Source organism: Lysobacter concretionis Ko07 = DSM 16239 (assembly GCF_000768345.1).
GTDB lineage: Bacteria > Pseudomonadota > Gammaproteobacteria > Xanthomonadales > Xanthomonadaceae > Novilysobacter > Novilysobacter concretionis.
The window spans coordinates 57,366-113,271 of record NZ_AVPS01000006.1; the positions used below are offsets into that span (position 1 = coordinate 57,366).

Below are 55,906 nucleotides of genomic sequence, written 5' to 3' on the forward strand. Positions count from 1 at the left end.
CGGCAAACACCATCGCATTGGCCGCATCCAGGAACAGCTCCAGCTGCGGGCGCGGACGCCGGCGCAGGACCGGAAATGCGAGGGCTGCCAGCGGCAGGCGCAGCATCGGATGCAGGCCATCCACCTGGTGTCGCAGATGCACCACCTCCGCAGCCATCTGTTTGCCCAGCCGCGCGCCCACGGCGAAGACCTGCTTGTCGATGATCGGCTGCCGTGCATCCAGCAACAGCGCCAGCACCAGCGAAATGACGCGCTCCCGATCGGCCGCCAAGGCGCGCAACGCATCCGGAAGCTGCGCGCCGATCGCACCGGCACGCCGGTAGTCGTCGATGTCCGGCTGACCGACCTGCGCCGATACCGTGGGTGCGCTCAATGCCTGCTCGCTCCCCGCAGGCGGCAGCAATGGCGCGGCATGCAGGCCGAGGTGCAGGTCCTCATCCAGCCCATGCGGTGGCCGGTCGAGCCAGCGTCGCGACAAGGCATCGAGCTGGTCCGCCCGGAATGACGGCTCCAGCACCTGGATACGCTCCAGCAACGGCGGGTGGGTGGCCAGCAATGAGCCGAACCATCCGCCAAACTCGAGCCCTTCGCCAAACAGCATGTGGCTGACTTCCTCGGCGTCGCCGGCCGACACCAGGTGCGATCCGTCCGGCAGTCCGCCGATCTTTTTCAATGCGCCTGCCAGGCCCGCACTTTGCCGGGTGAACTGCACCGCGCTGGCATCGGCCAGGCGTTCGCGGCTGCGGCTGATGCCGGCGCGGATCACCCGCGCGAAAAACAGGCCGATCCAGCCGATCGCCACCGCCACCACCGCAGCGATCATGACCATGATCGCCGCGCCGGCACCACGACCGCGACCGCGCACGCCGTACGCCCCGAACTCGAGCACCTTGTGTCCGATCAGCGCGATCATCGAGATGCCGAACAACACGCCGATCAGACGCAGGTTGAGCCGCATGTCGCCGTTGAGGATGTGGCTGAACTCGTGCGCGACCACGCCTTGCAACTCGTCACGGTTGAGCCGGTCCAGGGCGCCCCGTGTCACCGCGACCACCGCGTCGGACGGCGAATATCCGGCCGCGAAGGCATTGATCCCCGCATCGTGTTCGAGCACGTACAGCTGCGGCATTGGCAACCCCGAGGCAATCGCGATCTCCTCGACCACATTGCGGAAGCGACGCAGGTCCGGATCGGTGCTGTCCTCGGCCACCGCCACGCCGCCCAGGCCCCGCGCGACCGCCTCGCCTCCGGCGCTCAGGCTCGACAACCGGTACAGCGAACCCAGCCCGATCACCCCCACGGTGACCAGCGCGCCCCACGCCAATGCAACCCCATCGGCGCCCACGGCCAGCCAGAGCACCGCGTCCACTGCAACGACGATCGCCAGTACCGCCAGCGCGAACAGCAGCACCAGGCGCGTCGAACTGCGCCGGGCCGCTGCCTGGTGTTCAAAGAAATTCATCGGATCGACCTGGGAGTCGCGGACAGGCTTCGCGCTAGAACTTCACCTGTGGCGCCTGCTTCATCTGTGCCTGGTCGGCGGGAATGTCGAGCAATCCGGCCGGGCCGAAGCCGAAATTGCCGGCAATCAGGCTGGTCGGGAACATCTCGCGCCGGGTGTTGTAACTGGTCACCGCATCGTTGTATGCCTGCCGGGCGAACGCGACCTTGTTCTCGGTGCTGGTCAGTTCCTCGGTGAGCTGCATCATGGTCTGGTTGGCCTTCAGGTCCGGGTAGGCCTCCGAGACCGCCAGCAAACGACCCAGCGCACCGCCAAGCAGGCCTTCGCTGCTGCCCATCCGGGCCATGGCTTCCGGATCACCCGGATGGCTCTTGGCCGCCGATGCGCCCGACATCGCCGCCGCGCGTGCGGTCATGACCGCCTCCAGCGTTTCGCGCTCGTGGGTCATGTAGCCCTTGGCGATCTCGACCAGGTTCGGAATCAGTTCGAAGCGGCGCTGCAATTGCACGTCGATCTGCGCAAACGCGTTCTTGAAAGCGTTGCGCGCGCCGACCAGACCGTTGTAAAGACCCACCGCCCAGAAGATGAACAGGAGAACTAAACCCAGCAAAATCAGGAAGCTGAACATCATTGCTCGCAAACCTCTGGATAACGGCGCTATGATCCGAAGACCCCAGCATACGCAGGCGCTGCGACCGATGAAAGACGACTCGAACCGCCGGCCCAGCCTTGGCGGACGCTTGGCGGCCCTGGCCTTCCTCCTCACCCTGGCGCTGGCTTCGACCGCACAGACATCGCTGCTCGGTGGCGATTCGAAACCGTCCATTTCGGCAACTGAAACCGTTGCTACGCCGGCTCCGGTTTTCATCGCGCCCGAGACTCCTGCCGCTATACCGGCGCTTCCGGCAAAACCCGCCGGACCGCCGCTGCCCAACGCCTTCGACGTATCGATCTTCGAGGCCATGGCGCAACAGATCGTCGCCGACCAGCGCGTGCCCGGCCTCGCGATGGCGATCGTGCACAACGGCAAGGTGCTCAGCGCACGCGGCTACGGCATCACCGATGTCAGCGATGCGGAGCCGGTCGATGCGCACACGGTGTTTCGCCTGGCCTCCCTGTCCAAGGGCTTCGCCGGCACCATGGCCGGCCTGCTGGTCAACAACGGCACGCTGCGTTGGGACAGCCGGCTGATCGACTACGTGCCCAACTTCGAGTTGAGCCAGCCCGGTGCCGCGCAGCAGATCACCGTCGCCGACATCCTCAGCCATCGCGTCGGCCTGAGCGAAAACGCCTACGACCGGGACCTGGAGCGTTACGTCCCGTATCGCGCACTGAGCCAGAAACTGGCCAGCGCGCCGATGAAGTGCGCGCCCGGAACCTGCTACGCCTACCAGAACGTTGCCTTCAGCCTGATCGGCGACATCGTGTTCGCCGCCACCGGCGATTTCTACAGCCAGGAAGTGCAGAGCCGGTTGCTCAAGCCGCTGGGCATGAATGACGCCAGCCTCGGGCTGGAAGGCATCGAGTCCAGTGCGCGCTGGGCCAAGCCGCACGTACGCGGCAAGCGCGGCTGGGTGTCGGTGATGCCGAAGTCCACCTATTACGAAGTCGCTCCGGCGGCCGGCGTCAATGCCAGCGCCAGCGACATGGCGCAATGGCTGATCGCCCATACTGGCCACCGACCCGACGTGCTGCCGGCACCGCTGCTGGCGACCCTGCACGAGCCACTGGTCGATACGCCCTACCAGGCCCGCAGTTCGGCGTGGCGTCGTGCGCGGCTGGACGGGGCGGGCTACGCGCTGGGCTGGCGGGTCTACGATTATTCAGGTCACCGACTCGTCTATCACGCCGGCGCAGTGCAGGGTTATCGCGGCATGATCGCGATGCTGCCCGACAGCGACCTGGGCATCGTCGTGCTGTGGAACGGGGAGAGTTCCCTGCCTTCGGGCCTGCTGCCCACGATGATCGATCGCGCTTTGGGCATTCCATCGGAACTCACCGCGTGGATCGACCTCAAGATCGATCCTCCAACGATGGTCGCCGACCGGCAGCAGCAGGAAAACGCTCCGGGCAGCACCGCCACCAAGGCATCGGCCGCGCCCCAGTAACTGCCAGCGGTTGGCTGGCTTCGGCGCGATCCCCCGCGTCGCTTGCCTGAGGGCAACTGCACCTTTTCCATAAAAAAACTCTCCCCCGCCTGGGTTGCGGGAGAGAGTTCATGTGCGTGTCGCGGTATCGGGGGCGGTCTAGATGATCGGTGCCGGCGTCACCGGCATCGGGGCGGGCACCACGACTGCCTTCTTGGCCGCGCGACGTGCCGGCTTCTTGGCGGCCGGCTTCGCTGCTGCGGTCTTGGCTACCTTCTTCGCCGCAGGTGCTTTGGTTGCGACCTTCTTGGCGACGACCTTCTTGGTGGCCTTCTTCGCAGCCACCTTCTTCACAGTTGCCTTCTTCGCAGCCGGCTTGCTGGCGGTCTTGGCTGCCGCCTTCTTTGCGACGGCTTTCTTGGCGACCTTCTTTACCGCCTTCTTGGCCGCGACTTTCTTGACGGCTTTCTTTACGGCCTTGGTGGCAGCCGCTTTTTTGGTTGCAACCTTCTTGGCAACCTTGGTCGCGGTCTTCTTCACTGCTGCCTTCTTGGCAGCGACCTTCTTGGCAACCTTGGTTGCGGCCTTCTTCACTGCTGCCTTTTTGGTAGCTACCTTCTTGGCCACCTTGGCAGCGCCCTTCTTCACCGCCGCCTTCTTGGCGACAGGTGCCTTCACCGCCTTCTTGGCGACGGCCTTCTTGGCGACCTTGGTCGCTGCCGGCTTCGCAGCAGCCTTCTTCACCGCCTTCTTGGCGACCTTGGTGGCTGCCGGCTTCGCGGCGACCTTCTTCACCGCTTTCTTGGCGGCGGGCGTTTTCTTCGCAGCAGTTTTCGTGGCCATGTGATGGCTCCTCGTCAGTGGTCTATCGGTAGATACAGCCCAGTACCAAGCAATGCCGTCGGGAGTCCCCCGCGGCCAACCGCCGGCGCACATTGCTCCGGAACGGATTCGGTTCAGTCCACCGCAGGGTCGCGGGCGTCATTGGCGACATCCGGAAAACAAGAACCCGATCCGCTGATGGCGAACCGGGTTCACTGGGGTGGAACTGGTGTGATCTGGCGACATGCAATCCAGCCAGCGACGGAGGCGCCAAGACCGCCGCACGAGTCATCGGGACGGTGGTCGGATTTGCTGCGCAGGTTGTCGCGTTGGCTTTGCTCACTCTCTTCCGCAGGAAGTGTCTGCTTCGCGCAACCTAATCACGGGATTTCATAGTGTCAACAAGCATCGATTTCTTTTCCCCGACATCGGGAAGATCGACGCAAAAGTTGCAAGCCGCCGTCAGCACGCGCGAGTGGGACAAGGGCGGCATCGCACATTCAAGACTCACTGCACTATTTCCCGCGAGCCCCCGTACAACGTGGCTTTCAGCGCTTCATGCAGACGAAAGCACAGGCATGACGCCAATGCCGATAAATTCTCCACGCCAATACGGGTGGTGATTTTTTCACCAGTCCGCGTTTGAAGATCTGGATGCAAGGACGCATGCGCGTTTCGCGTTGCACAATCCCGACTGCGCCGAAATGCGCAGGCATTGCGTTGCAATGACCGCAACTCGCCGACCGGCCAGTCCAGCAACAACGCATGAAAAAGCCCGCGTCGTTTCCGATGCGGGCCGGGAGATTTTTCAGCAGGGAGGCGACGGTGTCGCGACCGGACTTTTGACGTTCCGCACGGGGAGCTGCGGAACGTGGAGCACTGGCTTAGTGGTCGTCGTCTTCCAGCATTTCGGCGTAGGCGTCGGGGTCCAGCATGTCGTTGAGCTGGTCGCGCTCTTCGATCTCGAGGGTGAAGATCCAGCCATCGCCGTAGGCGTCTTCGTTGATCGTCTCGGGCTTGTCGTTCAACGCCTCGTTGACGGCAACGACGGTGCCGGTGACCGGCGCATAGATGTCGGACGCCGCCTTGACGGATTCGACCACGGCGCAGGCGGTGCCGGCCTCGATACGGTCGCCGACGTTGGGCAGCTCGACATAGACCAGATCGCCGAGCAGGCCCTGGGCGTGATCGGAAATACCCACCGTCACCTTGCCGTCGTCTTCGACACGGGCCCACTCGTGGGATTTCAGGAACTTCAGGTCGCCGGGGATCTCACTCATGGCATTGCTCCGCTGCTACGGCTGTGGATGAAAAGGGGCATTAGTGTAACCAAGCGCGCGCACCGCCGGGTGTCGGCGACACGCACGCAGCGGTGGTTCATTCCAGCACGCCGTCCTGCGCCTTGCCGTCGCGCACGAACGGGAACTTGACCACCCGCACCGGCACTTCCTTGCCGCGGATATCGACGCGCACGTTGCCGGCGTGGCCCAGGGCGATCTCGCCCGCGGGCACCCGCGCGAACGCGATCGCCTTGCCCAGGGTGGGCGCGAACGTGCCCGACAGGATCTCGCCCTCGCCGCGGTCGGTCAGCACTTTCTGGCCGTGCCGCAGCACGCCCCGGTCGTCCATCACCAGCGCGATCATCTGCCGCGGCACGCCGCTGGCCTGCTGTTGCTCGAGCACGTCGCGACCGATGAAAGCGCGGCCTTCGTCGAGGGAGACCGTCCAGCCCAACGCGGCCTCGTATGGCGTCACGTCCTCGTCCATGTCCTGGCCGTACAGGTTCATGCCCGCTTCCAGCCGCAGGGTGTCGCGCGCGCCCAGGCCAGCCGGCTTTACGCCTGCGGCCAGCAGCGCTTCCCACACGGCCACGGTCCGCTCCTGCGGCAGCACCAGCTCGAAACCGTCCTCACCGGTGTAGCCGGTGCGGGCGATGAACACCGGGGTGCCGTCGGTGGTGTGGGTATCGGTGGCGGTGAACTTGGCCAGCTTGTCGATGCGCGCACGGTCGTCCTCGGCCAGCAGGCCCAGCACCTTCCCGCGCGCGTCGGGACCCTGCACCGCGATCAGGCCGAAGTCGTCGCGCTCGCTGACCTGCACGCCGAACGCCTCGGCATGGCGGCTGATCCATGCCAGGTCCTTGTCGCGGGTGGACGCGTTGACCACCAGCCGGAAGAAGTCTTCGGCGAGGAAATAGACAATCAAGTCGTCGATGATGCCGCCGCGCTCGTTGAGCATGCAGGTGTACAGCGCCTTGCCCGGCTTCTTCAGCTTGTCGATCGAGTTGGCCACCAGGGTGCGCAGGAACTCGCGGCTGCGCTCGCCATGCAGGTCGACCACGGTCATGTGGCTGACATCGAACATGCCGGCGCCCTTGCGGACCAGGTTGTGCTCGTCGATCTGCGAGCCGTAGTGGATCGGCATGTCCCAGCCGCCGAAGTCGACCATCTTGGCGCCGAGTGCGCGATGACTGTCGTTGAGGACAGTGTGTTTTGGAGCCGTCGTCTGGGTCATGGCCGATCCTGGGGAAAGGGGAAGCCGGCCATTATCCCAGAGACGCGAACGGTTTCGGGGCGGCGACGCACACCATGCGTCGCCGCGTCAGTTCATGCGGGCCCGGCTTGCGTCTCGCTGGTCGACACGACCGACTCGACCCGCAGGGTCATGCCCGAGCTGCCGACGATGCGCACGGGCGCGCCGGCTGGCAGATCGGGGCCACTGACATCCCAGTAGGCGTCGGCGATCTGGACCCGCCCGTGGCCCTGCACGATCGCCTGCTGCAGCGGCACCACCTGGCCGACCAGCGCGTCCGTACGGCGGTTGAGGCTGGGCCGGTCGCTCTGGCGTCCACGTCCACGAAACCGGCTGCGGTAGATCTGGATCGACACGAAGCTCAGCACGACGAAGGCCGCTATCTGGGCCAGGAACGGCAGGTCGAACAACAGCACCAGCACGAACACCGCCGCGGCGGCAAACCCGAGCCACAGCATGAACGCGCCCGGTGCCAGTGTTTCCGCCGCGAACAGCAGCAACGCCACCACGCCCCAGCTCACCGCCTGCCAGTCCCAGTGCATGGCTCAGCCTCCGACCCGCATCGGCGGCACCGGACGATTGCCGGGTTGCTGGCCCAGTGCGTCCTTCGCCAGCTCGGCGATGCCGGCCAGCGAGCCGATCACGCCGGCGGATTCCATCGGCATCAGCACGAACTTCTGGTTTGGCGCCTCGGCCAGCGCCTTGAACGCCTCGATGTACTTCTGCGCGATGAAGTAATTGATCGCCTGCACGTTGCCCTGCGAAATCGCGTTGGACACCATCTCGGTCGCCCTTGCCTCCGCCTCGGCCAGCCGCTCGCGCGCCTCCGCCTCGCGGAAGGCCGCTTCGCGCTCGCCTTCGGCATGCAGGATCGCGCCCTGCTTCTGGCCCTCGGCCTTGAGGATCTCGGCCTGGCGGAAACCTTCGGCTTCAAGGATGTTGGCGCGCTTCTCTCGCTCGGCCTTCATCTGCCGCGCCATCGCCTCGACCAGGTCACGCGGCGGCGCGATGTCCTTCAGCTCGATCCGGTTGACCTTCAGGCCCCACGGATGAGTGGCCTGGTCGACGGCGACCAGCACCTTGGCGTTGATTTCGTCACGGCGCGACAGCGACTCGTCCAGGTCCATCGAACCGATCGAGGTGCGGATGTTGGTCATCACCAGGTTGAGCGTGGCGATCTCCAGTTGCGCCACCTCATAGGCGGCCTTTGCCGCGTCGAGCACCTGGAAATAGACCACGCCGTCGACCTTGACCACGGCGTTGTCCTTGGTGATGACGTCCTGGCTGGGCACGTCGAGCACCTGCTCCATCATGTTGATCTTGCGGCCGATGTCCTGGTAGACGGGGATCAGGAAGTGCAACCCCGGCGACAGCGTGTGGGTGTACTTGCCGAACGCCTCGACCGTCCATTCGTAACCCTGCGGCACCATGCGCACCGCCTTGAACACCATCACGATGCCGGCGACCAGCAGCACGATGGCGAGTATCGATCCCAGTGTCATTCTTCCCTGCTCCCCTTGTTTGAAGGGGCGAGTATAGGCACAGCCCGACGCACGGGATCAGCCTGCGAGTGTCGCCGCCGCGCCTCCGGATGGCTGCCGGACCTGCCTGGACTACTTGGTCAGGATCAGCTTGTCGTTGCGGGTGTGGCGCAGGCGGTAGACCTCGCCGCCGTGGCGGATCAGCACTTCGCGCGCACCGCCCAGCAGCGAGTCGCTGTCGAACTGGCCCGGTGCCGGCGATGCCGAAGCATGAGGCTGAAATGCCCGGGGCATGGAGACCGGACGGGCGACGCGGGGCTTGAACCGGACATCCGGCGAATGGGCCAACGAGAGTTGTGGGCGCATGGGCGTGGCTCGATCAGGGATGATCGTTGATGATAATCATTCTCATTGATGAATCAAGCACTGCGTTGATCCCGCCCCTCAGGCCGCCACGACGCGCACCTTGTGCCAGCAAGTCTCGTCCAGCCGCTCCAGCAGATCGATGGCCTGCAGGTTCTGCAGCAACTGCTCCACCCGGCTCGCGCCCAGGATCACGCTGGACACGTGCGGGTTGCGCAGGCACCAGGCGATCGCCAAAGGCGCAGGCGCCACATCGAACTCGGCCGCCAACGCGGTGAACCGCCGGGCCCGCTCGACCCGGTGCTGCTCGGGCTCGCCGATCACCAGCTTGCGCAGCCAACCATTGTCCTGCCGGCCCAGCCGGGCCTGCTCGGGGAAGCCGGCGTTGTACTTGCCGGTGAGCAGGCCCGATGCCAGCGGCGACCAGATCGTGATCCCCATGCCGTACTCGGCATACAGCGGCGCGTATTCCAGTTCGACGCGTTCGCGGTGCAGCAGGTTGTATTGCGGCTGCTCCATGGTGGGCGCGTGCAGGTGGTGATGGCGGGCGACCTTGTGCGCCTCGCGGATCTGCGTCGCCGACCATTCCGAAGTGCCCCAGTACAGCACCTTGCCCTGCCGGATCAGCGCGTCCATCGCCCACACGGTTTCCTCGACCGGGGTGTCCGGGTCGGGACGGTGGCAGTAGTACAGGTCGAGGTAATCCACGCGCAGGCGCTTGAGCGCATCGTGGCAGGCATCGGTGACGTGCTTGCGCGACAACCCGCGCTGGGTCGGGCGTGGCTCGTCGACAGCGCCGAAGTACACCTTGCTGGACACGCAGTAGCCATCGCGCGGCAGTCGCAGATCGGCAATGACGTCGCCCATCAGCCGCTCGGCCGCGCCATTGCCGTAGGTCTCGGCATTGTCGAAAAAATTGACGCCGTGGTCCCAGGCCGCGGCGATCAGATCGCGCGCGGTGCCGCGGGGTATCTGGCCGCCGAAGGTGACCCAGGCCCCAAACGACAAGGCCGACAGCTGCAGGCCGGAAGAGCCGAGGCGGCGGTACTGCATGGGGGGAACTCCTTCTGCGTGATGGCGTCAGTGTAAGCCGGCAGGCAGCAGCCAAGCCCGGGCCAAACCAGGGCCAGGGCGATATGCGGTAGACTTCGCGCGCTCTTCCTCCGGGGAGTAGCCCACCCGCATCGACCGATCAGTGCCGTCTTGACCTGCTGGATCAACGTGTTGAGTCAACGTGCTCAACCCGCGGCTGGACCAGCACGATCGCAACAGCACTGGTCCGTGTCGATCCGGGAGCATGCATCAACATACTTGGCCGGCTGGCCATGGTGCATGCGGTTCGCGCCTTGATGGCGCAGGCCGGGCGAGACCGAAGGCAGGCTTGCGCGAACAATCTCAGGATGCCCTTCATCGGGCCGTCCGGGGTCGGGCCGCGCGGCCTGCTTTCGTCATCGCCCCGCCCGGCCCCTGGAATCGACACATGGATACGTTCCCGCTTTTCACCGCGCTGATCTCCGCCGGCACCGTCGCCGTGGCCGAGATCGGCGACAAGACCCAGTTGCTCGCGCTGTTGCTTGCCGCACGCTTCCGCAAGCCGTGGCCGATCATCGCCGGCATCCTGGTCGCCACGATCCTCAACCACGCCCTCGCCGCCTGGTTCGGCGCGCTGGTCGCGCAATGGCTGCGGCCGGAGGTACTGCGCTGGATCGTGGCCATCAGCTTCCTCGCGGTGGCGTTGTGGACGCTCAAGCCAGACACCCTGGACGACGATGACGCCCTGGCCCCGGCCCGCGGCGCGTTCATCGCCACCACGATCGCGTTCTTCATTGCCGAGATCGGCGACAAGACCCAGGTCGCGACCGTGCTGCTGGCCGCCAAATATCCGCCGCTGTGGGAAGTCGTGGTGGGCACCACGGTCGGAATGTTGCTGGCGAATGTTCCGGTGGTCCTGCTGGGCAGCCGGTTTGCCGATCGCCTCCCACTGAAGATGGCACGTTACGTGGCCGCGGCGGTGTTCCTGTTGCTGGGCGCCTGGGTCGCAGTACGCGGTTTTGGCTGATCGGTGCTGATCGGCGCAATGCCGGATGGTCAGCACGATCGGCAGGCGCGCTATCCTGCCGACGGCTCAATGGAGGGGTGCGATGGACGGCAGCCGGGGTTTCCGTGAAGGTGTCGCATCGCTGCTGTCGCGGCCGGACGAGATCATGCTCGCGGCCGGCGCCAGTGGCGAATTGCTGGTCGCCCGGCTGCGGGTGGTGGTCGCCGCGCTGCTGTTGCTGCTGCCGTTGATCAATGTCCTGGGCGGCGGATCCATCCGGGAAAGCCTGGCCGGCCTGGTCGGGGCGGTCATCGTCAATGTGTTCGCGCTGCTCTGGTTGCAGTTGGCGCGCCGCCCCCGGCACTACCGCTGGCTGCCCTTCGCCACCGCGGCCTTCGACATCACCGCTATCACCCTGGTGCTCGCAGTGCTGGGTGCCAACCACCTGCCCTCGGCACTCAACAGCATGGTGGTGTGGTGCTGTTACCTGCTCGCAATCCTGGTGACCGCCCTGCGCAGCGACGGCCGCACGACCCTGTTTGCCGGCTTGCTGGCGTTGCTGCAGTACGGGCTGTTGAACGCCGTGGTGTTCTCGATGGCGTCCTCGCCCGAGCAGCTGATTTCCACCGAGTACGGCGCCGTCACCGCCGGCACCCAGATCCAGCGGATGCTGTTGCTGGCCATCGTCACCCTGGTCACCGCCACCGTGGTCTACAGGATGCAGCGGCTGGTCGAACTGTCGGGAACCGACGGGCTGACCCAGTTGCCCAACCGCAGCTGGCTGTTGCACCGGATGCCGCGCTTGCTGGAATCGGCCGACGAGGACGGTCTCAGCCTGAGTCTGGCGCTGATCGACCTGGACCATTTCAAGCGGGTCAACGCCGAGGCCGGCCACCACGCGGGCGACCGCGCGCTGCGCCATGTGGTGGCGGTACTGAAGGGCATGATCGAACCCGACGAATGGCTGGTGCGGCTGGGCGGCGAGGAGCTGGTCCTGGTGATGCCGCTGCCGACGGGCACCGCCTGGGAGCGGGTCGATGCGTTGCGGCGCCGCCTGTCCGAACGCCCGTTCGATCCCGAGCGTGCCCATCTGGAGCCGATCCGGATGACGTTCAGCGCCGGCATTGCCTCCAGCCCACACGACGGCCACGATGCCTCCAGCCTGCTGGGGCGCGCAGACCAGCGCTTGAAAATCGCCAAACGCGAGGGCCGCAACCGCGTTGTCGCGCGCGACGGATGAGCACGCTGGTTGCCGACACCGGCCCGGCTGCCATAACCTGCGCCGTTGCGAGGCACCTGCCGAAGGGGAACTGAATGGAAGGTTTTGCACGGGTCGCCTTCGGCCTGTTTGGTCTGGCTGTGCTGATCGGCATCACGTGGCTGTTCTCGAGCCACAAGAAATCCGTCGACTGGAAACTGGTCGTCATCGGCATCGCCATGCAGATCGGCTTTGCCGCGCTGGTGTTGCTGGTGCCGGGCGGGCGCGATGTGTTCGACGCGCTCGGCGACGGCTTCGTCCGGCTGCTGGGCTTCGTCAATGCCGGCTCGGAATTCATCTTCGGCAGCCTGATGAACGTGGAAACCTACGGCTTCATCTTCGCGTTCCAGGTATTGCCGACGATCATCTTCTTCGCCTCGCTGATGAGCGTGCTCTACCACCTGGAAGTGATGCAGATGGTGGTGCGGGCGATGGCGTGGGCGATCACCAAGGTCATGCGGGTGTCCGGCGCGGAGACCACCAGCGTCTGCGCCAGCGTGTTCATCGGCCAGACCGAGGCGCCGCTGACGGTGCGGCCGTACATCTCCAGGATGACCGAGTCGGAGCTGATGACGATGATGGTCGGCGGCATGGCGCACATCGCCGGCGGCGTGCTGGCGGCCTACGTGGGCATGCTGGGCGGGGGCGACACGGTGGCGCAGGCGTTCTATGCCAAGCACCTGCTCGCGGCCTCGATCATGGCCGCGCCGGCGACGATGGTGGTCGCCAAGCTGCTGATCCCGGAAACCGCCGTGCCGTTGACCCGCGGCACGGTCAGGATGGACGTCGAGAAGACCACCAGCAACGTGATCGATGCCGCCGCCGCGGGCGCGGCCGACGGTCTCAAGCTGGCGCTCAACATCGGCGCGATGCTGCTGGCGTTCATTGCGCTGATCGCGATGATCAACTGGCCGCTGACATGGATCGGCGAGATCACCGGTCTGGAAGCGCTGCTCGGCAAGCCGACCGACATGGCCAGTCTGATGGGTTACGTGCTGTCTCCGGTGGCCTGGCTGATCGGCGTGCCGTGGCAGGACGCGAACGTGGTCGGCGGCCTGATCGGCGAGAAGATCGTGCTCAACGAGTTCGTCGCCTACCTGCACCTGGCCGAGATCGTCCAGGGCGCCACTCCCGGCGTGACGCTGACCGACCAGGGCCGGCTGATCGCGACCTACGCACTGTGCGGTTTCGCCAACTTCTCCTCGATCGCGATCCAGATCGGCGGCATCGGCGGGCTCGCCCCGGATCGCCGCCAGGACCTCGCCCGCTTCGGCTTGCGCGCCGTGCTGGGCGGCACCATCGCCACGCTGATGACGGCCACCATCGCCGGCGTACTGACCTCGTTCGCGGGCTGACCGGCCGCCGTGTCGCACGCCGTCGTCACTGTCATCGGCTCGTTCAACATCGACCACGTGTGGGCGCTGCCGACCCTGCCGCAGGTCGGTGAAACCCTGGCCGGCACGTACCACACCGGCCCCGGCGGCAAGGGCTTCAACCAGGCCACCGCGGCCGCACGCGCAGGGGCCCGGACGGCCTTCGTCTGCGCGCTCGGTGCGGATGCGGGCGGCCAGTTGGCACGCTCGCTGGCGGGCGCGGACGGCATCGACTTGCACGCGGCCAGCAGCGATGCCCCTACCGGCACCGCCGGCATCTATGTCGACCGGCAGGGCCGCAACAGCATCGTCATCGGGCCGGGCGCGAACGCGAGCCTGGACGCGGACTTCGTGCGTGCGCAGGCCGGTGTGCTGGCCGCCTCGACGGTGGTGCTGGCGCAACTGGAGTCGCCGGTGGCGGCGGTGGCGGCCGGGTTCGAGCTGGCCCGCGCCAATGACGCGATGACGGTACTCAACCCCGCGCCGGCGGATGCCGACCTGCCCCCGGACCTGCTGGCACTGAGCGACCTGATCACGCCCAACGAAACGGAATTCTGCGCCCAGCTGTCGCGCCACCACGGCGAGCGGTTGGTCGCCGACACCGTCGCCGCACTGGACGATGCAACCCTGCATGACCACTGCCGCAAGCTGTTGCCGCAGGGCAGCGTCATCATCACGCTCGGTGCGGCCGGCTGTTTCGTATCCCACGCCGGGCACCAACTGCGCGGCGATGAGCGCGCGTTCTACCGCGTCGCCGCCGCGCCCGCCCGGGCCATCGACACCACCGGCGCCGGCGATGCGTTCAATGGCGCGCTGGTGGCTTCGATCGCGCAGTTTCCGGACCGGTCTTTTGCCCGCCATGTCGCCTTCGCCACCGTGTACGCGGCGCGCGCGACGGAAAGCGCCGGCGCCGCGGAGTCGATGCCGCATCTGGCGCCTGACGCGGACTGAGTCACCGTCGGCGACCCGACATCCATGACCGACAGGAACAAGCTGTGCGCCTTCAGCCTGGCCCACGGCACCCAGCCGTCAGCCGGCCTCGCGGGTAGAATGCGCGCCATGCAGATCGGCCCTTACACCATCGCTCCCAAGGTGATCCTCGCTCCCATGGCCGGGGTCACCGACAAACCGTTCCGGGTGCTGTGCAAACGGTTGGGCGCAGGCTTGTGCGTGTCGGAAATGACCACGTCGGACCCGCGTTTCTGGACCACGGCCAAGTCGCGCCACCGCATGGACCACGACGGCGAGCCGGCACCCATCAGCGTGCAGATCGCCGGCACCGTGCCGTCGGTCATGGCCGACGCCGCGCGCCACAACGTCGATCAGGGCGCGCAGATCATCGACATCAACATGGGCTGTCCGGCGAAGAAGGTCTGCAACGCCTGGGCCGGCTCGGCGCTGATGCGCGAACCGGCGCTGGTGGCCGACATCCTCGACGCCGTGGTCAACGCTGTCGACGTGCCGGTGACGTTGAAGATCCGCACCGGCTGGGCGCACGACCACCGCAACGCGCTGGAGATCGCCCGCATCGCCGAGTCGGCCGGCATCGCCGCGCTGGCGGTGCATGGCCGCACCCGCGACCAGCAGTACAAGGGCCTCGCCGAGTACGACACCATCGCCGAGGTCAAGGCGGCGCTGTCGATCCCGGTCATGGCCAACGGCGACATCGACTCGCCGCTCAAGGCCGAGCAGGTGCTGCACTACACCGGCTGCGATGCCGTGCTGGTCGGCCGCGCCGCGCAGGGACGGCCGTGGATCTTCCGCGAGATCGGCCACTACCTCGCCACCGGCGAGTTGTTGCCCGGGCCGACACTGGCCGAGGTCCGCGACGTGCTGCTTGCCCACCTCGACGACCTGCATGCGTTCTACGGCGAGCGTTCCGGCGTGCGCATCGCGCGCAAGCACCTGGGCTGGTACGCCAAGGACCATCCCGAAAACACCGCCTTCCGTGCCGTGGTCAACCAGGCCGAGACCGCCGAGTTGCAGGTCCGCCTGACCCGCGACTACTTCGATGCGTTGATTGCCGGCGTGGCGCCGCTGCGGGCGGCCGCCTGAGGCATGTGTCCGCGGCGCAGGCCTTAACCACAGGCAAACTCCGGACACGGCACAATGCGCGATCCCGGCGTTGCCTGTATCATTCGCGCCCATCCCTTTATCCGAATGCAAGGATATAGCCCTGATGTCCAGCTACCTGTTCACCTCCGAATCCGTCTCTGAAGGCCACCCGGACAAAGTCGCCGACCAGATCTCCGACGCCGTCCTGGACGCGATCCTGACCCAGGACAAGCGCGCGCGCGTGGCCTGCGAAACCATGGTCAAGACCGGTGTCGCCATCGTTGCCGGCGAGGTCACCACCTCCGCGTGGATCGACCTGGAAGAGCTGACCCGCAAGGTCATCGTGGACATCGGCTATGACAGCTCCGAAGTCGGTTTCGACGGCGCCACCTGCGGCGTGCTGAACCTGATCGGCAAGCAGTCGCCGGACATCGCCGCCGGCGTGGATGGCAGCCAGAAAAAGCAGAAGAAGCCGGAGGAACAGGGCGCGGGCGACCAGGGCCTGATGTTCGGCTACGCCTGCAACGAGGCCCCCGAGTTCATGCCGGCGCCGATCTACTACAGCCATCGGCTGGTGGAGCAGCAGGCCAAGATCCGCAAGAAGCGCAACTCGCCGCTGCCGTGGCTGCGTCCGGACGCCAAGAGCCAGGTCACCCTGCGCTATGACGACGCCGGCCAGATCCTCGGCCTGGACGCGGTGGTGCTGTCGACCCAGCACGATCCGGGCATCAAGCAGAAGGACCTGATCGAGGCCGTGCGCGAGCACATCCTCAAGCCGGTGCTGCCGAAGGCATGGCTGGACTCGCTGCCCAAGAACAAGATCCACATCAACCCGACCGGCATCTTCGTGATCGGCGGGCCGGTCGGCGACTGCGGTCTGACCGGGCGCAAGATCATTGTCGACACCTACGGCGGCATGGCGCGCCACGGTGGCGGTGCGTTCTCCGGCAAGGACCCGTCCAAGGTCGACCGCTCGGCCGCCTACGCCGCGCGCTACGTGGCCAAGAACCTGGTCGCCGCCGGTCTGGCCGACAAGTGCGAGGTGCAGTTGTCCTACGCGATCGGTGTCGCCGAGCCGACCTCGATCTCGGTCACCACGTTCGGCACCGGCAAGATCCCCGACCACAAGATCGAGCAGTTGATCCGCAAGCACTTCGACCTGCGCCCGTACGGCATCGTCAAGATGCTCGACCTGATCCACCCGATCTACCAGTCGACCGCGGCCTATGGCCATTTCGGCCGCAAGCCGAAGGAAGTCAGCTACACCGACGCCGTGGGCGTGGACCACAAGGCGACTGCGTTCTCGTGGGAGAAGACCGACAAGGCCGAAGAGTTGCGCAAGGCGGCGAAGCTGAAGAAGTAGACTGCCCCGGCTGCAACCGGATGGTGTCGTCGCAAACGGGCCGCCTCGCGGCCCGTTTTCGTTGGCCCGGCTCATCCCCCGCACCGACCATCGCGCCGGTCGCCAGCCACTGCGCCGCTGGCCTCACCATCAACGGCACTGCCTGCCCCATTACGGATTGATACGGATTGCGCTCCTTGACTACCGACACCACCCCGCCGCCCATCGACGACAGCGATCGCCTCTCGCCCGAGCGCCTGCACATGGCGCTGGAACTGCTGGAAGCCGTCGCCGCCGACCGCACCCTGCTGGATGCGTTGCCGGCCGAGGAGCGCAAACGGCTGCATCGGGCCGTCGCCCGGGTCTACCACCCCGAGCCCGGCGCGCGCCGGCAGAAGCTCAAGGCGCAGGAACGCGAGCGCAATGCCGAGAACATCCTGCGCGCCGACGCAGTGCTGAACCAGACCGGCATCCGCGCCCTGCGACGCAAGCCGGTGTTCACCGCGCTCAACTACTTCCCGCCGCACGGCCCCGGCGAACCGGCGAAGCTGGCCCACGGCGAGTCCGGCGCCACCGGGGGGCGCGAGTCCCCCGAGCTGCTGCACTGCTATGTCTGCAAGCAGAAGTACACGCTGGTGCACCACTTCTACGACCAGTTGTGCCCGGCCTGCGCGGCGTTCAATTTCCACAAGCGCACCGAACTGGCCGACCTGTCCGGCCGCATCGCGCTGCTCACCGGCGGGCGGGTCAAGATCGGCTACCAGGCGGGGCTGAAATTGCTGCGCGCGGGCGCGGAATTGATCGTCACCACCCGCTTCCCGCGCGACTCGGCGGCCCGTTATGCGCAGGAACCGGACTTCGGCGACTGGGGCCATCGACTGGAGGTGTTCGGCCTGGACCTGCGCCACACGCCCAGCGTGGAGGCGTTCTGCAGCGAGCTCGTCGCGACCCGTCCGCGGCTGGACTTCATCATCAACAACGCCTGCCAGACCGTGCGCCGCCCGCCGGAGTTCTACGCCCACATGATGGCCGGCGAGACGGCCGCGCTGCGCGATACACCCGAGGCGGTGCGCAAGCTGATCGGCAGCTACGAGGGCCTGCGCAGCCAGGACCTGCTCGGCGAGGCGACGGCGGCGGTGCAGGCCGCGGCGGCACGCGACGACCTGCCCGCCATCGGTGGCGACGTGGCCGGACTGGTGCGCGCCGCCGAGCTGTCACAGGTGCCGCTGCTGGCTGAGGAACTGCTGGGCCAGAAGCACCTGTTCCCCGACGGCCGGCTGGACCAGGACCTGCAGCAGGTCGACCTGCGCGGGCGCAACTCCTGGCGCCTGCAGATGCACGAGGTGCCATCGGTCGAGCTGCTGGAAGTGCAACTGGTGAATGCCATCGCGCCGTTCCTGATCAACGCGCGGCTGAAGCCGTTGATGCTGCGCAGCGCGGACGGCAGCGAGCCGACCCGCGACAAGCACATCGTCAACGTGTCCGCGGTGGAAGGGCAGTTCTACCGCAACTTCAAGACCACCCGCCATCCGCACACCAACATGGCCAAGGCCGCGCTGAACATGATGACGCGCACCTCGGCGGCCGATTACCACGGCGACGGCATCCACATGAACAGCGTCGACACCGGCTGGGTGACCGACGAGGACCCGGCCGAGCTGGCCGCGCGCAAGGTGGTGGAGGAACGCTTCCATCCGCCGCTGGACATCGTCGACGGCGCGGCGCGGATCGTCGATCCGATCATCGACGGCTTCAACACCGGCGAGCACGTGTGGGGGCAGTTCCTGAAGGATTACAAGCCGACCGACTGGTAACGCTACATAAGCGCCGCAATTTGCGGGGTGACCGGGGCGCCGGGAGCGAATGCCATTGGGGCGAATGTCCCCCGGCACCGATGAAGCCGGTGCCTCCTCCTTTATTTCGCCCCAACGGCATTCACTCCCGTTGTTCGGGCACGCGGCGGTTCCAGAAGCGCAAACCCGGCTGTGCGCTGTCCGCACAGCTCTGCGAGCCAACAGCACCGACGTGACCTGCAGACCTTCCGGGCGAATGTCCCCCGGCACCGATGAAGCCGGTGCCTCCTCCTTTATTTCGCCCCAACGGCATTCGCTCCCGTTGTTCCAGCACACGACGGTTCCAGAAGCGCAAACCCGGCCGCTCGCTGTCCACGTACCGCTGCGATCCGACATCACCGACGTGACCTGCAGGCCTTCGGGGCGAAATAAAGGAGGAGGCGTCCGCCGCAGGCGGAGGCCGGGGGACATTCGCCCCGAAGGCCTGCAGGTCGCGCCCGAGACCGTCAGGTCACAACCAGGCCAGCGATCGAGCAACACCTTCCCTATCTTCCCTGCGTCCCGGAGTCGGGCGAAGAACAACAAAAACGGGCCGCGATGCGGCCCGTTTCATTCGTGGCCCGGAATTTCCGGGCCCTGACGGTCCAGCCGTAATTACGGGACCGCAACCGTCCCGGCATCACCGCCGTCAACGCCCTTCACGTACTTCTCCAGCCAGGCATCGGTCTCGGCCAGCATGTGCAGGATCGATTCGCGCGCGCGGTAGCCGTGCGACTCGTTGGGCAGCATCACCAGCCGCGCGTTGCCGCCGAGTCCCTTGATCGCGGCAAACAGGCGCTCGCTCTGCACCGGGAAGGTGCCGGAGTTGTTGTCGTCCTCGCCGTGGATGATCAGCAGCGCGTCCTTGATCTGGTGGGCGTAGTTGAACGGCGACATTTCCAGGTAGGTGTCCTGCGCCTGCCAGTAGTTGCGCTCCTCGGCCTGGAAACCGAACGGGGTCAAGGTGCGGTTGTAGGCGCCGCTGCGGGCGATGCCGGCCTTGAACAGGCGCGAGTGGGCCAGCAGGTTGGCGGTCATGAACGCGCCATAGGAATGCCCACCGATCGCGATCCGATCACGGTCGGCGACACCGCGGCGGACCACTTCGTCCACCGCCGCCTCGGCCCCGGCGACCAGCTGCTGCAGGTAGGTGTCGTTGGGCTCGCGGTCGCCTTCGCCGACGATCGGCATGGTCGGCCCGTCCATCACCGCGTAGCCGCGGGCCAGGAACGGCAGCGGCCCCCAGTAGCTGATCCCGTTGAAGCGGTACGGCGAACCGGTGACCTGGCTGGCCGCATCGGCCGATTTGAACTCGCGCGGATAGGCCCACAGCAGGGTCGGCAGCGGCCCGTCGCGGCGGGCGTCGTAGCCCGGCGGCAGGTAGAGGTTGGCGGTCAGTTCCACGCCGTCCTTGCGCAGGTAGCGGATCTGCTCCTTCTGCACGTCCCTGAGCTGCGGCGTGGGGTGCGGGAAACGGGTCAGCGCCACGGGATCGGCCGCAGGGTCCGCCAGATCGCGCAGGTGGATGTTGGCCGGTTCGGTCGGCGATTCGCGCGAGGTCAGGATGCGTCGACCTTCGCGGTCCAGCAGGGCCAGCGGAACCTCGTAATGCGGCGCCTGCGAATGGAACAGGCGCACGGAGTGCTTGTCGCGCAGGTCGTAGCGGTCGAGGAACGGACGATCGCCTTCCGGCGATGCGCCCTCGCCCACCAGGAACAGGCTGTTGCCGTCATCGGTGGTGACCAGGCGCTGGTTGCCGGCGGCATCCGGCGCGGTCACCGCCACGCCCGGATCGGCGTAACGGTCCTCCGACAAGCGCTCCGACAACAATTCGGCGGCCTGTTGCGGGTGGTCGGGGGCGATGCGCCACTCCTTGTACTGGCGCGTCTTCCACCAGTACTCGGCCAGCAGGGCCAGGTCGCCCCGGCCCCAGGTGATGCCGGCGTAACGCGACCCCAGCCGGGCCAACACGACCGGATCGTCCCGGAACGGCGCCGCCTGCGCGTACACCACGTCGCGCACCTCGACCTCGCGCGCCGGATCGCCGCCGTCCTGCGCCTCCGCCCACACCAGGGTGGCAGGTGCATCGCTGCGCCACGACACCCGGCGCACACCGGTGGCAACGGCGTCGTTGCCGGTCGGCAGGCCTTCCACCAACGCCAACCGGGCGACGTCGTGGATGCGTTTGCCGTCCACGCCCAGCACCTCGATCCGGCGCGGGAAGCGCGAATACGGCACCAGATAGGAGAACGGACGCTCGATCGTCTGCACCAGCAAATGCCTGCCATCGGGCGAGGAAGCGGCACCGATATGCAGGTCGGGCGCGCCCAGTGGGGTCAGCTTCCCGTTGAGGCCGACGAGCGCCAGCTGGCTGGTCAGGTAATGGGCGAAGACTGTGGCATCGCGCTCGTTCTTCAGCAGGTCCTGGTAGGTGCGGATCGAGCGCACGTCGCCCTTGCTGTCGGTCTGCTGGATGCTCGGGCCGGCCGGAACCGCATTGCCCAATGGCGCGGCGGCCTGCTTGTCGGGCCGCAGGGTCACCAGCAACTGGCGGCTGTCGGGCATCCAGTCGAAGCCGGTGCCGGCCACGGTGTTCAACGGCCGGCTCAGCAGACGGCGGGCCTTGCGCGCGGACACATCGACCACCCACAGCTCCACCGCTCCGGTCGGGGTGTCGACATGGGTGAAGGCGAGGTGGCGCTGATCGGGCGACCACGCCAGATCGGCCAGCGCCAGGTTGGCCGGCAGACCGGCGATGCGCAGTTCCTGCTGGTCGACGATCGCCATCAACCACAGATCGGAGCCGAACGAAAAGCGACTGCTGGCGTACGTATGCGGGTTGATGCGCATACCGGCCAGTTTGAGCTCCGGTTGTGCCACCACGTCGATGCCGGGCAGCGCCGGAGTCTTGACCAGACTGGCGAAATCACGGTTCGGACTCAACCGCAGCAAGGGCCGCCGCGGTGCATCCACCAGCGCCTGCAGGGCCGGATCGGGCAGCTGGTAGCCGTTGGTCGTGTCGGGCTGGGCAGACAGGGCCGGCGACAGCAGTGCCATGGGCAACAAGGCGACCAACAGGCCGGTGGCGCGGATGCGCCTGAAACGTATTTTCATGAATTCCCCGGAATCTTCGGTGAGCGTGCGCAGTAGGAACGATCTGCCGGGACAAAGTCCCATACCCGGCGAGGGCGCGGCCAGTGAAGGAAGTCCCAAGGCGGGCCCCTGGAAGCGTCGCCGCACCCCCGAGCCGCTACAATTGCCCGGTTCGCCGAGGGGCGCTGCGACCGTGACTTCGAGCACGGCCAGGCTTGGCGGGACCGATGGGCACGTCCAGTTCCAATGGCACGCCCGTCCGCAACAACGGCGCCCGGTTGCCATTACCCACCCTTGTCTGCGCCTCTTCCCCGCGCGCGACGGGACCGAACCGGAGCTACGCCATGAATGATGTGACCCGAACCTTCTCTGCTGAAGGCGATTACAAGATCGCCGACATTTCGCTGGCCGACTGGGGCCGCAAGGAGATCGACATCGCCGAGCACGAGATGCCGGGCCTGATGTCGATCCGCCAGAAGCACGCCGCCAGCCTGCCGCTGAAGGGCGTGCGCGTAACCGGCTCGCTGCACATGACCATCCAGACCGCGGTGCTGATCGAGACGCTGAAGGACATCGGCGCCGACGTGCGCTGGGCCTCGTGCAACATCTTCAGCACCCAGGACCACGCCGCCGCCGCGATCGCCGCGACCGGTACACCGGTGTTCGCCTGGAAAGGCGAGACGCTGGAGGAGTACTGGGACTGCACGCTGGACGCGCTGAGCTTCCCCGACGGCAAGGGTGGCTTCCTGGGCCCGCAGCTGGTGGTCGACGACGGCGGCGACGTGACCCTGCTGATCCACAAGGGCTTTGAACTGGAAAACGGCAGCAAGTGGGTCGACGAGAAGGCGTCCTCGCACGAGGAGCAGGTCATCAAGAACCTGCTCAAGCGCGTCGCCGTCGAGCGCCCGGGCTACTGGCACACCGTGGTCGAGGGCTGGAAGGGCGTCTCCGAGGAGACCACCACCGGCGTGCACCGCCTGTACCAGCTGGCCGAGGCCGGCACCCTGCTGATCCCGGCGATCAACGTCAACGACTCGGTCACCAAGTCCAAGTTCGACAACCTGTACGGCTGCCGCGAATCGCTGGCCGACGGCCTCAAGCGCGCGATGGACGTGATGCTGGCCGGCAAGGTCGCGGTGGTCTGCGGCTACGGCGACGTCGGCAAGGGCTGCGCGGCGTCGCTGCAGGCCTACGGTGCGCGCGTGGTGGTCACCGAGATCGACCCGATCTGCGCCCTGCAGGCGGCGATGGAAGGCTTCGAGATCAACACCATCGAGTCGACCCTGGGCCGCGGCGACATCTACGTCACCACCACCGGCAACAAGGACATCATCACCGCCGCCCACATGCAGGCGATGAAGGACCAGGCGATCGTCTGCAACATCGGCCACTTCGACAACGAGATCCAGGTCGATGCGCTGAAGGCGCTGCCCGGCGTGCAGCAGGTCAACATCAAGCCGCAGGTGGACAAGTACATCTTCCCGGACGTTGACGGAAAGCCCGGCAACGCGATCTTCCTGCTGGCCGAAGGCCGCCTGGTCAACCTCGGCTGCGCCACCGGCCACCCGAGCTTCGTGATGTCCAACTCGTTCGCCAACCAGACCCTGGCGCAGATCGACCTGTGGGCGAACAAGGACCGGTATGAGAACAAGGTCTACCTGCTGCCGAAGAAGCTGGACGAGGAAGTCGCGCGCCTGCACCTGGAGAAGATCGGCGTGAAGCTGACCACCCTGACCGCCGAACAGGCCGATTACCTCGGCGTGCCGGTCGACGGCCCGTTCAAGCCGGACCACTACCGCTACTGATCGGCTGGCCGGTCTTTGCGTTGAAACAGAACGGACGCCGCAGGGCGTCCGTTTTTTATTGCGGACCGGACATCGGAAACTCGCATCCGGTCCGCACTACCCGTTGCAACCGCTACGGCCGCCAGTTGGCGTTGCGTTCCCAGAACTCGACGCTGCGCCGGTACGCCTCGCGGTCCAGCCCGATGCCCGAACCGCCCTCCTCCACCCCGAGCGCGTTGCGCATCATCGTGATCGGCGCCATCGGGATTTCCTCCGGCGCCATCGTGTACAGGCAACCGACCACGCCCCAGTCGCCGTCGATGGGTGAGCCTTCCGCGGCCATCTGCTCGCGGCTGTAGAGGATCGGCACCATGTAGCGCGCCACCGGCGGTTCCACGCCTTCGAACCAGCGCACCAGCACCGGCAACTCCCCGCGTGAGCGGGCCTCATAGGCTGAGCGCAGCTGGTGGCGGTTGGCATCGGTGACCGGCACCGTGATGCAGCGCGTGGACGTCCAGTTTTCGTGGACGTGCAGCTTGCAGAACGGCGCATAGCCGTCGAGCACCTTCAGCGGCGCGTGCTCGTTGAGGTAACGCTCGAACCCGTCCGGCGTGCAGTCCTGGATGGCGTTGCGGCGCCGGTCGCGGGGGAACAGCCGGGTACGGGCGAAAGGAGTCAGGACGATGGACATGGCGAATCGGCAGCAAGGCGTCGGCAGGGAAGACCCGACAGGTTAACGGTTCCGCCGACCGCGTCGCCGCCGAGGGCGTCGGCCACGTTGCTGCTATCGTCTTCCAGACCACCCCGGACAACCGCCATGGCAACGGATGCGGACTTCGTCGACTACATCGCCGGGCAGGCCGACCTGGGCGGGCGCCTGACCCGCAAGAAGATGTTCGGCGAGTACGCCCTGTATCTCGACGGCAAGGTGGTCGCGTTCGTCTGCGACAACAGCCTCTTCATCAAGCCCACCGCCGCCGTGGAACAGCTCGCCCCCGGCCTGCCGCAACGTCCGCCCTATCCGGTGGCCAAGCCCTATCCCGTCGCCGATGAGCTGCTGGACGACAGCGAGGCCCTGCAACGCCTGCTGATCCGGACCGCCGCGCTGCTGCCGGTGCCGCGACCCCGGACGAAGAAGAAGCCGACCACGCCGCCTCAGGCAAGGCCGTAGCTGCAAAGACCCGGAAGCCGGTCCGGCGTCTTCCCGTCACGGAACGGCACATAACGACTTCATCGCGATGAAGCGATACACTCTGCCAATTCCTTCCCAGCCGCGTCCCGATGACCCCGATCAGCTTCGAGTTCTATCCGCCCAAGACCGACGAGCAGCGCGTGCAACTCGACCGCACCGCGGCGCGCCTGAAGGCGCATGACCCCGATTACGTCAGCGTGACCTTTGGTGCCGGCGGATCGACCCTGAGCCACACGCCCGAGGCGATCCAGCGCCTGCGCAGCGAGCACGCCTACGACGCCGCCCCGCACATCACCTGCATGGGCGGCTCGCGCGCGGAGATCCGCAACCTGCTCAAGCTCTACCGGGCGATGGGCGCCAGGCGCCTTGTCACCCTGCGCGGCGATGTGCCCTCGGGCATGGTCAGCCCGGGCGACCTGCGCTACGCCAGCGAGCTGGTGGAATTCATCCGCGCCGAGACCGGCGACCACTTCCACATCGAGGTCGCGGCCTATCCGGAAGTGCATCCCCAGGCCCGCGATGCGCATACCGACCTGGCCCACTTCCTGGCCAAGGCGCGCGCCGGCGCGGATGGCGCGATCACCCAGTACTTCTACAACGCCGATGCCTACTTCCGTTTCGTCGACGACGTGCGCGCGGCCGGTATCGATATCCCGATCGTGCCGGGCATCATGCCGATCTCGAACTTCAGCCAGATCCGCCGCTTCTCCGACATGTGCGGTGCGGAGATCCCGCGCTGGGTGAGCCAGCGCATGCTCGCCTACGCCGACGACGTGGACAGCGTGCGTGCGTTCGGTGCCGAGGTCGTCGCGCAGCTGTGCCAGCGGTTGATCGCCGGCGGTGCACCGGGGCTGCATTTCTACACGCTGAACCTGGCCCGGCCGACCCTGGGCGTGCTCAGCCAGCTGGCCTGAACCCTTCACCTCGCCGCGGTTTGCGGCGTTCCATCGCGGCCGGGCAGTGACGTCCCGTTCCAGATCGCGGTAGTACGCTGCGCGCATGAATTGCCGCTACCCCCGCCTGCCGCTTGCGTCGCTCCTTGCCAGAGTGCTGCTGGTCGCGGCTGCCTGCCCGATGATCGCGACGGCGGCGGTGGTGCGTTGTCAGTTGCCGGACGGAAGCACGCTGTATACCGATCGTCGCTGCAGCGATCTGGGGGCCACGCTGCAGCTCACATTTCCCGATTCCGATGCCGATTCCGATGCCAATACCGGAGCCCGGACCAGCACCAGGGCCAGAGCCCGCACAGGTCTCTACAGGCGCGGCTGCGCACGCAACCTGCCGGACCTGATGCTGCGGATCTCCAGCGCCATCGACAACCACGACACCAACCTTCTTGCCGGCGTCTACCACTGGGCGGGCATGTCGGGCCGCCGCAGCAAAACCGTGATGGATCGGCTGGATCGGGTGGCACGGCATCCGCTGGTCGGCGTCGTCCCGGTCATGGCGGGTGTCACAGAGGATCCTTCCGTTGGCGACGACTCCCCATTCGACCCCCACTCCGGCGAGACGCCCGTTGCGCTGCGGATCGAACAGACCCTGGACAACGGCGTCACGCCATCGAATACCGTGTTCGGACTCCGCCGGCATTTCGGCTGCCTGTGGATCCAGGGCTGACCCTCCGCCGCCAACCGGCCTAGCCGTCGCCATCCATCGGCAGTGCTTCGTGCGGCGGGTCGAACCTCAGCGTCGCGACCACGCCGAACTCGCGGCCGGGTTGCACCGACACGTCCCAGCCGTACAGCGCGCACAGCCGGCGCACGATCGACAGGCCGATGCCGCCGCCCTGCGAATGCCCGGCATGGGTGCCGCGGTAGCCGCGCTGGAAAATGTTGGCGGCGTCCTCCGGACTCAGGCCCGGACCGGAATCGACCACCTCGACCGCGCCCGGCAGCATCCGCACAATCACCTCGCCTTCGGTCGTGTACTTCACCGCGTTGCCGATCAGATTGCCCAGCGCGACCGCGACCGCGGCCTCCGGCGCATCGACGATGAGCGGACCCGATCCGTTCTCCAGCCGCAGTTCCAGCGGCTTGCCAGCCAGCTGGGTGCGGTGGACATCGAGCGATTGCGCCGCAAGTTTGGCCACATCGGTCGCCCCATGGCCCCGCTCGTTGCGCGACAGCAGCAACAGCGCGCTGATCAGGTCGGTGCATTGCTGTTCGGCACGCTGGATACGCGCCAGCCGCGCACGCGTCTTCTCGTCCACATCCGGACGTGACAGCAGCAATTCCACCGCCCCGCGGATCACCGCCAACGGCGTGCGCAACTCATGGCTGACGTCGGCGTTGAACTCGCGGTCGCGCTGGACCACTTCGGTCAGGCGGCCGGCGTAATCGTCCAGCGCCTCGGCCAGCTGCCCCACCTCGTCATCGGGGAAATGCGCCGCCAGCGCCTCGGGCTGCGCGCTGCGGCCGGACTGCTTGAGCCGGCGCGCGAGCTCGGACACCGGACTCATCACCCGCGATGCCGACCACCAGCCCAGCACCAGCGACAACAAGGTGAACAACAACACCGAGGCGTACAGCGCGTGGTTGAATTTCTCTTCGCTGCGCTTGGCCTGGGTCATGTCATAGGCAAGGAAGAACCACGCCTGCGGCGTCTTCCGCACCGCCAGCTTGTAGGCGAATTCTTCGCCGTCCACATCGACCCCGGTCATCCCGGTGATGCCGTCGGACAGCTCGTACCACTCGGGCCGGTTGATCCGCACCGACTCGAACCGGTCAGGGGTGTAGACGTAGGCCCGGATCAGGTCAACCGGGAACTGCAGGTTCTTCGGGTCCTGGTCGAACTGCCGCGCGGCCTCGGAGATATTGCGGTTCATCATCTCCTCGACCAGCTGGTTCTCTACCCGCGCGCGGGTCCAGTTGGTCGCCCAGGCGAACAGCAGGGTCAGGCTGAAACCCAGCAGCACGAAGGACAGGATGATGCGGCTGCGCAGCCGCCGCCGGTAACGCATCCGGTGCCGCGGCACCGTCGCCGGCGTTGTTTCAGGTGGCCGCATCGAGTTCCGCAATCCGGTATCCGATGCCATGGCGGGTGTGGATCAGCGAGGTCGGGAACGGCTTGTCGACCACCGCGCGCAGGCCGTGGATATGCACGCGCAGGCTGTCGGAATCAGGCAGTTCCTCGCCCCACACCCGGGTTTCCAGTTCCTGCCGCGTCACCACTGCCGGCGACGATTCCATCAGCGCCTGCAGGATTTTCAGGCCGGTCGGGTTGAGCTGCAGCAGCTTGCCCTGGCGACGCACTTCCAGCGTGTCCAGGTTGTACTCCAGGTCGGCCGCGGTCAGCACCCGCGTCTTCACCCCGCGCCCGCGCCGGGCCAGCGCGTTCAGGCGCACCTCGACCTCCTGCAGCGCGAACGGCTTGATCAGGTAATCGTCGGCGCCGGAATCGAAGCCGGCCAGCTTGTTGTCCAGGCTGTCGCGCGCGGTCAGCATCAACACCGGGGTCTGCTTGCGCGCCTCGTTGCGCAGCTTCCGGCACACCTCCAGCCCGTCGATCCCGGGCAGGTTGAGGTCCAGCACGATCGCATCGAAGTCGTGCACCACCGCCAGATGCAGGCCGGTGATGCCATCGGCGGCGAAATCGACGGTATGCCCGCGATCTTCGAGGAAGTCACCGAGATTGGCGGCGATGTCCTGATTGTCTTCAATGACGAGGATGCGCATGGGGTGTTCCTGGATGGGAGGGGTTGCGGACAGTTTCGCGGCCCGCGGATCACGGCAATGTGCTGCCGAGGATATCGCGTCTGGCGCGTCCGCCCCGGGAACCGATTCTGCCAGAGCTCCGACCGCGCGCGTCCTGCCAGCGAACCATAAAAAAGCCCAGACGCGGGGCCACCGCGCCTGGGCCAAAAGTTGTTGCCCCGATACCGAAACCTGCCTGATGCCGTGCTGCGGTGCCATCACCGATCTGGGTCGTTGACTGAAACCGTTTGACCCAGGATCCGTTGTGACGACCGTGACGTGGAACCAGCCGTGCTGCGGTTTGAGCAAAACTACGGTGCGGGCGATTAAATGCTTGTTAAAAATTCAGCTGAATACTGTTGTCCACGTGTGTCAGAACCTCGGGTTATCGCACATCGACTTTCGCTTCGGCTTTCTGGATCGTCATCAGCAAATCCTTGTCGCCTTCGCGCGCGCGACGGCGCTCGGCGACCGTCTTGCACGAATTGGTTGGCATCTTGCTGCCGGTCGGACGCTCCCGCCGGCACACCAGCCGACTGTCGTCCGAGGCACGGGCCAGGATCTGGTTGAGCTCCTCCTGCCGGTTGAACACCTCGACCTGCTGGACGGGCGGCAAGGTATCCACCGAGCCGGTTCGTCCAATCAACGCATCCATCTCGGACATCAGCGCCAGCGCGCGGCTACGCGCCTCCGGGGTGATCTCGGCAAAAGTCTCGTCGCCCGCAAGTGCCTGTTCGATGGCCGCGCGTTTCGCACCGAAATCAGCCGTCTTGGCGACATCGACCGCGATCACGGTCGCCGCCACCGCCGGCGCGGCAACTAAGGCCAGCGCCAGCGCCAACCCCACACCCTTCTTCCAGCTATTCCACACGATCATTTCCCTACTCCTCTGTGCCGCAATGCGACGGATGGCTCCGACGATATCAAAATTCACCCGCACGAAAATTCCGTCTGCTGCGGGGGTGTACCGATTGCCGCCGCGGCTGAAGCTGCTCTCGCGGACGCGACAGGAAACACGCTTGTCCCCGACCCGCCCCGACTCAGCCCTTCGCGGCCAATCGCTTGGCCGCACGGAGTTTGTGGCGTTTGGCCGCGTAGGTGATGATTTCGCCGGCGACATCGACGCCGCTGGCGTCCTCGATCCCTTCCAGGCCGGGCGAGGCATTCACTTCCAGCACCAGCGGGCCGCGCCGGGAGCGGATCAGGTCGACGCCGGCCACGCCCAGACCCAGCACGCGGGCGGCCCGGATCGCCACCTCCTGCTCGGCCAGGGTCGCCTTGACGCCCTTCGCACTGCCGCCGCGGTGCAGGTTGGAGCGGAAATCGCCCATCGGCGCCTGCCGTTTCATCGCCGCGACCACCTTGCTGCCGACCACGAAACAGCGCAGGTCCGCGCCCTTGGCTTCGGGAATGAACTCCTGCACCAGGAACTGCGCGTACAGCCCGCGCAACGCCTCGATGACCCCGCGCGAGGCGGAGACCTTCTCGGTCAGCATCACACCCGCGCCCTGGGTGCCTTCGTTGAGCTTGATGACGTGCGGCGGCGGGCCCAGCATCGCCAGCAGGTCGGCGGTGTCGTCCGGGTTGTCGCCGAACACCGTCACCGGCATGCCGATCCCGTGCGCGGCCAGCATCTGATGGCTGCGCAGCTTGTCGCGCGCGCGCAGGATCGCGTCCGACGGGTTCGGGCTCAGCGTTCCCATCAGCTCGAACTGGCGCAGCACCGCGCTGCCGTAACGCGTGACCGAGGCACCGATGCGCGGGATCACGACGTGGTAGCCGGAAATCGGGCGGCTCTTGTAACGCATCGCAAAGCCGTCGCTGGAGATGTGCATGTAGCAGCGCAACGGGTCCAGGGTGCGCACGCTGTGGCCATGCTCGCGGGCGGCCTCGACCAGGCGACGGGTCGAATACAGCTTGGTGTTGCGGGAGAGGATCGCGAATTTCATGCGTGCTGGCTCATGTGTGCCGGAACCGCGAGGGAGTCGATCTGGACCATTGGCATCCCGCCCGCACCGGGCCGGCCGTGCAGGAACGAGCGTGCGGGATCGACCGTGAACGTGCGAGCCATCGCCGTGCGCCCCAGCAGCATCGGAAACAGCATGCCGCGACGGTCGCTCAGGTTGATGTCGATGTCGCGCTCGACCCCGGCCAAGCGCAACCGGGTGCGCACGAACGCCCGGCGGGTGCGATGACCGCCCGAGTCGGTGACATCGCGCTCATCGATCAGCGGCGCGGCGCAATCCACCGCCATCCCGGCGCCACTGTGCGCGCCTCCCGGCGTCAGGCGGAAACCGACCCACGGCGCACCGCGCTCGACGAAGCGCCACTGCGCATCCACGTGCAATGCCGAGGTACGCGCACCGCTGTCGACCTTGGCCCGGATCGCATGCACGCCCAGTCCCGGCAGATCCACCCACTCCCGCCAGCCAAGCACCACCCTGAACGTCATTACCGCCTCCGTACTACGAAGAACCATGCCGATGAAAACCTGGCGATGAAAACCTGGCGATGAAAACCTGCCGATGATGCCGCCGGGGCGATGACCCGCGGGTTACGAACCCCGGCCATTGACTGCACGTGCGGGCGCGACCGGACCGGCCAATAAACACTGCCAATAAAAACGGCGGCCCCGTCCGTGAGGACCGGGGCCGCCGCATGTCTGGAGCGGGTGAAGGGAATCGAACCCTCGTCAGTTGCTTGGGAAGCAACAGCTCTACCATTGAGCTACACCCGCGAGGTGGCGAGTTTAATGCCTTTGCGCGTGCACGGGGAGCACGCCGTGGATCCCGACGGAGCCGCCGGTCAGAAGTTCCCGCCCACCGTGGCGAACACCGTGGTGTTGTTGCCACCCTGCTGGCCAACGGTGAGGCTGCTGCCCAGGTTCGCGTCCAGCCCGAACACGCGGGTGCGCGCGCCGAAAGTCAGGCTGCCGTAGCTGTCGTCGAACGCCACGCCGGGCACGGCGTAGGGCGAGGTTCCCGGCATCGACTGCAGCTGCGCGAACGCCTGCGCGGGGGCATCCTCGAACTCGCGATCGACGGTCAGGCGCGCATACGGCTGCAGGTGCTCGCTGGCGATATAGCGCAGCTGCCAGCCGGCGGTGCCGATCAGCGAGTCGAACTTCTGCTCCGGGTACGCCAGCGAGGTCGACAGCTGCGCATCGCTTTCGCCGAACCCGTCGACCTGGATCTTCTGCGCCAGCACACCCACCAGTGGACCATGGCGCAGCGCGCCGTCGCCAAACTCCCAACCGGCGTTGATACCGGCAGTCACGTTGCTGCCATCCACGTCGGCGCGATGCACGCGGGTGGCGCGGCCGAGGTTGGCGTTGCGCTTGATGTCGAAGCCCAGCTGGCTGTAGCTGAGCTGGCCATTGACCCAGGCACCGCTGGCCGAGGTCCAGCCCACGTAACCACCTATGCTCGCCTCGCTCTGGTCGAAGCTGCCGCCGCGCTGGCCCCAGTCCTGCCTGGCCTGGCCGTAACCGCCGAACCCGCCCACGGTCAGGCCGTTGCGGTGCCAGTCGATGCCGACCGTCAGCGCCGGAACCGCACCGTCATACAGGTTGCCGTGGTGGTAACGCTGGAAATCGCCCCGCACGTCGGCCCACCAGCGCTTGCCGTCGGTCATCGTCACGCCCGACAGCTGCGCGGCGACGCGCTCGGCACGGGCACGCCCGACCGCCGACACCGAGTTCGTCAGTACCGCCATCCGCCGCGGCGCTTCGAGGATCCCGATCGCGTAATCGGCGACGATCGCATGGGCGGCACCTGTGGGGTGCACGCCGTCGGCAAATGCGAAGCTGTCCGCCGCACCCGGCGACACATAGTTGGCGGGACTGCAAACCAGCGAGCTGGTCGCACCACACGCCGGCATCGTGACGTTGCTGAAGCCGAAGGTCGCCGGTGATGCGCTGATTTCGCGCAACAGATCGAAGGTATTGAATGGAATCACATGCAGGCCACTTTGGGCGAGCCCGCCGAACAGCGTCTGGTTGTAGCCCTGGACCAATGCGGTGATACCTGTAGAACCGGTGGCTCCCTGCGACAAGCCAAAGGGTGTGCGGCCAACATCCGGCATGGTGGGTACCAGAACGTATTGAGCTCCGGCAGCCTGCAGCGTTCCGACCAGCCCCACCTGCTCCGCCGCGGCACCGAGGAACTGGGCCTGGCTCGTCGCACCATTGAGGTGGAAGAACAAGTCATTGGCCCCGCCCCAGACCGTGTACAGCGCGTTCGGATCGGCCCTGCCGCCGTTGGCCGCGAGATGGGTATTGATCTGCATCGCCAGCGATGGCGCGAAGCTGGTGGGCGGCGCCGGCGGAAAGCCGGGCTGCAAGGTGATGCGCGCGCCACCGGCAGCGTAGTTGGTCCCGTCGCCGGGCACGATGCCGGTCGAGGTCAATCCCCACGCCGGCGCTGCACTGGTGCCGTAGAAATCGGCCAGATACTCGGCCCACACCAGATTCGGATTGGCAGTGAATTTTCCGACAATCGCCGCCTGTGGCCCAACCTGCTCGATCAGGAACGGCCGGAAGAAGCCCGCGTCGGTCAGGCTGTCGCCGAAGAAGATCGTCTGTGAATACGGGTTTTGCGCGTCCGACTGCGCCATCGCTGGCGTGGCTGCCAGTGCAAGAGCAGCGGCAAGAAGGGTATGAACGGTTTTCATCTGAAAAAGCTCCTGCACCCAACAGCTGGAAGGGCCGACACGCAATACGCCGGCGGACAGGGTCCATCGAACCATGCGTGCCCGCGGCAGACAAGACATGCACATGCGTCCGTCGAATGATCCGCCGAATGCGAACTGGCAGGAAATGTCCCCACTTCACACCCCTTGGCTGAACCGAACCCCGAACCAGCGGACTGGCCACTTGCTCGCCCCCGCACGACAATGGCCGCATGAACATCACCCTCAACGGCGAGCGCCGTTCGCTCGCGACACCCACCACCCTGACCCAGTTGCTGCTGGCCGAAGGCCTGGCCGAGCGCCGCGTGGCGATTGAGGTCAACGGCGAGATCGTCCCGCGCAGCCTTCACGGCGAGCGTGCATTGGCCGATGGCGACACGATCGAGATCGTCCACGCGCTGGGCGGCGGCTGAATCCCGCCCGCGCCCGCCGCGTTCCGACCGCATCGGGTGCGATAATCCCGCCATGAACGCATTCAACGCCTCCGACTTCCGCGCCTCCGATCCGCTGGTGATCGCCGGTGTTTCCTACTCCTCGCGGCTGCTGACCGGTACCGGCAAATTCGTCGATCTGGACGAAACCCGCCGCGCCACCGAGGCCGCGGGAGCGCAGATCGTCACCGTCGCGATCCGCCGCACCAACATCGGCCAGAACCCGGGCGAGCCGAACCTGCTCGACGTGTTGCCGCCGGACCGCTTCACGATCCTGCCCAACACCGCCGGCTGCTACACCGCCGACGACGCGGTGCGCACCTGCCGCCTGGCGCGCGAACTGCTGGACGGCCGCAACCTGGTGAAGCTGGAAGTGCTGGGCGACCACAAGACGCTCTACCCCGACGTGGTGCACACCTTGAATGCGGCCGAGATGCTGGTGAAGGACGGCTTCGACGTGATGGTCTACACCTCCGACGACCCGATCCTGGCCAAGCGGCTGGAAGAGATCGGCTGCGTGGCGGTGATGCCGCTGGCGGCGCCGATCGGCTCGGGCCTGGGCATCCAGAACAAGTGGAACCTGATCGAGATCGTCGAGAACGCGAAGGTTCCGATCATCGTCGACGCCGGCGTGGGCACCGCCTCCGACGCCGCGATCGCGATGGAACTGGGTTGCGACGGCGTGCTGATGAACACCGCGATCGCCGGTGCCAAAAATCCCGTGTTGATGGCGCACGCGATGCAACTGGCGATCCAGGCCGGTCGTGCCGCGTTCAAGGCCGGACGGGTGCCGCGCAAGCGTTACGCCAGCGCCTCCAGTCCGGTGGAAGGCCTCATCGACTGATGTCGGACAGCGAGCAGCGGCCGCCCGCGCCGCCGAAGCCCTCTGGCAGGCAAGCCTCCGGCAAACCATTCACGGTCACCGAAGGCCATCGCCAGATCCGCAGCTTCGTGCTGCGTCAGGGCCGCTTCACGCCGGCCCAGCAACGCGCGTTCGACGAGCAATGGTCGCGTTTCGGCATCGACTACACCGGCGAACCGCGCGACTTCGATGCCGTGTTCGGGCGCTCCGCTCCGCGCGTGCTCGAGATCGGCTTCGGCAACGGCGAGGCGCTGCGCTTCGCCGCGCAGCACGACCGCGGGCGCGACCTGATCGGCATCGAGGTGCACGCGCCCGGTGTCGGCCGGCTGCTCAATGCGCTGGCGGAGGACGACGCGCAGAACGTCCGCCTGTACCACCACGATGCGGTGGAAGTGCTGAGCCATGAAGTCGCCGATGCCAGCCTCGACGAGGTGCGCATCTACTTCCCCGATCCGTGGCACAAGAAACGCCACAACAAGCGGCGACTCGTGCAGCCGGAGTTCGCCGCCCTGCTGGTGCGCAAGCTCGCAACGACCGGTCGCTTGCACCTCGCCACCGATTGGCACGACTATGCGGAGCAGATGTGGGACGTGCTGGATGCCACCGGCGGCATCGTCAACCGTGCCGGAAAACGCGGCAGCGTGCCGCGGCCCGAATGGCGCCCGCAGACGCATTTCGAGACCCGCGGCCAGAAGCTCGGCCACGGCGTCTGGGACCTTCTTTACGACCGCTGCTGACGGGCCGCACCAGACAGGACTGATGTGTTCAACCAGGGCATGGACACCGCGCTGACACTCACCACCGACATGAAGCTCGTCCTCGGGCTGGTGGTGTTCACGATGGTGATGTTCGTGTTCGAGCGCGTCCGCGCCGACGTCGTCGCCCTGGTGGTGCTGGTGTTGCTGGGCCTGTCCGGACTGGTCGCGCCGGAGGCCATCTTCAACGGCTTCTCGTCCAACGCGGTGATGAGCATCATCGCCACGATGATCCTGGGCGCGGGACTGGACCGCACCGGCGCGCTCAACCGCCTTGCCGCCTGGCTGCTGCGGCGCTCGCACGGCGTCGAGGAACGGCTGCTGATGCTGACCGGCGCAGTCGCCGGCCTCAATTCCTCGGTCATGCAGAACCCGGCGGTGATGGCGCTGTACCTGCCGGTCGCCTCGCGGATCTCCTCGCGCACCGGACTGACCCTGCCCCGGCTGCTGCTGCCGCTGGCGACCGCGATCGTGATGGGCGGCTCGCTGACGATGGTCGGCACCTCGCCGTTGATCCTGCTCAACGACCTGCTGCTCGCGGCCAACAGCAACCTGCCCTCGGGCGCGGCGTCGCTGGTGCCGCTGCAGATGTTCGCCACGCTCCCGATCGGCCTGGCGCTGCTGGCGACCTCACTGCTGTACTTCCGCTTCTTCGGCAACAAGCGCCTGCACGAAGGCGTCGGCAAGGGCGCGACGCCGGCGCGGACGCAAAGCTATTTCGCCAACGCCTACGGCATCGAAGGCGATGTCTACGAGCTCACCGTCACCGCCGACAGCCCGCTGGTGGGGATGTCGCTGGGCGAGGCGGAAAGCCTGCACGAGGCTCCGCTGATCCTCGCCATCAGGACCCAGGACGATGCACGTCTGTCGCCCTCGGCCGATTCGCGCATCTGGGTCGGCAGCGTGCTGGGCGCGATGGGGCCGAAACGGCAGGTCGCCGACTTCGCCCAGAACCAGATGCTGCGCATGAGTTCGCGGCTGCGCGTGTTCGGCGACCTGTTCAACCCCAGCCGCGCGGGCATTTCCGAGGCGGTGGTGCCGGCCACCTCGAAGTTCATCGGCAAGACCGCGCGCGACCTGCACCTGCGCAAGGTGCTCGGCCTGAGCCTGCTGGCGGTCAACCGCGACAAGAAGGTCGTGCGCGAGGACGTGCGCAACCTGCCGCTGCGCGCCGGCGACATGCTGGTGCTGCACAGCATCTGGACCAACCTGGCCGATGCCTCCAAGGGCAAGGACCTGGTGGTCGTGACCGACTACCCCAAAGGCGAACAGCGCCCGCACAAGCTGAAGGTCGCGCTGGGCATCTTCGCCCTGGCGATGCTGCTGGCGCTGTCCTCGCGCCTGCCGGTGTCGGTGGCGCTGATGACCGGCGTGGCGGGGATGTTGCTGACCGGGGTGATCCACATCGACGAGGCCTATGCGGCGATCAGCTGGAAAACCGTGTTCCTGATGGCCTGCCTGATCCCGCTGGGCTGGGCGATGGATTCCAGCGGCGCGGCGGCGTGGGTCGCCGGGCACAGCATCGAGCGCCTGCCCGACGGGACTCCCGCCTGGCTGCTGCAGTTGCTGCTGGGCCTGCTGACCACCGCGTTCTCGCTGGTGATCGGCCATGTCGGCGCCGCGATTGTGATGGTGCCGCTGGCGATCAACGTCGCGCTCGCCGCCGGCGGCAACCCGACCGTCTTCGCGCTGGTCGTCGCGCTGTCGGCATCCAACAACTTCATGACCGCCTCCAACCCGGTGATCTCGATGGTCACCGGCCCGGCCGGATACACCAGCAAGGAACTCTGGCGGGTCGGCGGCCCGTTGTCGCTGGCCTACACGGGGATCGCGGTGCTGATGGTGAACCTGGTGTTCTGAGTCGCCGGCGGTCGCCGCTCAGGCGTGGCCGCTCAGTCGTCGCCGCTCAGGAGCCGGGCTTCAACCACACCGCGCCGTCGCGCACTTCCACCTCGACCGCGCGCAGGGATTCGCCACGACAGGGCCCGCCGACGCACTCGCCGCCCTGGAGCTCGAAAGTCGCACCGTGTGCGGCGCACACCAGCAGGCCATCCTTGCTCTTGAGGAACTGGCCCGGCGCCCAGTCGAGCTGACGGCCCGCATGCGGGCAGACGTTGATCCAGGCGCGCACATCGTCGCCGTCGCGGTACAGGACCAATGGTTCGATATCGCCATCGAGGTCGGCACCGGCCACGGCAAAGCCGCCATCAACGATGCGGTCCAGGGAAATCAACGCGGATGTGTTCATGGCAGGCGACTCGTGCTGGGAAAGGGCGTGGCGGCGGGGGCTGCGATTGCCCGGCAGGGCACCCTGATCGAACCGGAAGCGCGCCTGTCCAGGTCGCGCAGCCCCGGAAGATTTAACGAAGTTCTCACAAGTTTTTCCGCGTCAGCAGGGATACTGCGGCGTCCGGCTTTCCGCCGCATTGTGGCATGACGTACCGAATGAGCAGCCAGAGTTTCCGCTTCGACCAGCACTTCTTCCAATCGCGCATGCGTGCCGCGTTCGCCCCGCGCAAGCCGCGCAACGCCTTGTTGCGCTTCCTGCTCGGGGCGGTCGGCCTGGGCCTGCTGGTCTTGCTGGTCGCATTCGGGGCCATGGTGGGCGCGTGCATGCTCGCCGTCGGGCTGGTCTACAAGCTGGTGTGGGGACGTGGCAAGCCGATCGCCGGTGGCCACGCCCAGCACGACCCGCGCGTGGTCGAAGGCGAGTACCGCGTGGTCGAAAAATCCGCCCTGCAGCGTTGACCATGACCGACGTGATCGCGGCGCCGCCGCAGGTTCGCATCCCGGTCCGTTCAACGGGCCCTTCCTCGTTTTTCCCGGTCCGCCGGATCTACTGCGTCGGCCGCAATTTCGCCGAACATGCGCGCGAAATGGGCGCCGCCGTGCCGGCCTCACCGGCCGAGCGCGGCCACCCGGTGCTGTTCTGCAAGCCGGCCGACGCGCTGGTGCTCGACGGCGTGGTGCCCTATCCGCGGGGCAGCCGCGAGCTGCACCACGAGGTCGAGCTGGTGGTCGCGCTGGGTGCCGATGCACCCGCCGGCATCCTTGATCCCGCCGAGGCGTCCGCGCTGGTATTCGGCTACGCCATCGGCCTCGACCTGACCCGTCGCGACCTGCAGGCCGCGGCCAAGGCCAAGGGCCTGCCCTGGGATACCGGCAAGGCGTTCGACCACTCCGCACCGGTCAGCCAACTGGTTCCCGCGGCCGAAGTCGGGGACCTCGCACAATGCAGCCTGACGCTCGTCGTCAATGGTGAGAAGCGTCAGCACGCATCGCTTACCGACCTGATCTGGACGGTGCCGGAGATCCTGCACGAGCTGTCCACGCTGTTCGCGTTGCGCGCCGGCGACCTGGTATTCATGGGCACGCCGGCCGGCGTCGGCCCGCTGCATCCGGGCGATGCGTTCACCGCCAGCCTCGATGGCGTGATCGACCTGCAGGGGCATGTGACAAGCGGCGACGCCGGACTATAGTCGGCGCACGCAGCCTCATTCCACGGAGAACACGAGATGAGCATGGTCAACGAGTTCAAGGAGTTCATCGCACGCGGCAACGTACTCGACCTCGCGGTCGCGGTGGTCATCGGTGCGGCATTCGGCAAGATCGTCACCGCGCTGGTGGACGGCATCATCATGCCGGTGGTCGGCATGGCGATGGGCGGCGTCGATTTCTCGCAGTTGTTCGTTTCGCTGGACGGCAAGGACTACGCCAACCTGGCCATCGCCCAGGAAGCGGCAGCACCGGTCATCACCTACGGCGCGTTCATCCAGACGATCATCGACTTCCTGCTGATCGCGTTCGTGATCTTCATGATGCTCAAGGCCTACAACAACCTGCGCAAGGCCGAGGCCGCCGAAGAGACGCCGGCGGAGCCGACCGAGGACATCGTCCTGCTGCGCGAGATCCGCGATTCGCTCAAGCGCTGATCCCAGGTTCCGCGCCGGCTGCCGCCGGCGCGTGACTTGAGGCACAAAGCCACGAAGCCACGCGCTGTTAAGCTCGTGGCTTCGTCGTTTTTCTGTCCGGGAAAATACCGCATGCGCATGATGCCGTTGCTGCTCGCCCTCGCCCTCGGTTCGATCTGCGGCGTCACCCACGCCCAGGAGGTCCGGCGCGAGACCGTCATTCCGGCGGCCGCGCTCGACACGGCCACGCAACTGCGGCAGACGGCGCTGGCCAGCGACCTGGGCTACCGGATCACCGAGTCGCTGACCACCGAGATCGGTCCGCGGCTGGCCGGCAGCGAGGCCGATGCACGCGCGGTGGCCTGGGCCAAGGCCAAGTTCGAGCAACTGGGTTACGACAAGGTGTGGACCGAGCCGGTGACGTTCCCGAAATGGGAGCGCCGCAGCGAAAGCGCCCACGTGCTGGGGGCCAACGCGCAGCCATTGGTGTTGACGGCACTGGGCGGCAGCCCGGGCGGCACGGTGGAAGCCGAGGTCGTGCGCTTCGCCGATCTGGCGGCACTGGAGGCGGTCGCGGCGGGTTCGCTGGCCGGCAGGATCGCCTTCATCGACCAGAAAATGGAACGCGCCCGCGACGGCAGCGGCTACGGCGCAAGCTCGCGCGTGCGCAGCCGTGGTCCGTCGGCGGCGATCCGCGCCGGCGCGGCTGGCTACCTGATGCGCTCGGCCGGCACCGACTCCCACCGCATGCCGCATACCGGCATCACCCGCTTCGACGACGGCCTGACCCCGGTGCCGTCGGCGGCCCTGTCCGTCCCCGACGCCGACCAGCTCACCCGCCTCCTCGCCCTGGGCCATCCGATCCGGGTGCGCATGGCGCTGGATTGCGGCTGGAACGGCGAGGCCACCTCGTACAACGTGATCGGCGAAATGACCGGCAGCACGCTGCCCGATGAAGTCGTGCTGATCGGCGGCCACCTGGACTCCTGGGATGCCGGCACCGGCGCGATCGACGATGCGGCCGGCGTCGGCCTGACGATGGCCGCGGGCAAACTGATCGGCGACCTGCCCACACGCCCGGCGCGCACGATCCGGGTGGTCGCGTTCGCCAACGAAGAGCAGGGGCTGCACGGCGGCATTGCCTACGCCAAGGCCCATGCCGACCGCATCAGGCAGCACCAGATCGCCGCCGAGAGCGATTTCGGCGCCGGCCGCATCTACGGCTTCGACACCTCCGCGCCGGAGCACGCCAAGGCCGCGGCGGCACAGATCGCGCAGGCGCTGGCACCGCTCGGCATCGCCTATACCCCCGGCGAAGGCAGCCCGGGACCGGACATCAGCCCGTTCGCGCGCGACGGCGTGGCCTGGGCGAACCTGCGCCAGGACGGCACCGACTACTTCGACCTGCACCACACGCCCGACGACACTTTCGACAAGATCGACCCCGAGGCGCTGGCGCAGAACGTCGCCGCCTACGCGGTGTTCGCCTACCTGGCCGCAGCGGCGGAAGGCGATTTCGGCCGCGCGGCGGGCGGCAAGGACTAGCCCGGCAGCATGTCGAAGCGCTACGACGATTTCGGTTACATCTCCCTCGACCCGGTCGCGGGGATCTATCGTCTTGGCGCCAACGGCCCCAGCCTGACCACGGCCCTGGCCGCGGCCAGCGCGACCCGTCGCCAGGTCGCGTTGCTGCATATCGACATCGACATGTTCAACTCGATCAACGTGAACATGGGCGAAGAAGTCGGCGACAAGGTGCTTGCCGCCGTCGCCCAACGGTTGCGCAAGACGCTGCCGCCGGACGGCTGGCTGTGGCGGCTGGCCAGCGACGAGTTCATCGCCGCGATCGGCTACCGCGAGGGCGAATCCGACGGCAGCAACGTCGCCGACCAGATCCGCGACGAGTTCGAGATCCCGTTGTCGATCCCGCCGTATACCCTGCCGATCACGCTGTCGATCGGCGTGGCGGTGTTTCCCGACCACGCCAACAATGCTGCCGTCCTGCTGGCCAAGGCCGAGCAGGCACTGCTGCAGGTCAAGCAGCAGGGCCTCGACAACGTCGGCCTGTATACGGCCACCCCGGTCCCGGCGGCCTCCAGTGACGGCTTCGCCGAGCGCTTCGTGGAAGCGCTGGACAACAACGAGTTCCGCCTGTTCTACCAGCCCCTGATCAACGCCAACGACGGTGGTCTGTGCGGCTTCAGCGCGCTGGTGCGCTGGCAGACCGAGCATCACGGACTGCTGGCGCCGAACCGCTTCATGGAAATCATCGAACGGGTCGGCCTGTCCGCGCGGCTGGGCTGGTGGGTGGTGGAAGCGGCAATGCGCCAGCTCGCGCAATGGCGGCAGCAGGGGCTGGACTACCTCGACGTGTCGGTGCACCTGACCGACGAGCTGTTGACCCAGCGCGACTGCCTGGACCGGATCGGGGAGCTGCTGCACCGCCACGACCTGTCGCCGCGGGCGCTGGAGTTCGAGATCCCGGAGAGCGCACTGGCGCTGGATGCGCGCCAGGTGCAGGAGAACCTGATCGGCCTGCGCGCCTTGGGAGCGATCCTGACCGTGCGCGATTTCGGGCTGGGCGGACTGAGCATCGCGGCACTGGCGCAGTACCCGCTGGACCGGCTGAAGATCGACCGCAGTTTCATCCGCAATGTCGCCAGCGACAACCGCAGCGCGGCGATCGTGCGCGGCATCATCGCGATGGGCCACAACCTGGGCATGAAGGTCACCGCCAAGGGCGTGGAAAACGAGACCGAACTGGGCTTCCTGCGCCGCAACCATTGCGACTTCTTCCAGGGCTACCTGTTCAGCGCGCCGGCCCCGGCCGAGGAGCTGGACGAGATGATCCGCCGTCGCTTCCTGCTGCCGTCCGCGTTTGCCCCGACCCGTCCCGAACGCACCCTGCTGCTGCTGGACGACGAGGAGAACGTGCTGCGCTCACTGGTGCGCCTGTTCCGCCGCGACGGCTACCAGGTGCTGGCCGCGAACAGCGTGCGCGAGGCGTTCGACCTGCTCGCCGGCAACACGGTCCAGGTCATCCTGTCCGACCAGCGCATGCCGGACATGAGCGGGACCGAGTTCCTGACCCGCGTGCGCGAGCTCTACCCCGACACCGTGCGCATGGTGCTGTCGGGCTACACCGACCTGGCCACGATCACCGAGGCGATCAACCACGGCGCGATCTACCGCTTCCTGACCAAGCCCTGGAATGACGAGGAACTGCGCGACCACATCCAGGCCGCGTTCCGTGCCTATGAACAGCAGGCCAGCGACGAGACGGCGTATTAGGCGGAACGCACCAGGTGCAATGACTAGACTGGCGGCGCTCCGGCACGCGGCGGATCGGGCTGCGACACCGGCAACACGACCCGGAACGTGCTGCCGACACCGAGCCGGCTGGACACCTCGATCCGCCCGTGGTGCTTGGCGATGATGCTGTAGCAGATCGCCAGCCCCAGCCCGGTGCCGCGACCGATCGGCTTGGTGGTGTAGAAGGGGTCGAAGATCCGCTGCAGCACCTCGTCGGGAATGCCGCAACCGCTGTCGCTGATGCTGATCCAGACCTCGCCGTCGTCCGCACCGGTCGCAAGCACCAGCGTGCCGCGCTCGTGGATCGCGTGGCCGGCGTTGATCAGCAGGTTCATCAGCACCTGGTTGATCTCCGAGGCGTGGCACTCCACCAGCGGCAACCGGCCGTAGTACTTCTCGACGCGGACCTTGTACTTCAGGTCGTTCCAGACAATGTTGAGGGTCGATTCCAGGCCTTTCTGGATATCCGACGGACGCATCGGCTCATCGGGTCCGATGCGGGAAAAATCCTTCAGGTCCTGGACGATCTTGGTGACCCGCTCGATGCCTTCGCGCGACTCCGCCAGCAACTGCGGAACGTCACCGATGATGAAGTCGATATCCAGCCGGCTGCGCATCGCCTGCAGCGCCTCGCGCTTGCCGGCCTGGCCTTCATCCGGCCGCGCATCATCTTGCCGCGCGTCGCCCTGCAGCGCTGAGGCGTAGGCGTCCAGCAGCGCCAGCAACGAGTCGACGTACTCCTGCAGCGTGCCCAGGTTGGAGTGCACGTAGCCGACCGGGTTGTTGATCTCGTGCGCCACGCCGGCGGCAAGCTGGCCGATGGAGGCCATCTTCTCCGATTGCAGCAGTTGCTCCTGGGTGCCGGCGAGCCGCTCGTAGGTGGTCTGCAGTTCGTCGTGGCGGCTCTGCAGCTCGGCCTCGCGGGCGGAACGCGCAGTGACATCGACAAAGGTCGCGAACCGGCATCGATCGCCGCCGTTCTCGGAAAACAGCTTGATCTCCAGCACCGTCGGCGGCTTGTCGAGCCGGATTTCACCGGTCCAGCGTCCCTCGCATCGGGCGATTTCCCACGCGCCTGCCGGGATATGGCCGAGCAGGCGGTCGATGGGGTCGGGAGCCGGGTCGGCTTCAGTGTCTGGAGTTGCCGCAGGGGGAGCGGGCTGCAGCGCCTGGGCGAGTGTATTGGCGGCGGGATTGGCCTGGGCGGCCCCGCTGTCCGGGTGAAACAGGACGATCGCTACGTCCGCCAACGACAACACCGTCAGCAGGTCATCACTCCATGGACGGATATCGCCGGGTCGATCTTTGTCGCTCATCCCACTCCGAGACTGCGCACCTGCGGGCGGGCGCTGGACTGTCCCCCCGCATCGTACACGCCGACCGAATCCAGCCGGCCGAGGTGGCGCAAGGCCCAGGTGACTTCGCGCCGACGGCGGGCGAGCAGTACGCTGTTGTCGCGATTGAGTTCGCTCAGCGCGATCACGCGCCCCGACACGTCGTCGCTGAGCGGCCGCGCCTCGACCTGCCGCAGCGCGACCAGCTTGGCCCGGGTCGAATCCAGCAGCGCATCGACGTCATGATCCAGCAGCGCCTGGCGCTCGGCGCGCAGGGCATGCTCGAGGGCGTCCAGCGACGCCAGCATCGACGGCTGGGTCGCCAGGGTCATTTCTGCAACGCTTCCTCGAAGGCCAGCATCCGGGTGGCGATCTGCTCCGGGTCGATCCGGTAGCTGCCGTCGGCCAGCGCCGCACGCAGCGCGTTGACCTTGGTCACGTCGATGCCGGCCGGTGCCGCACCGAGAGAGCGTTCCAGCGCCTGCAGCCCCGCCGCCTCGCCCGTCAGCCGCATGCTGTCGGCCGGCGGAGTCGCCGCCACCGGCTGGGAACGGTCTTCGCCGGCACGGGCGCGAGCCGGGCCCGTCGATGCAAGCTCGACGGCGCGGGCCGCCATCGGACTGCCGTTGATCTGGTTGGACATCACACGCTCCTGATTGCTCGGTCATGTGGGGTAACGACCGCGCCGGACGGAACTTTAGCCCTGTCTGGAAAAACGTTCAGCGCGGCAGCTCCACCCCCGACCTCCCGCGGCATCAACGCACCACTTCCACCAGGCCATCGCCGACCAGGCGACCGCGGATGATACGCCGGGAGCCGAGATTCTCGACCGCCACCGTCTCGCCCGGCGCGGCCCGGCCCAGCGCGCGACCGCTCATGCGCACTTCCACCCCACCCACCCGCGACACCAGCATCACCGGGTCGCCGCGCTTGAGCAGGCTGCCGTTGGCGAGGTCGGTGCGGGTCAACGCGCTTCCCGGTACCAGCCCCTGGACCGCGGTCATTCCGATCACCTCGACCGGATCATCAAATACCGCTGCGCCAGCGCCGGCGATGTCGCGACGGCCCATCGCGATGTGTTCCGCCGTGATCGGCTGGCCCGCCGGCACCGGCCGGGTCAACACCACCACATCGGCCTCCTTGCGCACACGTACGGGCACATAGACACGCCAGCCGGGCGCATCGCCGCAGTGCACCTCCACCGTCCGCGGGCCGGTCGGCCGTGCCTGCAGCGCCGTGCTGCAGGCCGCCAGGCGCAAGGCCGAGTCGACCATCGCCTCCGAACCGGTACCGGTGACGCCCAGCGCCGCCAATGCCGCCTCGCGGATTGCCGCCGGATCGGTCGTGCCTTCGGTGGCGGACAGCGGAGCCGCAGCGACCGACACGATGAACGCCAACACGATGCTGGACAGGGCACGGGATGGAGCACTGGATAAAAACAGGTGCACGGCACTCTCTGGGCAGGAACCTCCCATCCCACAAGCAAATTGCATGCCGGGAGGCGCTTTGCCCGTTGATCCGCACGCGATCGTTCGCTTCTGTAGGAGCGGGCTTCAGCCGCGAACGCACGGAAACCGCACGTGCCGGACGCGTCCACCCGGGCGAAAGGAAAGCGGTGCGGATGTAACCGCCGTCGCGTGCGAACCGGTGCGATCGCGGCAACCGACGCACAGGTCGCAGCTTACGCAGCTCCTACAACAACCAGATCGCGCTCACCCGGGTGTAGGAGCGACGTGAGTCGCGAACGCGCAGAGACTGCACTTGCCAGCACCTGTGCATGACCGGACGGAAAGCGGTGCCGATATCGTCACCGTCCCATGCGAAGCAGCGCAATCGCGGGGGCGGATGGTCAGGTCGCAGCTTACGCAGCTCCTACAACACACCAGGGCGCGCGGCTTTCGCAGCGCTTTCCGCACATCGACCCTCAAGAACCGCCGGAGTTCGCCGACAACGCCTGCATGAGCCACCAACTGCTGGACCGAATCGACCAACGCACCCGCCTGGCGGGGCACAACCGGCTGGCCCTGTTGCTGTTCCGGCTGGGGCCGCGTCAGCTTTTTGGCGTCAACGTGTTCAAGGTGCAGGAAGTCATCCCGCGGCCGCCGCTGTTCACCCTGCCGCAGCTGCCGTCGGCGTTCAGTGGCGCGGCCGATATCCGCGGCCGCACGGTGCCGGTGCTCGACCTGGCGCGGGCGATCGGCTACGACACCAAGGGCGCGCCGCCGCCGGAGTACCTGGTGGTCACCGAGTTCAACCGCAGCGTGCAGGGTTTCCTGGTGGCCGGCGTGGACCGCATCGTCAACGTCGCGGTCGAGGACATCCAGCCGCCACCGGACCTGGGCGGCGATGGCAACTACCTGACCGGCGTGACCCGCCACCATGGCGAGCTGATCCAGCTGATCGACGTGGAAAGCGTGCTGGCGGAGTCCTGCCCGCGGCCCAGCGACGCCGGCAGCATCATCGCGCTGCAGCCGGTCGCGGGCGTTCCGCAGGAAGTGCTGGTGGTGGACGACTCGCGCGTCGCGCGCAACCAGATCCGCTCGGTGCTGGAGCAGCTCGGCCTGCCGGCAACCCTGCTGTCGGATGGCCGCCAGGCACTGGAGCACCTGCAGCAACTGGCCGAAAGCGGCCTGCCGCCGCAGCAGCGCTATGCGATGGTGATCTCGGATATCGAGATGCCGGCGATGGACGGCTACACGCTGACGACGGAAATCCGACGCGACCCGATGCTGCGCGGCCTGTACGTCCTGCTGCACACCTCGCTGTCGGGCGTGTTCAACCATGCGATGGTGGAGCGCGTGGGCGCGGACGATTTCGTGCCCAAGTACTCCGAGAACGAACTGGCGCAACGCATTGCCGTGCGCATGAGCGCGCTCCAGAAAACGGGTTGAGGCCTGTCCGCGGCCGCTCTGGCACGCCGCTTGCTTGACTCCGGGTGAACACGCACCCCGGAGGGCGCAATGTCCGATTTCCTTGGTATCCACGGCACCGCGCTGGCCCTGCGAGAGCAGCGCCTGCAGCTGCTTGCCTCCAACCTCGCCAACGCCGACACCCCGGGCTTCCAGGCCCAGGACATGGACTTCAGCAGTGCCCTGCGCGCCGCGCTGCAACCCGACCGCGGTGTAGGCGACCACATCACGCAGGCCGCACAGGCGGCCCGCTACGCCCCCGCCTCCACCCAGCCCAGCATGGACGGCAACACCGTGGACGGAGAGCGGGCCAAGGCCGCGTTCGCCCAGGCGTCGCTGGAATACCGCGCCTCGCTGTCGTTCGTCGAGTCCAAGGTGCGCGGCATGTTGACCGCGATCACCGGGCAATAAGGAGCGATCGCGATGACCCTCCCGATCTTCGACGTCGCCGGTTCGGCGATGAACGCCCAGTCGGTGCGCCTCAGCACCGTGGCCAGCAACCTCGCCAATGCCGACTCGGTATCCGGTGACCCGGATGCGGTCTACCGCCCGCTGCATCCGGTGTTTTCCGCCGAGACGGTGGCCGGCAAACCCGAACTGGCCGGCGTGCAGGTCAAGGAAGTCACCCGGTCCGACGCCGCGCCGATCCGCCGCTACGACCCCGGCCACCCGCTGGCCGACGACGGCGGCTACGTCTACGCGCCCGACATCGATCCGGTCGCGCAGATGGTCGACATGATCTCCGCCTCGCGCAGCTACCAGGCCAACGTGGAGGTGTTCAACACCGCCAAGGAACTGGCCATGGCGACCTTGAACATGGGCAAGTAGCCCACCCGCACTGACGAGACGACCCCATGACCAGCATCACCGGCACCAACAACGACAACCCCTACGGGGCGCTCGGCCTGGCCCCGCAGGCCAACGACCGCAGCACCTCGCTGGGCCAGGCCGACTTCCTGCGCCTGATGACCGAGCAGCTCAAGAACCAGGACCCGCTGAAGCCGCTGGACAACAACCAGTTCCTCGGCCAGCTGGCGCAGTTCTCCACCGTGCAGGGCATCGACAACATGCAGTCCGCGATGGGCTCGATGGCCAGCGTGATGGAGTCCGACCAGACCCTGCGCGCGGCCAGCCTGGTCGGCCGCGAGGCGCTGGTGGCGGCCGACAAGGTCGACCTGGCGGCCGGTGCCGGCACGCATGGCGAGATCGTCGCCACCACCGCCGGCACGATCCAGATCGAGATTGTCGACAGCGCCGGCGCGATCGTACGCAAGACCAGCGTCGAGGCCGGCGCGGCCGGCAACGTCCCCTGGCAGTGGGACGGCCGCAACGACGATGGCGAGCCGATCGCCGCCGGCCAGTACTCCATCCGTGCCACCAGCGGCACGGGCAAGGACGCCGAAACCCTCGACCTGCGCCTGTCCGCGAAGGTGGACAGCGTCTCCATCGAGCCGACCGGGCTCGTCCTCAATCTTTCAGGTCTTGGCAGCCACCCGCTGTCCTCGATCCGTCGTGTCGGCTGACCGCCGCCTTCCACCGCCCCTCCAGGAGCACACCGCATGAGTTTCCGCATCTCGCTCAGTGGCATGAACGCGGCCACGTCCGACCTCAACGTCACGTCCAACAACATCGCCAACGCCAACACCACCGGCTTCAAGCAGTCGCGCGCGGAATTCGCCGACGTGTTCCCGGTCTCCGCCTACGGCCTGTCGCGCAACGCGATCGGCGCGGGCGTCAAGCTGGCCCAGGTCGCGCAGCAGTTCGACCAGGGCAACGTCGAGTTCAGCGGCAAGGCGCTGGACCTGGCCATCAGCGGCCAGGGCTTCTTCACCATGTCCAACAACGGCGCCACCGTGTACTCGCGCGCCGGCAATTTCGGTGCCGACGCCGACGGATTCGTGGTCAATCCCGCCGGCCACCGCCTGCAGGTGTTCCCGCCCAGCGCCAGTGGCATCGGCTTCGATACCGGCCGGCTCGGCGATCTGCAACTGGCGGTCGGGGACGCCCCGCCGCGGGCCACCGGCAAGGTCGACATCGGCACCAACCTGTCGGCCGAGGCCAAGCCGCCGGCCATCACGCCGTTCGACGGCAACGACCCGGAGACCTACACCCACACCACCTCGCTGACCGTGTACGACTCGCTGGGTGCGGCGCACACGCAATCGATGCATTTCGTGAAGACCGCCAACGCCAACGAGTGGGAGATCCATACCTCCATCGACGGCACCGCCACCGGCGCACCGACCACGCTGCAGTACTCCGATACCGGTGCGCTGCTGTCGCCCAGCCCGGGCCGGTTCCCGATGCCGCCCCACGACCCCGGCAACGGCGCAGCGCCGATGGCGATCACCCTCGACCTGGGCAACTCCACCCAGTACGGAAACAAGTTCGGCGTCTCCGCGCTGGTGCAGGACGGCCATGCCACCGGCCGCCTGACCGGCATCGAGGTGTCGGCCGAAGGCGTCGTCAACGCGCGCTACACCAACGGCGTGTCGACCCCGCTGGGCCAGGTCGCACTGACCAACTTCGCCAACCCGCAGGGTCTGCAGTCGCTGGGCGACAACGCCTGGGCGGAGACCGCGGAGTCCGGTGATGCGCGCGTGGGCACCGCCGGCTCGTCGGCGTTCGGCATGGTCCAGGGCGGCGCGCTGGAAGCGTCCAACGTCGACCTGACCGAGCAGCTGGTCAACATGATCACCGCGCAGCGCAACTTCCAGGCCAACGCGCAGATGATCTCCACCCAGGACCAGATCACCCAGACCGTGATCAACATCCGCTGATGATCCGCCCCGGTTCCGCAGCGACAACGCAACAACGAACGTCCCTGGGTTCCCGCCTGCGCGGGAACGACGGTACCGGGGCGTCATCCCCGCGCGCCCTCTTGACGTCATCCCCGCGCAGGCGGGGATCCATGGACGTCGGCGGGGGCAACGGCGCGGCGACGCAGCAACGAACGTTCACAGATTTCCGCCCGTGCAGGAACGACGGAGCAGGCCCAGACGGAGCAAGTCCATGATCGACAAGGCCATGTACGTGGCGATGACCGGGGCCAGCGCCACTTTGCGGGCGCAGGGCGCGGTCTCCCACAATCTCGCCAACGCCAACACCGTCGGCTTTCAGGCCACCCTGGCCGGTACCGTCGCCCGTCCGGTGGACGGCGACGGCCACGGCTCGCGCGTCGCGGCGGCCTACCGCACGCTCGGCGTCAGCGACACCGCCGGCGCAATCAACGCCACCGGCAACGTGCTGGACGTGGCGATGGACCAGGACCGCTGGCTGGCCGTGCAGACGCCCGGCGGCGAAGTGGCCTACACCCGTGCCGGCGACCTGAAGCTGAGCCAGAACGGTCTGCTGACCACCGCCTCCGGCCTGTCCGTGCTCGACCAGAACGGCGCGCCCATCGCGATCCCGCCGCACGAATCGCTGCTGATCGGCAACGACGGCACGATCTCGGTGGTGCCGCTGGGCCAGCCCGCCAACACCATGGCCGAGGTCGGCCGCCTGCAGATCGCGGCCGCCCGCACGCTCGACCTGGAGCGTGGCGAGGACGGCCTGATGCGCCTGCCACCCGGCGCCGAGCCGCTGCCGCCCGCCGCCGGCGTGGTGCTGACCTCCGGCGCGCTGGAGCAGAGCAACGTCGACAGCACCTCGATGCTGGTGTCGATGATCCAGCTGTCGCGCCAGTTCGAGATGCAGGTACGGGTCTTGCAGAGCGGTGACGACAACGCCAAGGCCAGCAACTCGCTGCTGTCCGCGCGCTGATTTCTCCATCCACCTGCTCGGCTGACCCCGCCGCACCACCCCTGATTCCCCGGAGGATTTCCCCATGACCCAGGCACTCTGGATCGCCAAGACCGGCCTAGACGCGCAGCAGACGCGCATGGCGGTGATCTCCAACAACCTCGCCAACACCAACACCACCGGCTTCAAGCGCGACCGCGCCAGCTTCGAGGACCTGCTGTACCAGACCGTCCGCCAGGCCGGCGGCGCTTCCTCCGAGCAGACCCAGTTGCCGACCGGCCTGTCCACCGGCACCGGCGTGCGCGTGGCGGCGACCGACAAGCAGCACACCCAGGGCAACCTGTCGCAGACCGGCAACGCGCTGGACGTGGCGATCAACGGCCGCGGCTTCTTCGAGGTCCTGATGCCCGACGGCAGCCCGGCCTACACCCGCGACGGCAGTTTCCAGGTCAACTCGCAGGGCGAGCTGGTCACCAACGCCGGCTACCCGGTGCAGCCGGGCCTGCAGCTTCCCGAAGGCGCGCAGAGCGTGACCATCGCCGGCGACGGCACCATCACCGTGCAGATCGCCGGCCAGGCCGAAGGCGTGCAGATCGGCGCGCTGGTGGTGTCGGACTTCATCAACCCCGCCGGCCTGCAGGCCAAGGGCGGCAACCTGTACGTGGAAACCGGCGCCAGCGGCCCGGCCCAGCAGGGCGCGCCCGGCGAGAACGGCGCCGGCCTGCTGGTGCAGGGCGCGCTGGAAGGCAGCAACGTCAACGTGGTCGAGGAACTGGTGTCGATGATCGAGACCCAGCGCGCCTACGAGACCAATGCCAAGGCGATCTCCACCACCGACCAGATGCTCGGTTTCCTCAACCAGAACCTGTGACGGGGCGATCATGAAATTGCTTGATGAGGTCGTGCGAAAAGCAACGTCCATGGGCTCCCGCCTTCGCGGGAGTGACGGCAGTAGTAGCCCGTCATCCCCGCGCGGGCGGGGATCCATGGACGTTGCTTCAAGCACCTCGATGCCCCGGCACCTGCTGCTTCCCGTCGCCGTCGCCCTGCTGACCCTCGCCGGCTGCGCCAGCGTGGTCGGCGACGTGCGCCCGTTCGCGCCGGTCGCACCGATGGCCGGCATGGACATTCCGATGGCCTCCAGCCCCGCCATGCCCGGCGCCCACCCGACCGCCATGGCCAGCCAGGCCCGGCATTCCAGCGGCTCGATCTACGCCAACAGCGGCGGCGGAAATACCACCGGCCTGCGGCTGTTCCAGGACAACAAGGCGCGCGAGGTCGGCGACCTGCTGACCATCGTGCTGGTGGAGCGCACCTCGTCCACCTCCCGCGCCAAGACTGCGGTCTCCAAGAACTCGGGTCTCAGCCTGGGCGCGCCTGTCATCGCCGGGGTGCCGGTGACCCACAACGGCCAGTCGATCCTGCAGGCCGAAATCGAGGCCGGCCGCGACTTCAACGGCTCCGGCGATTCCACCCAGAGCAACCGCCTCGACGGCGAGGTCACCGTCAGCGTGGTCAAGGCGCTCGGCAACGGCAACCTGCTGGTCAGCGGGCAGAAGCAGGTGCGGCTGAACCAGGGCGACGAGCTGGTGCAGGTTCAAGGAATCGTGCGGACGGCCGATATCGGCCCTGACAACCGCATCACGTCCGACCGCGTCGGCAACGCGCAGATCGTCTATGGCGGTCGCGGCACGCTGGCGCGTTCCAATGCCATGGGCTGGCTGGGCCGGTTCTTCAACTCCGCCGCCTTCCCGTACTGAGGAGCACGACATGCGTGCGTCAATCTCCCTCCGCTCCATCGCCGCCATTGCCCTGCTCGCGCTGTTCGCGGCCGGCCCGGCCAGTGCGGAACGCATCAAGGACCTGGCCCAGGTCGCCGGCGTGCGCGGCAACGCGCTCGTCGGCTACGGCCTGGTGGTCGGGCTGGACGGCAGCGGCGACCGCACCAGCCAGACCCAGTTCACCGTGCAGAGCCTGAAAACCATGCTCGACCAGCTCGGCGTGACCCTGCCGCCGGGCGTGAACCCGCAGCTCAAGAATGTCGCCGCGGTGGCGATCCATGCCGAGTTGCCGCCGTACGCCAAACCGGGGCAAACCATCGACGTCACCGTGTCCTCGATCGGCAACGCCGGCTCGCTGCGCGGCGGCAGCCTGCTGATGGCGCCGCTCAAGGGCGCCGATGGCCAGGTCTACGCGATCGCCCAGGGCAGCCTGATGGTCAGCGGGTTCGGGGCGTCCGGCCGTGACGGCTCGCGGATCTCGGTCAACGCGCCCAACGGCGGCCGGATCCCCAACGGCGCGACGGTCGAGCGCGCGGTGCCCGGCAATGCCTCGACGTCCGACACCATCACCCTCAACCTGCACGAGTTCGACTTCACCACCGCCTCGCGCATCGTGACCGCGGTCAACGGTGCGTTCGGCCCCGGCATCGCGCGGGCCGTGGACGGGGTGACCATCGAGATCGCCGCGCCCGGCAACGACCGCATCGGCTTCCTGGCCCAGCTGGAGGCGCTGGACATCAGCCCGGGCGCTTCCGCCGCCAAGGTCATCGTCAACTCCCGCACCGGCACCGTGGTCATGGGCGGCCACGTCAGCGTGCTGCCGGCGGCGGTGTCACACGGCTCGCTGACGGTGTCGATCATGGAGAGCGCGCAGATCAGCCAGCCCGGCGCGTTCGGTGGCGGCACCACCGCCGTGGTGCCGCAGTCCTCCATCGAGGTCAGCGAGCAAGGCAACCGCATGTTCCTGCTGGAAGGCAGCTCGCTGCAGGCCATCGTCAACGCGGTGAACGCGGTCGGCGCAGCCCCCGGCGACATCGTCGCGATCCTGGAAGCCCTCAAGCGCGTCGGCGCGCTGCGCGCCGAGCTCGAGGTGATCTGATGATTGCCGTCGTTGTGCACCGTTGTCCCACGGGGACTACCCACCGCAACGATTCCCTGCGCGGTCGCGACTCACGTCGCTCCTACACCGAGGCACGGGGCTTGCACTGACTCCGCCATGCGCCTGCCTTCCGCCACCGCGATTCCCCTCCAGCCCGCCGATGCCTCGCGCGAACGGTTGCAGACGGCTGCGCGCGAGCTGGAGTCGCAGTTCGCCCAGATGATGCTGAAGTCGATGCGCAGCGCCAGCCTCGGCGACCCGATGCTGGGCGACAACACCATGTACCGCGACATGTACGACCAGCAGCTCGCCAAGGAAATGACCAAGGGCCGCGGCCTCGGTCTGGCGCCGATGATCGAGCGGCAACTGTCGCGCAGCCTGCCGGCCGCCACGACAGAGGCCGGATCGATGGCGCTGGGCAAGACGGTCCATGGCGGCCCGATGGCGCTGGGTACGGTGACCGGCAGCGGCCCGCTGGCCCTAGTGCAGAACCTGCCGCTGGCGATGCCGCTGTCGTCCTCGCCCGGCGGCGCTGGACACGCAGGACTGGCTGTGGATGGCTTGCAGCATTCCGGCTTATCTGGTTCCGGGCTGATGCTCGCGCCCAGCCGCGCCGGCGTGTCGATGCCCGCCGTGGCACCGCTGCCGCCACCGCCCGCGCCCCGCACTGAGGATCCCGACGCCAACCCGAGTGCCAACCCGAGCAACAAGCTCGATTGCAGCAGCCCGGAAGCCTTCGTGCGCTCGATCTGGCCGCAGGCGAAGCAGACCGCGCGCGAGCTGGGCGTGTCGGCCAAGGCGCTGGTCGCCCAGGCCGCGTTGGAAACCGGCTGGGGCCGGCGGCTGGTCGGCGGCGACACATCGCACAACCTGTTCGGCATCAAGTCGTCGGCCAATTGGCGCGGCGCGAAAGTCGAGTCGGCGACCCACGAGTTCGTCGACGGCAAGCGCCAGAACCAGCGCGCGCAGTTCCGCGCCTACGACTCGGTGCAGCAGAGCTTCGCCGACTACGCCCGGCTGATGCGCAACGAGCGCTACTCCGGCGCGATCGCCGCCGGCGACGACGCCAGCCGCTTCGCCTCGGCACTGCAGAAGGCCGGCTACGCCACCGACCCGTCCTACGCGGCCAAGATCTCGGCGATCGCCAACGGCCCGACCCTCCAGCGCGCATTGAACGCACTGGCCGACACCGGCGATCGCCCGATCGACGCGCCAAACACTCGCCCTGACCGCGCCTACGCCGCGCTCGACTCCAACCCCCGAGGCTGATCATGAGCGGACTGCTATCCACCGGAAGCTCGGCCCTGCTCGCCTTCCAGCGCGCACTGAACACCGTCGGCCACAACGTCGCCAATGCGTCCACGCCCGGCTACAGCCGCCAGCGGGTCGACTTTGCCGCGCGCCCCGGACAGAGCACCACCGCCGGCTACATCGGCGCCGGCGTGGACGTCGCCGGCCTGCAGCGGCTGGCCGACGGACTGGTGTTCGGCCGCCAGATCGACAGCAGCGCGGAGATCGGCCGGCTCGGCCAGTTGTCCGCGATGGCGACCCGGCTGGACAAGCTGGTGTCCGACCCGGCCAGCGGCCTGGCCGCACCATGGTCGGCGTTCTTCACCGCAGCCGAAGGTGTCAGCGCGGAACCGACCTCGCCCTCCGCCCGCAACGCCCTGCTCGCCGCCGGCCAGCAGTTGGCCACGCGCTGGAGCAACCTGGACGGCCAGATGGCCAGCCAGGAAACCGAGGTCAACCAGCGCATCAAGGCCCAGGTCGCGACCGCCAACCAGCTCGCCAGCGAGATCGCCCTGCTCAACCGCGACATCGCGGCCTCCCGCACCAACGCCACGCCCGACCTGATCGACCAGCGCGCGCTGCGCATCGACCAGCTCGCCAACCTGGTCGGCGCGCACACGGTCGCCCAGGACGACGGCTCGCTCAACGTGTTCACCACCGGCGGCCAGCCGCTGGTGCTTGGCACCCGCACGATGTCGCTGGGCACCGTCGCCGACCCCTACAACGCCGACCGCCTGCAGCTCTCGCTGGAAACCACCGGCGGCGGCTCGGTGCCGCTGTCGGCGTCCACCGTGTCCGGCGAAGTCGGCGGCCTGCTGGAGTTCCGCAGCCGCGTGCTCGATCCCGCCCGCGCCGAGCTGGGCCGCCTGGCCACCGCATTCGCCGAGGCGTTCAACGCCACCCAGCGCGCCGGCGTGGACTACAACGGCGCGCCCGGCGCGGACTTCTTCTCCCTGCCGTCGCCGCGGATTGACCGCCACACCGGCAACACCGGCACCGCCACGTTCGATGCCAGCATCGGCGACATCGGCGCGCTGAAGGGCAACGACCTGGTACTGCGTTTCGACGGCGGCACCTGGGCCGCGACCCGTGCCGACACCGGCGAGGCGGTCCCGGTCACCGGCAGCGGCACCGCCGCCGACCCGCTCAGGATCGACGGCGTGGAACTGGTGATGGGCGGCACGCCGGCCAACGGCGACCGCTTCTCGTTGCGTCCCACCTCGGGTGCCGCCGGCGGGCTGAAGGTCGCGCTGACCGATCCCGCCCGCATCGCGGCCGCCGCGCCGCTGGAAACCAGCGCCGACAGCAGCAACGTCGGCAACGCCAAGGCCGGTGCCAGCAAGATCACCGATGCCGCCGCGTTCGCGGGCTTCGCCGGCGCGTCGA

54 protein-coding genes, 1 tRNA gene and 2 riboswitches (2 of these 57 only partly in view) are annotated in these 55,906 nt (G+C 67.4%); of the genes, 32 read left to right on the forward strand and 23 right to left on the reverse strand.

The window, feature by feature from the left end; all coding sequences use genetic code 11:
• Together N792_RS08470 and N792_RS08475 are read right to left on the reverse strand one after the other, a co-directional pair.
• Positions 1 to 1,462, reverse strand: the 5' portion of a protein-coding gene (locus N792_RS08470; protein WP_036194102.1) for a M48 family metallopeptidase. The gene continues 446 nt to the left of window position 1, outside the view; the window shows 1,462 of its 1,908 coding nt (coding positions 1-1,462); the start codon lies at positions 1,460 to 1,462; its stop codon lies beyond the left edge, outside the window.
• A 34-nt stretch (positions 1,463 to 1,496) separates the two neighbouring features.
• Complete coding sequence (locus tag N792_RS08475; RefSeq protein WP_198025585.1) at positions 1,497 to 2,090, reverse strand: LemA family protein; 594 nt, start codon at positions 2,088 to 2,090, stop codon at positions 1,497 to 1,499.
• Between the two features lie 70 nt (positions 2,091 to 2,160).
• Here N792_RS08475 and N792_RS08480 point away from each other — a divergent pair, with 70 nt between their 5' ends.
• Entirely contained in the window at positions 2,161 to 3,570 is a 1,410-nt protein-coding gene (locus N792_RS08480) for a serine hydrolase domain-containing protein (RefSeq protein WP_036194104.1), read from the forward strand.
• A gap of 138 nt (positions 3,571 to 3,708) precedes the next feature.
• Here the strand turns inward: N792_RS08480 and N792_RS13995 are convergent, their stop codons facing one another.
• The 7 genes from N792_RS13995 to N792_RS08515 all read right to left on the reverse strand — a co-directional run bounded on the left by N792_RS13995 (position 3,709) and on the right by N792_RS08515 (position 9,800).
• Positions 3,709 to 4,392 (reverse strand): hypothetical protein, encoded by a 684-nt coding sequence (locus tag N792_RS13995; RefSeq protein ID WP_036194107.1) that lies wholly within the window; start codon positions 4,390 to 4,392, stop codon positions 3,709 to 3,711.
• 863 nt (positions 4,393 to 5,255) lie between these two features.
• Positions 5,256 to 5,651: a glycine cleavage system protein GcvH gene (gene gcvH / locus N792_RS08490; RefSeq protein WP_036194108.1), complete on the reverse strand. Its 396-nt coding sequence runs from the start codon at positions 5,649 to 5,651 to the stop codon at positions 5,256 to 5,258.
• A 97-nt stretch (positions 5,652 to 5,748) separates the two neighbouring features.
• On the reverse strand, positions 5,749 to 6,885 hold the full coding sequence (gcvT, locus tag N792_RS08495; protein WP_036194109.1) for a glycine cleavage system aminomethyltransferase GcvT: 1,137 nt from the start codon (positions 6,883 to 6,885) through the stop codon (positions 5,749 to 5,751).
• Positions 6,886 to 6,977: 92 nt separating this feature from the next.
• Complete coding sequence (locus tag N792_RS08500; protein WP_052103809.1) at positions 6,978 to 7,445, reverse strand: NfeD family protein; 468 nt, start codon at positions 7,443 to 7,445, stop codon at positions 6,978 to 6,980.
• A 3-nt stretch (positions 7,446 to 7,448) separates the two neighbouring features.
• Positions 7,449 to 8,405 (reverse strand): SPFH domain-containing protein, encoded by a 957-nt coding sequence (locus N792_RS08505; protein ID WP_036194110.1) that lies wholly within the window; start codon positions 8,403 to 8,405, stop codon positions 7,449 to 7,451.
• A gap of 111 nt (positions 8,406 to 8,516) precedes the next feature.
• A complete protein-coding gene (gene hemP, locus N792_RS08510) occupies positions 8,517 to 8,750 on the reverse strand; it encodes a hemin uptake protein HemP (RefSeq protein WP_036194111.1) in 234 nt (77 codons plus the stop codon).
• Between the two features lie 78 nt (positions 8,751 to 8,828).
• On the reverse strand, positions 8,829 to 9,800 hold the full coding sequence (locus tag N792_RS08515) for a potassium channel beta subunit family protein (RefSeq protein ID WP_036194113.1): 972 nt from the start codon (positions 9,798 to 9,800) through the stop codon (positions 8,829 to 8,831).
• A gap of 107 nt (positions 9,801 to 9,907) precedes the next feature.
• A riboswitch (yybP-ykoY riboswitch) is annotated at positions 9,908 to 10,118 on the forward strand.
• Between the two features lie 109 nt (positions 10,119 to 10,227).
• Here N792_RS08515 and N792_RS08520 point away from each other — a divergent pair.
• From N792_RS08520 to N792_RS08550, 7 genes are all read left to right on the forward strand, one after another.
• Positions 10,228 to 10,806 (forward strand): TMEM165/GDT1 family protein, encoded by a 579-nt coding sequence (locus tag N792_RS08520; RefSeq protein ID WP_036194114.1) that lies wholly within the window; start codon positions 10,228 to 10,230, stop codon positions 10,804 to 10,806.
• A gap of 82 nt (positions 10,807 to 10,888) precedes the next feature.
• Entirely contained in the window at positions 10,889 to 12,025 is a 1,137-nt protein-coding gene (locus tag N792_RS13475) for a GGDEF domain-containing protein (protein ID WP_052103811.1), read from the forward strand.
• Between the two features lie 74 nt (positions 12,026 to 12,099).
• Complete coding sequence (locus N792_RS08530) at positions 12,100 to 13,398, forward strand: NupC/NupG family nucleoside CNT transporter (RefSeq protein ID WP_036194116.1); 1,299 nt, start codon at positions 12,100 to 12,102, stop codon at positions 13,396 to 13,398.
• A 9-nt stretch (positions 13,399 to 13,407) separates the two neighbouring features.
• Positions 13,408 to 14,367: a ribokinase gene (locus N792_RS08535; RefSeq protein ID WP_036194117.1), complete on the forward strand. Its 960-nt coding sequence runs from the start codon at positions 13,408 to 13,410 to the stop codon at positions 14,365 to 14,367.
• Between the two features lie 108 nt (positions 14,368 to 14,475).
• The gene (gene dusB / locus N792_RS08540) at positions 14,476 to 15,471 is read left to right on the forward strand and encodes a tRNA dihydrouridine synthase DusB (RefSeq protein ID WP_036194336.1); all 996 of its coding nucleotides are present in this window, start codon (positions 14,476 to 14,478) and stop codon (positions 15,469 to 15,471) included.
• A gap of 124 nt (positions 15,472 to 15,595) precedes the next feature.
• Positions 15,596 to 16,834 carry a methionine adenosyltransferase gene (gene metK / locus N792_RS08545; RefSeq protein WP_036194118.1) on the forward strand — a complete coding sequence of 413 codons (1,239 nt, stop codon included), beginning with the start codon at positions 15,596 to 15,598 and terminating at the stop codon, positions 16,832 to 16,834.
• A 242-nt stretch (positions 16,835 to 17,076) separates the two neighbouring features.
• On the forward strand, positions 17,077 to 18,627 hold the full coding sequence (locus N792_RS08550) for an SDR family NAD(P)-dependent oxidoreductase (protein ID WP_052103873.1): 1,551 nt from the start codon (positions 17,077 to 17,079) through the stop codon (positions 18,625 to 18,627).
• A 633-nt stretch (positions 18,628 to 19,260) separates the two neighbouring features.
• On the opposite strand, the gene N792_RS08555 is transcribed toward N792_RS08550, so the two are convergent.
• Entirely contained in the window at positions 19,261 to 21,759 is a 2,499-nt protein-coding gene (locus N792_RS08555) for a S9 family peptidase (RefSeq protein ID WP_084105596.1), read from the reverse strand.
• Positions 21,760 to 21,909: 150 nt separating this feature from the next.
• A riboswitch (S-adenosyl-L-homocysteine riboswitch) is annotated at positions 21,910 to 22,021 on the forward strand.
• 61 nt (positions 22,022 to 22,082) lie between these two features.
• Between N792_RS08555 and ahcY the strand changes: the two genes are divergently transcribed.
• Positions 22,083 to 23,543, forward strand: coding sequence for an adenosylhomocysteinase (ahcY, locus tag N792_RS08560; RefSeq protein WP_036194122.1), 1,461 nt, complete (start codon positions 22,083 to 22,085; stop codon positions 23,541 to 23,543).
• 112 nt (positions 23,544 to 23,655) lie between these two features.
• Here the strand turns inward: ahcY and N792_RS08565 are convergent, their stop codons facing one another.
• Positions 23,656 to 24,213 carry a DUF3228 family protein gene (locus tag N792_RS08565; protein ID WP_036194123.1) on the reverse strand — a complete coding sequence of 186 codons (558 nt, stop codon included), beginning with the start codon at positions 24,211 to 24,213 and terminating at the stop codon, positions 23,656 to 23,658.
• Between the two features lie 126 nt (positions 24,214 to 24,339).
• Between N792_RS08565 and N792_RS08570 the strand changes: the two genes are divergently transcribed.
• From N792_RS08570 to N792_RS08580, 3 genes are all read left to right on the forward strand, one after another.
• On the forward strand, positions 24,340 to 24,693 hold the full coding sequence (locus N792_RS08570; protein WP_036194126.1) for a TfoX/Sxy family protein: 354 nt from the start codon (positions 24,340 to 24,342) through the stop codon (positions 24,691 to 24,693).
• Positions 24,694 to 24,803: 110 nt separating this feature from the next.
• Positions 24,804 to 25,628 carry a methylenetetrahydrofolate reductase [NAD(P)H] gene (gene metF, locus N792_RS08575; RefSeq protein WP_036194128.1) on the forward strand — a complete coding sequence of 275 codons (825 nt, stop codon included), beginning with the start codon at positions 24,804 to 24,806 and terminating at the stop codon, positions 25,626 to 25,628.
• Positions 25,629 to 25,713: 85 nt separating this feature from the next.
• Complete coding sequence (locus tag N792_RS08580) at positions 25,714 to 26,331, forward strand: hypothetical protein (protein ID WP_156969359.1); 618 nt, start codon at positions 25,714 to 25,716, stop codon at positions 26,329 to 26,331.
• A 19-nt stretch (positions 26,332 to 26,350) separates the two neighbouring features.
• Here the strand turns inward: N792_RS08580 and N792_RS08585 are convergent, their stop codons facing one another.
• From N792_RS08585 to N792_RS08615, 7 genes are all read right to left on the reverse strand, one after another.
• A complete protein-coding gene (locus N792_RS08585) occupies positions 26,351 to 27,718 on the reverse strand; it encodes a sensor histidine kinase (RefSeq protein ID WP_052103815.1) in 1,368 nt (455 codons plus the stop codon).
• Positions 27,705 to 28,388, reverse strand: coding sequence for a response regulator transcription factor (locus N792_RS08590; RefSeq protein ID WP_036194130.1), 684 nt, complete (start codon positions 28,386 to 28,388; stop codon positions 27,705 to 27,707). The genes N792_RS08585 and N792_RS08590 overlap by 14 nt, the downstream gene beginning before the upstream one ends.
• A 403-nt stretch (positions 28,389 to 28,791) precedes the next feature.
• Positions 28,792 to 29,247, reverse strand: a complete 456-nt coding sequence (locus N792_RS08595; protein WP_224743865.1) for a hypothetical protein — start codon at positions 29,245 to 29,247, stop codon at positions 28,792 to 28,794.
• 199 nt (positions 29,248 to 29,446) lie between these two features.
• Positions 29,447 to 30,355, reverse strand: a complete 909-nt coding sequence (gene rimK, locus N792_RS08600) for a 30S ribosomal protein S6--L-glutamate ligase (protein ID WP_036194132.1) — start codon at positions 30,353 to 30,355, stop codon at positions 29,447 to 29,449.
• Positions 30,352 to 30,858: an ATP-dependent zinc protease family protein gene (locus N792_RS08605; RefSeq protein WP_084105600.1), complete on the reverse strand. Its 507-nt coding sequence runs from the start codon at positions 30,856 to 30,858 to the stop codon at positions 30,352 to 30,354. Before N792_RS08605 ends, rimK begins: the two co-directional genes overlap by 4 nt.
• A gap of 211 nt (positions 30,859 to 31,069) precedes the next feature.
• Positions 31,070 to 31,143, reverse strand: a tRNA-Gly gene (locus tag N792_RS08610).
• 68 nt (positions 31,144 to 31,211) lie between these two features.
• The gene (locus N792_RS08615) at positions 31,212 to 33,077 is read right to left on the reverse strand and encodes an autotransporter domain-containing protein (protein ID WP_036194134.1); all 1,866 of its coding nucleotides are present in this window, start codon (positions 33,075 to 33,077) and stop codon (positions 31,212 to 31,214) included.
• A gap of 230 nt (positions 33,078 to 33,307) precedes the next feature.
• Here N792_RS08615 and thiS point away from each other — a divergent pair, with 230 nt between their 5' ends.
• Genes thiS through N792_RS08635 form a run of 4 tightly spaced genes read left to right on the forward strand, consistent with a single transcriptional unit; the run spans position 33,308 to position 37,003 of the window.
• On the forward strand, positions 33,308 to 33,508 hold the full coding sequence (gene thiS / locus N792_RS08620; protein WP_036194135.1) for a sulfur carrier protein ThiS: 201 nt from the start codon (positions 33,308 to 33,310) through the stop codon (positions 33,506 to 33,508).
• Positions 33,509 to 33,560: 52 nt separating this feature from the next.
• Complete coding sequence (locus N792_RS08625; protein ID WP_036194136.1) at positions 33,561 to 34,370, forward strand: thiazole synthase; 810 nt, start codon at positions 33,561 to 33,563, stop codon at positions 34,368 to 34,370.
• Positions 34,370 to 35,125, forward strand: coding sequence for a tRNA (guanosine(46)-N7)-methyltransferase TrmB (trmB, locus tag N792_RS08630; protein ID WP_052103820.1), 756 nt, complete (start codon positions 34,370 to 34,372; stop codon positions 35,123 to 35,125). Before N792_RS08625 ends, trmB begins: the two co-directional genes overlap by 1 nt.
• Before the next feature lie 39 nt (positions 35,126 to 35,164).
• Positions 35,165 to 37,003 (forward strand): SLC13 family permease, encoded by a 1,839-nt coding sequence (locus N792_RS08635; protein WP_036194138.1) that lies wholly within the window; start codon positions 35,165 to 35,167, stop codon positions 37,001 to 37,003.
• Positions 37,004 to 37,049: 46 nt separating this feature from the next.
• On the opposite strand, the gene N792_RS08640 is transcribed toward N792_RS08635, so the two are convergent.
• Positions 37,050 to 37,391 carry a Rieske (2Fe-2S) protein gene (locus tag N792_RS08640; RefSeq protein ID WP_036194139.1) on the reverse strand — a complete coding sequence of 114 codons (342 nt, stop codon included), beginning with the start codon at positions 37,389 to 37,391 and terminating at the stop codon, positions 37,050 to 37,052.
• A 185-nt stretch (positions 37,392 to 37,576) separates the two neighbouring features.
• Here N792_RS08640 and N792_RS08645 point away from each other — a divergent pair, with 185 nt between their 5' ends.
• The 5 genes from N792_RS08645 to N792_RS08665 all read left to right on the forward strand — a co-directional run bounded on the left by N792_RS08645 (position 37,577) and on the right by N792_RS08665 (position 42,345).
• Positions 37,577 to 37,891 (forward strand): hypothetical protein, encoded by a 315-nt coding sequence (locus N792_RS08645; protein WP_224743866.1) that lies wholly within the window; start codon positions 37,577 to 37,579, stop codon positions 37,889 to 37,891.
• A gap of 2 nt (positions 37,892 to 37,893) precedes the next feature.
• On the forward strand, positions 37,894 to 38,622 hold the full coding sequence (locus N792_RS08650) for a fumarylacetoacetate hydrolase family protein (RefSeq protein WP_036194143.1): 729 nt from the start codon (positions 37,894 to 37,896) through the stop codon (positions 38,620 to 38,622).
• Positions 38,623 to 38,658: 36 nt separating this feature from the next.
• A complete protein-coding gene (gene mscL / locus N792_RS08655; protein ID WP_036194145.1) occupies positions 38,659 to 39,075 on the forward strand; it encodes a large conductance mechanosensitive channel protein MscL in 417 nt (138 codons plus the stop codon).
• 111 nt (positions 39,076 to 39,186) lie between these two features.
• Complete coding sequence (locus N792_RS08660; protein ID WP_036194146.1) at positions 39,187 to 40,599, forward strand: M28 family peptidase; 1,413 nt, start codon at positions 39,187 to 39,189, stop codon at positions 40,597 to 40,599.
• Between the two features lie 9 nt (positions 40,600 to 40,608).
• Positions 40,609 to 42,345 (forward strand): EAL domain-containing protein, encoded by a 1,737-nt coding sequence (locus N792_RS08665; RefSeq protein WP_052103822.1) that lies wholly within the window; start codon positions 40,609 to 40,611, stop codon positions 42,343 to 42,345.
• A 23-nt stretch (positions 42,346 to 42,368) separates the two neighbouring features.
• Here the strand turns inward: N792_RS08665 and N792_RS08670 are convergent, their stop codons facing one another.
• The 4 genes from N792_RS08670 to flgA all read right to left on the reverse strand — a co-directional run bounded on the left by N792_RS08670 (position 42,369) and on the right by flgA (position 45,148).
• A complete protein-coding gene (locus tag N792_RS08670; RefSeq protein ID WP_084105602.1) occupies positions 42,369 to 43,682 on the reverse strand; it encodes an ATP-binding protein in 1,314 nt (437 codons plus the stop codon).
• Positions 43,679 to 44,032, reverse strand: a complete 354-nt coding sequence (locus N792_RS08675; protein WP_425478868.1) for a flagellar protein FlgN — start codon at positions 44,030 to 44,032, stop codon at positions 43,679 to 43,681. The genes N792_RS08670 and N792_RS08675 overlap by 4 nt, the downstream gene beginning before the upstream one ends.
• Positions 44,029 to 44,343 (reverse strand): flagellar biosynthesis anti-sigma factor FlgM, encoded by a 315-nt coding sequence (flgM, locus tag N792_RS08680; protein WP_036194148.1) that lies wholly within the window; start codon positions 44,341 to 44,343, stop codon positions 44,029 to 44,031. Before flgM ends, N792_RS08675 begins: the two co-directional genes overlap by 4 nt.
• A gap of 112 nt (positions 44,344 to 44,455) precedes the next feature.
• Entirely contained in the window at positions 44,456 to 45,148 is a 693-nt protein-coding gene (flgA, locus tag N792_RS08685; protein ID WP_224743867.1) for a flagellar basal body P-ring formation chaperone FlgA, read from the reverse strand.
• A 510-nt stretch (positions 45,149 to 45,658) separates the two neighbouring features.
• Here flgA and N792_RS08690 point away from each other — a divergent pair.
• The 11 genes from N792_RS08690 to flgK all read left to right on the forward strand — a co-directional run.
• A complete protein-coding gene (locus N792_RS08690; protein ID WP_036194150.1) occupies positions 45,659 to 46,591 on the forward strand; it encodes a chemotaxis protein in 933 nt (310 codons plus the stop codon).
• 69 nt (positions 46,592 to 46,660) lie between these two features.
• Complete coding sequence (gene flgB / locus N792_RS08695) at positions 46,661 to 47,020, forward strand: flagellar basal body rod protein FlgB (protein WP_036194152.1); 360 nt, start codon at positions 46,661 to 46,663, stop codon at positions 47,018 to 47,020.
• Between the two features lie 12 nt (positions 47,021 to 47,032).
• Positions 47,033 to 47,437: a flagellar basal body rod protein FlgC gene (flgC, locus tag N792_RS08700; RefSeq protein ID WP_036194153.1), complete on the forward strand. Its 405-nt coding sequence runs from the start codon at positions 47,033 to 47,035 to the stop codon at positions 47,435 to 47,437.
• A gap of 26 nt (positions 47,438 to 47,463) precedes the next feature.
• Positions 47,464 to 48,132, forward strand: a complete 669-nt coding sequence (locus N792_RS08705; RefSeq protein WP_036194155.1) for a flagellar hook assembly protein FlgD — start codon at positions 47,464 to 47,466, stop codon at positions 48,130 to 48,132.
• Between the two features lie 36 nt (positions 48,133 to 48,168).
• Positions 48,169 to 49,389 carry a flagellar hook protein FlgE gene (gene flgE / locus N792_RS08710; RefSeq protein WP_036194157.1) on the forward strand — a complete coding sequence of 407 codons (1,221 nt, stop codon included), beginning with the start codon at positions 48,169 to 48,171 and terminating at the stop codon, positions 49,387 to 49,389.
• 235 nt (positions 49,390 to 49,624) lie between these two features.
• Entirely contained in the window at positions 49,625 to 50,371 is a 747-nt protein-coding gene (locus N792_RS08715; RefSeq protein ID WP_036194349.1) for a flagellar basal body rod protein FlgF, read from the forward strand.
• 64 nt (positions 50,372 to 50,435) lie between these two features.
• A complete protein-coding gene (gene flgG, locus N792_RS08720) occupies positions 50,436 to 51,221 on the forward strand; it encodes a flagellar basal-body rod protein FlgG (RefSeq protein WP_036194158.1) in 786 nt (261 codons plus the stop codon).
• 115 nt (positions 51,222 to 51,336) lie between these two features.
• Positions 51,337 to 52,110: a flagellar basal body L-ring protein FlgH gene (locus tag N792_RS08725; protein WP_084105606.1), complete on the forward strand. Its 774-nt coding sequence runs from the start codon at positions 51,337 to 51,339 to the stop codon at positions 52,108 to 52,110.
• A gap of 10 nt (positions 52,111 to 52,120) precedes the next feature.
• Positions 52,121 to 53,230 carry a flagellar basal body P-ring protein FlgI gene (locus tag N792_RS08730; RefSeq protein WP_036194161.1) on the forward strand — a complete coding sequence of 370 codons (1,110 nt, stop codon included), beginning with the start codon at positions 52,121 to 52,123 and terminating at the stop codon, positions 53,228 to 53,230.
• A 117-nt stretch (positions 53,231 to 53,347) separates the two neighbouring features.
• Positions 53,348 to 54,499 (forward strand): glucosaminidase domain-containing protein, encoded by a 1,152-nt coding sequence (locus N792_RS08735; RefSeq protein WP_052103823.1) that lies wholly within the window; start codon positions 53,348 to 53,350, stop codon positions 54,497 to 54,499.
• Positions 54,500 to 54,501: 2 nt separating this feature from the next.
• Positions 54,502 to 55,906, forward strand: the 5' portion of a protein-coding gene (gene flgK, locus N792_RS08740) for a flagellar hook-associated protein FlgK (protein ID WP_036194164.1). It continues 479 nt past the right edge of the window; only the first 1,405 of its 1,884 coding nucleotides appear in the window; it begins with the start codon at positions 54,502 to 54,504; the stop codon falls past the right edge of the window.

What these genes read in the sequence shown, in the direction of transcription:
- N792_RS08475 (WP_198025585.1), bottom strand. Translation starts at nt 2,090, where the DNA reads ATGTTCAGCTTCCTGATTTTGCTGGGTTTAGTTCTCCTGTTCATCTTC.
- N792_RS08480 (WP_036194104.1), top strand. Translation starts at nt 2,161, where the DNA reads ATGAAAGACGACTCGAACCGCCGGCCCAGCCTTGGCGGACGCTTGGCG.
- N792_RS13995 (WP_036194107.1), bottom strand. Translation starts at nt 4,392, where the DNA reads ATGGCCACGAAAACTGCTGCGAAGAAAACGCCCGCCGCCAAGAAAGCG.
- gcvH (WP_036194108.1), bottom strand. Translation starts at nt 5,651, where the DNA reads ATGAGTGAGATCCCCGGCGACCTGAAGTTCCTGAAATCCCACGAGTGG.
- gcvT (WP_036194109.1), bottom strand. Translation starts at nt 6,885, where the DNA reads ATGACCCAGACGACGGCTCCAAAACACACTGTCCTCAACGACAGTCAT.
- N792_RS08500 (WP_052103809.1), bottom strand. Translation starts at nt 7,445, where the DNA reads ATGCACTGGGACTGGCAGGCGGTGAGCTGGGGCGTGGTGGCGTTGCTG.
- N792_RS08505 (WP_036194110.1), bottom strand. Translation starts at nt 8,405, where the DNA reads ATGACACTGGGATCGATACTCGCCATCGTGCTGCTGGTCGCCGGCATC.
- hemP (WP_036194111.1), bottom strand. Translation starts at nt 8,750, where the DNA reads ATGCGCCCACAACTCTCGTTGGCCCATTCGCCGGATGTCCGGTTCAAG.
- N792_RS08515 (WP_036194113.1), bottom strand. Translation starts at nt 9,800, where the DNA reads ATGCAGTACCGCCGCCTCGGCTCTTCCGGCCTGCAGCTGTCGGCCTTG.
- N792_RS08520 (WP_036194114.1), top strand. Translation starts at nt 10,228, where the DNA reads ATGGATACGTTCCCGCTTTTCACCGCGCTGATCTCCGCCGGCACCGTC.
- N792_RS13475 (WP_052103811.1), top strand. Translation starts at nt 10,889, where the DNA reads ATGGACGGCAGCCGGGGTTTCCGTGAAGGTGTCGCATCGCTGCTGTCG.
- N792_RS08530 (WP_036194116.1), top strand. Translation starts at nt 12,100, where the DNA reads ATGGAAGGTTTTGCACGGGTCGCCTTCGGCCTGTTTGGTCTGGCTGTG.
- dusB (WP_036194336.1), top strand. Translation starts at nt 14,476, where the DNA reads ATGCAGATCGGCCCTTACACCATCGCTCCCAAGGTGATCCTCGCTCCC.
- metK (WP_036194118.1), top strand. Translation starts at nt 15,596, where the DNA reads ATGTCCAGCTACCTGTTCACCTCCGAATCCGTCTCTGAAGGCCACCCG.
- N792_RS08550 (WP_052103873.1), top strand. Translation starts at nt 17,077, where the DNA reads ATGGCGCTGGAACTGCTGGAAGCCGTCGCCGCCGACCGCACCCTGCTG.
- N792_RS08555 (WP_084105596.1), bottom strand. Translation starts at nt 21,759, where the DNA reads ATGAAAATACGTTTCAGGCGCATCCGCGCCACCGGCCTGTTGGTCGCC.
- ahcY (WP_036194122.1), top strand. Translation starts at nt 22,083, where the DNA reads ATGAATGATGTGACCCGAACCTTCTCTGCTGAAGGCGATTACAAGATC.
- N792_RS08565 (WP_036194123.1), bottom strand. Translation starts at nt 24,213, where the DNA reads ATGTCCATCGTCCTGACTCCTTTCGCCCGTACCCGGCTGTTCCCCCGC.
- N792_RS08570 (WP_036194126.1), top strand. Translation starts at nt 24,340, where the DNA reads ATGGCAACGGATGCGGACTTCGTCGACTACATCGCCGGGCAGGCCGAC.
- metF (WP_036194128.1), top strand. Translation starts at nt 24,804, where the DNA reads ATGACCCCGATCAGCTTCGAGTTCTATCCGCCCAAGACCGACGAGCAG.
- N792_RS08580 (WP_156969359.1), top strand. Translation starts at nt 25,714, where the DNA reads ATGAATTGCCGCTACCCCCGCCTGCCGCTTGCGTCGCTCCTTGCCAGA.
- N792_RS08585 (WP_052103815.1), bottom strand. Translation starts at nt 27,718, where the DNA reads ATGCGGCCACCTGAAACAACGCCGGCGACGGTGCCGCGGCACCGGATG.
- N792_RS08590 (WP_036194130.1), bottom strand. Translation starts at nt 28,388, where the DNA reads ATGCGCATCCTCGTCATTGAAGACAATCAGGACATCGCCGCCAATCTC.
- rimK (WP_036194132.1), bottom strand. Translation starts at nt 30,355, where the DNA reads ATGAAATTCGCGATCCTCTCCCGCAACACCAAGCTGTATTCGACCCGT.
- N792_RS08605 (WP_084105600.1), bottom strand. Translation starts at nt 30,858, where the DNA reads ATGACGTTCAGGGTGGTGCTTGGCTGGCGGGAGTGGGTGGATCTGCCG.
- N792_RS08615 (WP_036194134.1), bottom strand. Translation starts at nt 33,077, where the DNA reads ATGAAAACCGTTCATACCCTTCTTGCCGCTGCTCTTGCACTGGCAGCC.
- thiS (WP_036194135.1), top strand. Translation starts at nt 33,308, where the DNA reads ATGAACATCACCCTCAACGGCGAGCGCCGTTCGCTCGCGACACCCACC.
- N792_RS08625 (WP_036194136.1), top strand. Translation starts at nt 33,561, where the DNA reads ATGAACGCATTCAACGCCTCCGACTTCCGCGCCTCCGATCCGCTGGTG.
- trmB (WP_052103820.1), top strand. Translation starts at nt 34,370, where the DNA reads ATGTCGGACAGCGAGCAGCGGCCGCCCGCGCCGCCGAAGCCCTCTGGC.
- N792_RS08635 (WP_036194138.1), top strand. Translation starts at nt 35,165, where the DNA reads ATGGACACCGCGCTGACACTCACCACCGACATGAAGCTCGTCCTCGGG.
- N792_RS08640 (WP_036194139.1), bottom strand. Translation starts at nt 37,391, where the DNA reads ATGAACACATCCGCGTTGATTTCCCTGGACCGCATCGTTGATGGCGGC.
- N792_RS08645 (WP_224743866.1), top strand. Translation starts at nt 37,577, where the DNA reads ATGACGTACCGAATGAGCAGCCAGAGTTTCCGCTTCGACCAGCACTTC.
- N792_RS08650 (WP_036194143.1), top strand. Translation starts at nt 37,894, where the DNA reads ATGACCGACGTGATCGCGGCGCCGCCGCAGGTTCGCATCCCGGTCCGT.
- mscL (WP_036194145.1), top strand. Translation starts at nt 38,659, where the DNA reads ATGAGCATGGTCAACGAGTTCAAGGAGTTCATCGCACGCGGCAACGTA.
- N792_RS08660 (WP_036194146.1), top strand. Translation starts at nt 39,187, where the DNA reads ATGCGCATGATGCCGTTGCTGCTCGCCCTCGCCCTCGGTTCGATCTGC.
- N792_RS08665 (WP_052103822.1), top strand. Translation starts at nt 40,609, where the DNA reads ATGTCGAAGCGCTACGACGATTTCGGTTACATCTCCCTCGACCCGGTC.
- N792_RS08670 (WP_084105602.1), bottom strand. Translation starts at nt 43,682, where the DNA reads ATGAGCGACAAAGATCGACCCGGCGATATCCGTCCATGGAGTGATGAC.
- N792_RS08675 (WP_425478868.1), bottom strand. Translation starts at nt 44,032, where the DNA reads ATGACCCTGGCGACCCAGCCGTCGATGCTGGCGTCGCTGGACGCCCTC.
- flgM (WP_036194148.1), bottom strand. Translation starts at nt 44,343, where the DNA reads ATGTCCAACCAGATCAACGGCAGTCCGATGGCGGCCCGCGCCGTCGAG.
- N792_RS08690 (WP_036194150.1), top strand. Translation starts at nt 45,659, where the DNA reads ATGAGCCACCAACTGCTGGACCGAATCGACCAACGCACCCGCCTGGCG.
- flgB (WP_036194152.1), top strand. Translation starts at nt 46,661, where the DNA reads ATGTCCGATTTCCTTGGTATCCACGGCACCGCGCTGGCCCTGCGAGAG.
- flgC (WP_036194153.1), top strand. Translation starts at nt 47,033, where the DNA reads ATGACCCTCCCGATCTTCGACGTCGCCGGTTCGGCGATGAACGCCCAG.
- N792_RS08705 (WP_036194155.1), top strand. Translation starts at nt 47,464, where the DNA reads ATGACCAGCATCACCGGCACCAACAACGACAACCCCTACGGGGCGCTC.
- flgE (WP_036194157.1), top strand. Translation starts at nt 48,169, where the DNA reads ATGAGTTTCCGCATCTCGCTCAGTGGCATGAACGCGGCCACGTCCGAC.
- flgG (WP_036194158.1), top strand. Translation starts at nt 50,436, where the DNA reads ATGACCCAGGCACTCTGGATCGCCAAGACCGGCCTAGACGCGCAGCAG.
- N792_RS08725 (WP_084105606.1), top strand. Translation starts at nt 51,337, where the DNA reads ATGGACGTTGCTTCAAGCACCTCGATGCCCCGGCACCTGCTGCTTCCC.
- N792_RS08730 (WP_036194161.1), top strand. Translation starts at nt 52,121, where the DNA reads ATGCGTGCGTCAATCTCCCTCCGCTCCATCGCCGCCATTGCCCTGCTC.
- N792_RS08735 (WP_052103823.1), top strand. Translation starts at nt 53,348, where the DNA reads ATGCGCCTGCCTTCCGCCACCGCGATTCCCCTCCAGCCCGCCGATGCC.